Annotated in this window: 51 protein-coding genes and 1 riboswitch (2 of these 52 only partly in view); of the genes, 28 read left to right on the top strand and 23 right to left on the bottom strand. The window is 71.7% G+C overall.

Features of this window, described 5'->3' with window-relative positions; translation table 11 throughout:
- Together ASG96_RS11700 and ASG96_RS11695 are read left to right on the top strand one after the other, a co-directional pair.
- Window positions 1-6: the final stretch of a protein-L-isoaspartate O-methyltransferase gene (locus ASG96_RS11700; protein WP_056758149.1), read on the top strand. 576 nt of this gene lie to the left of the window's left edge; 6 of the gene's 582 nt are visible here — the last part of the coding sequence; its start codon lies beyond the left edge, outside the window; the stop codon is at window positions 4-6.
- Between the two features lie 109 nt (window positions 7-115).
- Window positions 116-697, top strand: coding sequence for a DUF3043 domain-containing protein (locus tag ASG96_RS11695; protein WP_057588014.1), 582 nt, complete (start codon window positions 116-118; stop codon window positions 695-697).
- 56 nt (window positions 698-753) lie between these two features.
- Here ASG96_RS11695 and ASG96_RS11690 read toward each other — a convergent pair whose 3' ends face one another.
- Window positions 754-2,127, bottom strand: coding sequence for a serine hydrolase (locus ASG96_RS11690; protein WP_057588013.1), 1,374 nt, complete (start codon window positions 2,125-2,127; stop codon window positions 754-756).
- Window positions 2,124-2,339, bottom strand: coding sequence for a hypothetical protein (locus ASG96_RS11685; RefSeq protein WP_056758918.1), 216 nt, complete (start codon window positions 2,337-2,339; stop codon window positions 2,124-2,126). The genes ASG96_RS11690 and ASG96_RS11685 overlap by 4 nt, the downstream gene beginning before the upstream one ends.
- A 54-nt stretch (window positions 2,340-2,393) precedes the next feature.
- A riboswitch (cobalamin riboswitch) is annotated at window positions 2,394-2,507 on the top strand.
- 110 nt (window positions 2,508-2,617) lie between these two features.
- On the opposite strand from ASG96_RS11685, the gene ASG96_RS11680 reads away from it, so the two are divergent.
- From ASG96_RS11680 to ASG96_RS11655, 6 genes are read left to right on the top strand one after another with little or no spacing between them, the layout of a single operon-like run.
- The gene (locus tag ASG96_RS11680) at window positions 2,618-3,358 is read left to right on the top strand and encodes an SCO2322 family protein (RefSeq protein WP_235506683.1); all 741 of its coding nucleotides are present in this window, start codon (window positions 2,618-2,620) and stop codon (window positions 3,356-3,358) included.
- A 15-nt stretch (window positions 3,359-3,373) separates the two neighbouring features.
- The gene (locus ASG96_RS11675; protein WP_057588012.1) at window positions 3,374-4,459 is read left to right on the top strand and encodes an energy-coupling factor transporter transmembrane component T; all 1,086 of its coding nucleotides are present in this window, start codon (window positions 3,374-3,376) and stop codon (window positions 4,457-4,459) included.
- A complete protein-coding gene (locus ASG96_RS11670; RefSeq protein WP_057588011.1) occupies window positions 4,456-6,078 on the top strand; it encodes an ABC transporter ATP-binding protein in 1,623 nt (540 codons plus the stop codon). Before ASG96_RS11675 ends, ASG96_RS11670 begins: the two co-directional genes overlap by 4 nt.
- On the top strand, window positions 6,075-6,932 hold the full coding sequence (locus ASG96_RS11665; protein ID WP_057588010.1) for an ECF transporter S component: 858 nt from the start codon (window positions 6,075-6,077) through the stop codon (window positions 6,930-6,932). The genes ASG96_RS11670 and ASG96_RS11665 overlap by 4 nt, the downstream gene beginning before the upstream one ends.
- Window positions 6,929-7,525 carry a bifunctional adenosylcobinamide kinase/adenosylcobinamide-phosphate guanylyltransferase gene (locus ASG96_RS11660; RefSeq protein WP_057588009.1) on the top strand — a complete coding sequence of 199 codons (597 nt, stop codon included), beginning with the start codon at window positions 6,929-6,931 and terminating at the stop codon, window positions 7,523-7,525. Before ASG96_RS11665 ends, ASG96_RS11660 begins: the two co-directional genes overlap by 4 nt.
- Entirely contained in the window at window positions 7,518-8,327 is an 810-nt protein-coding gene (locus ASG96_RS11655) for an adenosylcobinamide-GDP ribazoletransferase (RefSeq protein WP_057588008.1), read from the top strand. The genes ASG96_RS11660 and ASG96_RS11655 overlap by 8 nt, the downstream gene beginning before the upstream one ends.
- A 317-nt stretch (window positions 8,328-8,644) precedes the next feature.
- On the opposite strand, the gene ASG96_RS11650 is transcribed toward ASG96_RS11655, so the two are convergent.
- Together ASG96_RS11650 and ASG96_RS11645 are read right to left on the bottom strand one after the other, a co-directional pair.
- On the bottom strand, window positions 8,645-9,430 hold the full coding sequence (locus ASG96_RS11650) for a hypothetical protein (RefSeq protein ID WP_057588007.1): 786 nt from the start codon (window positions 9,428-9,430) through the stop codon (window positions 8,645-8,647).
- Entirely contained in the window at window positions 9,427-10,674 is a 1,248-nt protein-coding gene (locus ASG96_RS11645) for a Mur ligase family protein (protein WP_056758179.1), read from the bottom strand. Before ASG96_RS11645 ends, ASG96_RS11650 begins: the two co-directional genes overlap by 4 nt.
- Window positions 10,675-10,815: 141 nt before the next feature.
- Between ASG96_RS11645 and ASG96_RS11640 the strand changes: the two genes are divergently transcribed.
- From ASG96_RS11640 to ASG96_RS11630, 3 genes are all read left to right on the top strand, one after another.
- Window positions 10,816-11,952 (top strand): P1 family peptidase, encoded by a 1,137-nt coding sequence (locus ASG96_RS11640; protein WP_057588006.1) that lies wholly within the window; start codon window positions 10,816-10,818, stop codon window positions 11,950-11,952.
- A gap of 100 nt (window positions 11,953-12,052) precedes the next feature.
- Window positions 12,053-12,382 carry a helix-turn-helix transcriptional regulator gene (locus ASG96_RS11635; RefSeq protein ID WP_056758185.1) on the top strand — a complete coding sequence of 110 codons (330 nt, stop codon included), beginning with the start codon at window positions 12,053-12,055 and terminating at the stop codon, window positions 12,380-12,382.
- Window positions 12,379-13,332, top strand: coding sequence for a hypothetical protein (locus ASG96_RS11630; protein WP_056758188.1), 954 nt, complete (start codon window positions 12,379-12,381; stop codon window positions 13,330-13,332). Before ASG96_RS11635 ends, ASG96_RS11630 begins: the two co-directional genes overlap by 4 nt.
- A gap of 70 nt (window positions 13,333-13,402) precedes the next feature.
- Here ASG96_RS11630 and gcvT read toward each other — a convergent pair whose 3' ends face one another.
- Window positions 13,403-14,521: a glycine cleavage system aminomethyltransferase GcvT gene (gcvT, locus tag ASG96_RS11625; protein WP_057588005.1), complete on the bottom strand. Its 1,119-nt coding sequence runs from the start codon at window positions 14,519-14,521 to the stop codon at window positions 13,403-13,405.
- A gap of 185 nt (window positions 14,522-14,706) precedes the next feature.
- On the opposite strand from gcvT, the gene ASG96_RS11620 reads away from it, so the two are divergent.
- The gene (locus ASG96_RS11620) at window positions 14,707-16,176 is read left to right on the top strand and encodes a leucyl aminopeptidase (RefSeq protein WP_057588004.1); all 1,470 of its coding nucleotides are present in this window, start codon (window positions 14,707-14,709) and stop codon (window positions 16,174-16,176) included.
- Between the two features lie 60 nt (window positions 16,177-16,236).
- On the opposite strand, the gene ASG96_RS11615 is transcribed toward ASG96_RS11620, so the two are convergent.
- Window positions 16,237-16,425, bottom strand: coding sequence for a DUF5302 domain-containing protein (locus tag ASG96_RS11615; RefSeq protein ID WP_020145427.1), 189 nt, complete (start codon window positions 16,423-16,425; stop codon window positions 16,237-16,239).
- A 133-nt stretch (window positions 16,426-16,558) separates the two neighbouring features.
- Entirely contained in the window at window positions 16,559-16,906 is a 348-nt protein-coding gene (locus ASG96_RS11610) for a hypothetical protein (protein ID WP_057588003.1), read from the bottom strand.
- A 201-nt stretch (window positions 16,907-17,107) separates the two neighbouring features.
- Here ASG96_RS11610 and lpdA point away from each other — a divergent pair, with 201 nt between their 5' ends.
- From lpdA to ASG96_RS11595, 3 genes are read left to right on the top strand one after another with little or no spacing between them, the layout of a single operon-like run.
- Window positions 17,108-18,487 carry a dihydrolipoyl dehydrogenase gene (gene lpdA, locus ASG96_RS11605; protein ID WP_057588413.1) on the top strand — a complete coding sequence of 460 codons (1,380 nt, stop codon included), beginning with the start codon at window positions 17,108-17,110 and terminating at the stop codon, window positions 18,485-18,487.
- Window positions 18,488-18,518: 31 nt separating this feature from the next.
- The gene (gene sucB, locus ASG96_RS11600) at window positions 18,519-20,369 is read left to right on the top strand and encodes a 2-oxoglutarate dehydrogenase, E2 component, dihydrolipoamide succinyltransferase (RefSeq protein WP_057588002.1); all 1,851 of its coding nucleotides are present in this window, start codon (window positions 18,519-18,521) and stop codon (window positions 20,367-20,369) included.
- Window positions 20,370-20,394: 25 nt separating this feature from the next.
- Window positions 20,395-21,303: a TIGR01777 family oxidoreductase gene (locus ASG96_RS11595; protein WP_057588001.1), complete on the top strand. Its 909-nt coding sequence runs from the start codon at window positions 20,395-20,397 to the stop codon at window positions 21,301-21,303.
- Here ASG96_RS11595 and ASG96_RS11590 read toward each other — a convergent pair.
- Window positions 21,281-22,903: a serine/threonine-protein kinase gene (locus ASG96_RS11590; protein ID WP_057588000.1), complete on the bottom strand. Its 1,623-nt coding sequence runs from the start codon at window positions 22,901-22,903 to the stop codon at window positions 21,281-21,283. The genes ASG96_RS11595 and ASG96_RS11590 overlap by 23 nt on opposite strands.
- Before the next feature lie 126 nt (window positions 22,904-23,029).
- Window positions 23,030-24,097, bottom strand: coding sequence for a Gfo/Idh/MocA family oxidoreductase (locus ASG96_RS11585; protein WP_056758208.1), 1,068 nt, complete (start codon window positions 24,095-24,097; stop codon window positions 23,030-23,032).
- Window positions 24,098-24,133: 36 nt separating this feature from the next.
- Here ASG96_RS11585 and lipB point away from each other — a divergent pair, with 36 nt between their 5' ends.
- From lipB to ASG96_RS11560, 5 genes are all read left to right on the top strand, one after another.
- The gene (gene lipB, locus ASG96_RS11580) at window positions 24,134-24,793 is read left to right on the top strand and encodes a lipoyl(octanoyl) transferase LipB (RefSeq protein ID WP_056758210.1); all 660 of its coding nucleotides are present in this window, start codon (window positions 24,134-24,136) and stop codon (window positions 24,791-24,793) included.
- Between the two features lie 111 nt (window positions 24,794-24,904).
- Window positions 24,905-25,876: an ABC transporter ATP-binding protein gene (locus ASG96_RS11575; RefSeq protein ID WP_057587999.1), complete on the top strand. Its 972-nt coding sequence runs from the start codon at window positions 24,905-24,907 to the stop codon at window positions 25,874-25,876.
- Window positions 25,873-26,922 carry an ABC transporter permease subunit gene (locus tag ASG96_RS11570; protein WP_057587998.1) on the top strand — a complete coding sequence of 350 codons (1,050 nt, stop codon included), beginning with the start codon at window positions 25,873-25,875 and terminating at the stop codon, window positions 26,920-26,922. Before ASG96_RS11575 ends, ASG96_RS11570 begins: the two co-directional genes overlap by 4 nt.
- A 124-nt stretch (window positions 26,923-27,046) precedes the next feature.
- Window positions 27,047-28,072 (top strand): lipoyl synthase, encoded by a 1,026-nt coding sequence (lipA, locus tag ASG96_RS11565; protein WP_057587997.1) that lies wholly within the window; start codon window positions 27,047-27,049, stop codon window positions 28,070-28,072.
- Between the two features lie 5 nt (window positions 28,073-28,077).
- Window positions 28,078-28,812 carry a DUF4191 domain-containing protein gene (locus ASG96_RS11560; RefSeq protein WP_057587996.1) on the top strand — a complete coding sequence of 245 codons (735 nt, stop codon included), beginning with the start codon at window positions 28,078-28,080 and terminating at the stop codon, window positions 28,810-28,812.
- Window positions 28,813-28,954: 142 nt separating this feature from the next.
- On the opposite strand, the gene ASG96_RS11555 is transcribed toward ASG96_RS11560, so the two are convergent.
- Window positions 28,955-29,293: an RDD family protein gene (locus tag ASG96_RS11555; protein ID WP_369813597.1), complete on the bottom strand. Its 339-nt coding sequence runs from the start codon at window positions 29,291-29,293 to the stop codon at window positions 28,955-28,957.
- A 341-nt stretch (window positions 29,294-29,634) separates the two neighbouring features.
- Here ASG96_RS11555 and glnA (ASG96_RS11550) point away from each other — a divergent pair, with 341 nt between their 5' ends.
- Entirely contained in the window at window positions 29,635-31,059 is a 1,425-nt protein-coding gene (glnA, locus tag ASG96_RS11550) for a type I glutamate--ammonia ligase (RefSeq protein WP_057587995.1), read from the top strand.
- A 642-nt stretch (window positions 31,060-31,701) separates the two neighbouring features.
- Here glnA (ASG96_RS11550) and ASG96_RS11545 read toward each other — a convergent pair.
- Window positions 31,702-34,815, bottom strand: coding sequence for a hypothetical protein (locus ASG96_RS11545; RefSeq protein ID WP_057587994.1), 3,114 nt, complete (start codon window positions 34,813-34,815; stop codon window positions 31,702-31,704).
- Window positions 34,816-35,720: 905 nt separating this feature from the next.
- Between ASG96_RS11545 and ASG96_RS11540 the strand changes: the two genes are divergently transcribed.
- The 3 genes from ASG96_RS11540 (at window position 35,721) to ASG96_RS11535 (ending at window position 37,602) form a co-directional block, all read left to right on the top strand.
- Window positions 35,721-36,164, top strand: coding sequence for a DUF1810 domain-containing protein (locus ASG96_RS11540; protein ID WP_057587993.1), 444 nt, complete (start codon window positions 35,721-35,723; stop codon window positions 36,162-36,164).
- Window positions 36,161-36,328: a hypothetical protein gene (locus tag ASG96_RS23250; protein ID WP_157610809.1), complete on the top strand. Its 168-nt coding sequence runs from the start codon at window positions 36,161-36,163 to the stop codon at window positions 36,326-36,328. The genes ASG96_RS11540 and ASG96_RS23250 overlap by 4 nt, the downstream gene beginning before the upstream one ends.
- 287 nt (window positions 36,329-36,615) lie before the next feature.
- Window positions 36,616-37,602 carry a peptidoglycan-binding protein gene (locus ASG96_RS11535; RefSeq protein ID WP_057587992.1) on the top strand — a complete coding sequence of 329 codons (987 nt, stop codon included), beginning with the start codon at window positions 36,616-36,618 and terminating at the stop codon, window positions 37,600-37,602.
- A 58-nt stretch (window positions 37,603-37,660) separates the two neighbouring features.
- On the opposite strand, the gene ASG96_RS11530 is transcribed toward ASG96_RS11535, so the two are convergent.
- The 4 genes from ASG96_RS11530 to ASG96_RS11515 form a co-directional block, all read right to left on the bottom strand.
- Window positions 37,661-38,929 carry an MFS transporter gene (locus ASG96_RS11530; protein ID WP_056758282.1) on the bottom strand — a complete coding sequence of 423 codons (1,269 nt, stop codon included), beginning with the start codon at window positions 38,927-38,929 and terminating at the stop codon, window positions 37,661-37,663.
- The gene (locus ASG96_RS11525) at window positions 38,926-41,958 is read right to left on the bottom strand and encodes a bifunctional [glutamine synthetase] adenylyltransferase/[glutamine synthetase]-adenylyl-L-tyrosine phosphorylase (RefSeq protein WP_057587991.1); all 3,033 of its coding nucleotides are present in this window, start codon (window positions 41,956-41,958) and stop codon (window positions 38,926-38,928) included. The genes ASG96_RS11530 and ASG96_RS11525 overlap by 4 nt, the downstream gene beginning before the upstream one ends.
- 50 nt (window positions 41,959-42,008) lie before the next feature.
- A complete protein-coding gene (gene glnA, locus ASG96_RS11520; protein WP_056758289.1) occupies window positions 42,009-43,346 on the bottom strand; it encodes a type I glutamate--ammonia ligase in 1,338 nt (445 codons plus the stop codon).
- A 155-nt stretch (window positions 43,347-43,501) separates the two neighbouring features.
- Window positions 43,502-45,826, bottom strand: a complete 2,325-nt coding sequence (locus tag ASG96_RS11515) for an immune inhibitor A domain-containing protein (RefSeq protein ID WP_235509145.1) — start codon at window positions 45,824-45,826, stop codon at window positions 43,502-43,504.
- A gap of 277 nt (window positions 45,827-46,103) precedes the next feature.
- On the opposite strand from ASG96_RS11515, the gene panB reads away from it, so the two are divergent.
- Complete coding sequence (panB, locus tag ASG96_RS11510; RefSeq protein WP_057587989.1) at window positions 46,104-46,994, top strand: 3-methyl-2-oxobutanoate hydroxymethyltransferase; 891 nt, start codon at window positions 46,104-46,106, stop codon at window positions 46,992-46,994.
- Window positions 46,995-47,059: 65 nt separating this feature from the next.
- On the opposite strand, the gene ASG96_RS11505 is transcribed toward panB, so the two are convergent.
- Window positions 47,060-47,269: a hypothetical protein gene (locus ASG96_RS11505; protein ID WP_056758297.1), complete on the bottom strand. Its 210-nt coding sequence runs from the start codon at window positions 47,267-47,269 to the stop codon at window positions 47,060-47,062.
- 111 nt (window positions 47,270-47,380) lie between these two features.
- On the opposite strand from ASG96_RS11505, the gene map reads away from it, so the two are divergent.
- Together map and ppgK are read left to right on the top strand one after the other, a co-directional pair.
- Window positions 47,381-48,259 carry a type I methionyl aminopeptidase gene (gene map, locus ASG96_RS11500; RefSeq protein ID WP_082588762.1) on the top strand — a complete coding sequence of 293 codons (879 nt, stop codon included), beginning with the start codon at window positions 47,381-47,383 and terminating at the stop codon, window positions 48,257-48,259.
- Window positions 48,260-48,378: 119 nt separating this feature from the next.
- Window positions 48,379-49,149, top strand: coding sequence for a polyphosphate--glucose phosphotransferase (gene ppgK / locus ASG96_RS11495; RefSeq protein WP_056758302.1), 771 nt, complete (start codon window positions 48,379-48,381; stop codon window positions 49,147-49,149).
- A 58-nt stretch (window positions 49,150-49,207) separates the two neighbouring features.
- Here ppgK and ASG96_RS11490 read toward each other — a convergent pair whose 3' ends face one another.
- The 6 genes from ASG96_RS11490 to ASG96_RS11470 form a co-directional block, all read right to left on the bottom strand.
- Window positions 49,208-50,140, bottom strand: coding sequence for a hypothetical protein (locus ASG96_RS11490; RefSeq protein ID WP_056758304.1), 933 nt, complete (start codon window positions 50,138-50,140; stop codon window positions 49,208-49,210).
- Window positions 50,137-50,853, bottom strand: coding sequence for a cytochrome b N-terminal domain-containing protein (locus ASG96_RS11485; RefSeq protein ID WP_082588763.1), 717 nt, complete (start codon window positions 50,851-50,853; stop codon window positions 50,137-50,139). Before ASG96_RS11485 ends, ASG96_RS11490 begins: the two co-directional genes overlap by 4 nt.
- Window positions 50,850-51,023: a hypothetical protein gene (locus tag ASG96_RS23245; protein WP_157610807.1), complete on the bottom strand. Its 174-nt coding sequence runs from the start codon at window positions 51,021-51,023 to the stop codon at window positions 50,850-50,852. The genes ASG96_RS11485 and ASG96_RS23245 overlap by 4 nt, the downstream gene beginning before the upstream one ends.
- A gap of 120 nt (window positions 51,024-51,143) precedes the next feature.
- Window positions 51,144-52,715: a hypothetical protein gene (locus ASG96_RS11480; RefSeq protein WP_057587988.1), complete on the bottom strand. Its 1,572-nt coding sequence runs from the start codon at window positions 52,713-52,715 to the stop codon at window positions 51,144-51,146.
- Complete coding sequence (locus tag ASG96_RS11475; protein ID WP_056758310.1) at window positions 52,691-53,497, bottom strand: ABC transporter ATP-binding protein; 807 nt, start codon at window positions 53,495-53,497, stop codon at window positions 52,691-52,693. The genes ASG96_RS11480 and ASG96_RS11475 overlap by 25 nt, the downstream gene beginning before the upstream one ends.
- A gap of 21 nt (window positions 53,498-53,518) precedes the next feature.
- The gene (locus ASG96_RS11470) at window positions 53,519-54,172 is read right to left on the bottom strand and encodes an MBL fold metallo-hydrolase (protein WP_057587987.1); all 654 of its coding nucleotides are present in this window, start codon (window positions 54,170-54,172) and stop codon (window positions 53,519-53,521) included.
- Between the two features lie 168 nt (window positions 54,173-54,340).
- Here ASG96_RS11470 and ASG96_RS11465 point away from each other — a divergent pair, with 168 nt between their 5' ends.
- Window positions 54,341-56,110, top strand: a complete 1,770-nt coding sequence (locus tag ASG96_RS11465) for a hypothetical protein (RefSeq protein WP_057587986.1) — start codon at window positions 54,341-54,343, stop codon at window positions 56,108-56,110.
- Window positions 56,111-56,159: 49 nt separating this feature from the next.
- On the opposite strand, the gene ASG96_RS11460 is transcribed toward ASG96_RS11465, so the two are convergent.
- Window positions 56,160-56,899 carry the 3' portion of an aldo/keto reductase gene (locus ASG96_RS11460; protein ID WP_057587985.1) on the bottom strand. Its footprint extends 298 nt past the window's final position, so only the last 740 of its 1,038 coding nucleotides appear in the window; the start codon falls outside the window, past its right edge; its stop codon occupies window positions 56,160-56,162.

Below are 56,899 nucleotides of genomic sequence, written 5' to 3'. Positions count from 1 at the left end.
CGCTGACCTCCGGGAGGGTCGTATGCCGTGGGGCTGCGGGCGCGATGCGGGCGCGATGCGGGCGCGATGCGGGCGCGATGCGGGCCGGGAGCCAGCTTCGGCTTAGAGTGTCCCCGTGTTCGGACGCAAGAAGACCCTCAACGACGAGCTCGCACCCACGGCCTCGACCGACCAGTCGGCCCGCCCCGATGCGAAGAACCGGCCCACGCCGAAGCGGCGCGAGCAGGAGGCCCTCAACAAGCGTCCCCTCATCGTCACCGACCGCAAGGCCGCCACGAAGCAGGACAAGACGGTCCGCCGGGAGGCCATGGCCAAGCAGCGCGCCGGCATGATGACCGGCGACGAGAAGTACCTCCCCGCCCGGGACAAGGGCCCGCGTCGCCGCTTCATCCGCGACACGGTCGACGCGCGGTGGAACATCGGCGAGTTCATGCTCCCGATCATGCTCATCGTGCTGCTGCTCAGCTTCGTCCGCACGAACTGGGCCCTGCTGCTCGTCTTCGTGCTCGTCTACGGCCTCATCCTCGTGGCCATCGGTGACGCCCTGCTCATGTGGCGCCGGACGCGCCGCAAGATGGACGACAAGTTCGGCGGCGCCGAGAAGGGCGACGCGTGGTACGCCATCATGCGCGCCTTCCAGATGCGTCGCACGCGCATGCCGAAGCCCCAGGTCGCCCGCGGCGAGCACCCCGCCTGACCGGTCGAGCCGGCCCGGGCCCGGTTCCCTGACCCGCTCTGCCTGACCGCCCGAAGTCAGCCCTGCAGGTCGGCGAACGCGAGCGGTGCCCGTGTCACGGCATACGTCGCGAAGTAGAGCTTGTCGACCGAGCCGTCACCGGCGCGCACGACCTCGAGCACCTCGCCCCGCTCCCGACCCGCCACGGCACGGAAGCGGTCGCTGCCCTCGGCGGCATACCGCGTCTCGGACAGCGGTTCGTCGTCGACGAGCCGCGACCACAGCTCGCCGTCGCGGACGAAGTACGTGATCGGCGACCCCTCCGACCACCACAGGCCGAGGAGCTCGGCCAGGGCCGGCTGCTCCGTCTCGGGCACCCACGCCGCGGCGAGCGACGGCTCGGCATCCACGACGGCCTCGACGAGGTCGGTCGCGAGCCCGAGCGTCAGGGCGCCGGACGTGGCGTTGGCGAGGACGATCGCCCCGACGCCCTCCTTGCGCCGGACTCGCAGGCCGGTGAGGAAGCCGGGCATGGCGCCACCGTGTCCGACGTAGACGCGGTCGCCGCGGCGGCCCATCCCGAAGCCGAGGCCGTAGGCACCGCTCCAGCCGTCGACGTCGGTCATGATGATCGGCCGGCACATCTCCTCGACGGTCTCGGGCCGCACGACCCGGTCGTCGGGGCTCGCGACGTAGGCGGCATAGCGCGACATGTCGGCGACGGTCGACCAGAGGCCGCCGAGGGGCGCCGTGGCGTTGAGCGTGAAGAGCGGCTCCTCGCTCGCGGTGCCGGCGTACGGGTCGACCTGGTAGCCGAGCGCGCGGTCGCCCGCGGGCGTCAGGCCCGTGCGGCTCATCCCGAGCGGCTCGAGCACCCGCTCGCGGACCACGTGCTCCCAGTCGCGGCCGGTCACGCGCTCGACGACCTGCCCGAGCAGGCCGTAGGCGAGGTTGGAGTAGTGGAAGGCGTGGTGGGCGGGCAGCACCTGCTCGGCCTGCTCGACGCCGGCGAGGAACTCCTCGCGCTCGGGCGCCACGAGGCTCTCCCAGATGTTGCCGACGGGCTCGCGCTGCAGCCCGGAGGCGTGGGCGAGCATCTGCCGCAACGGGACCCGCGCGTGCCTCGTGCCGGGGACGTACGTCTCGAGCGTGTCGTCGAGCGACAGCAGACCCTCGTCGCGCAGCGACATGACGGCCAGGGCCGTGAACGTCTTCGTCACCGAGCCGATCATGAACTGCGTGTCGTCGGTGGCCGCGACCGGCTGGGACCCGAGACGCGCCGACCCCACGTGCGCCGACCAGACGAGGCGGCCGTCGCGCACGACACCCACGCTGACCCCCGGCGAGCGCCAGGCCCGCTGGGCCGTGACGACCCGGGCGAGCAGGTCGCGCTCGAGCCCCGCCGACAGTGCCGCGTCCGGAGAGCCGTCTGAGCCCAGCGGCGCGCTCACTCCGCGGCCCGCAGGCTCATCGGGCCGTAGACGACGGTGTCGTTCTCCCGCAGGGTGACCGCCTCGACGCCGGCGTCGAGCAGCTCGCGCCACGACTCCCCCAGGTAGCTCTCGGCGTCACTCTGGGTCGGGAACCCGGTCGTGGTCACTCCCTCCCCCTCCATCGGGTTGCCGTGGGCGTCGAGGAACAGCCAGGACCAGTCAGCGCTCATGCGGGCCACCCTAGTTGCCGCGCCGTTTGACGTGCGGACGCCCCGCGTGCGACGGTTCGCCTAACCGAAGGATGATGGGGCAAGCCGGTGTGACTCCGGCGCTGACCCGCAACCGTGAAGCCACCTCCCGCCGCTGCGCGGCCCGGGGTGACCAGCCGGAAAACCCGCGTCCCACCGGCTCCTTTGTCAGTCTGTCGTGGAATGCGGACCGGAGTCACCCCGCCGGGCCGGCCTCAGCCAGCAGACCCGACATGGTGTCCGACCGCGAGGAGGAAACCGTGTCCCCTGCCCGTCGTGCCCCGCTCCGGGTCGTCCTCGCCGCGCTCGTCGCGGCCTGCCTGTCCGCCCTCACCATCGCGCCGGCGCACGCAGCCGCCTATCGCTACTGGGGCTTCTACCAGCTCTCCGACGGCGCCTGGACCTTCGCGCAGAAGGGCCCGGACCAGACGGTCCCGAAGGACGGCAGCGTCGACGGCTGGCGCTTCGCCGTCGCCGACGAGGCCTCCACCCGCTACCCGCGCGCCGTCCTCACCTTCGACGAGCTCTGCGGCACGACCCCCGCCCAGACGGGCAAGAAGCGCGTCGGCCTCGTCGTCGACTTCGGCCGCCCGGCGGACGCCGCCGACGGCGCCACGCCGCCCGAGCCCAAGGCCCTGTGTGCCGTCGTCGCCGCCGACGCCACGAGCGCCGTCGTGCTCGCCGCCGCCGGCGACGTGCGCACCGAGAAGGGCCTCGTCTGCGGTGTGGACGGCTACCCGACGACCGACTGCGGCGGTGCCGTCAAGGAGGTCAGCCCCGAGGCGAAGGCCGCCGACGAGCCGGTGACCATCGCGGCCCCGGCCGCGACACCGTCGGCCTCCGCGTCGGCGCCTGCCGCCTCGAGCACCGACGTCGCCGTGGCGACCACCGCGTCCTCGGGCGCGAACGTGACGGCATACGTCATCGCGGGCCTCGTCCTGCTCGCCCTCGTCGGCTACCTGCTCGTGCGCTCGCGTTCCCGCGCCCGCCAGGACGCCTGAGGAGCCACGACGAGCGTGACGCGGCTCCGGCTCAAGGCCCGGCTCCAGCACCCCGCAGCCTGGTGGCTCTGGGGGCTGGGCCTGGCCACGGCTGCGTCACGCACGACCAACCCGGTGCTGCTGCTGCTCGTCATCGGGGTCTGCGTCCTCGTCGTCGCTGAGCGCCACGACCCCGCGACGGTCAACCCGCTGCCGGCCTTCCTCGTCATCGGCGCCGTCGTCGTCGCGTTCCGCATCGTCATGACGGCTCTGCTCGGAAACGGCATCGTCGGCGAGACCGTCGTCATGACCCTTCCGAGCGTGCCGCTGCCGGACTGGGCCGCCGGCGTGCGCATCGGCGGCACGGTCACGCTCGAGTCGCTGTTGTATGCCGCCTACGACGCCCTGCGCCTCGCCGCGGTCCTCGCGTGCCTCGGTGCCGCGAACGCGCTCGCGAGCCCGCGCCGACTGCTCCGCTACCTGCCCGCCACGCTCTACGACGTCGGCACCGCGGTCGTCGTGGGGCTGACGTTCGCGCCGCAGCTGCTCACCGATGCGCGCGAGGTGCGAGCCGCGCGCACGCTGCGCGGTCGCGACGGTCGAGGGCTACGGGAGATCGCCCGGCTCACGGTGCCCGTCCTCGAGACCGCGTTCGAGCGGTCGCTCGGACTCGCGGCGTCGATGGAGTCGCGCGGCTACGGCCGCGCGGTCCGCTCCACGACGACGAGCCGCAGGGCGGCCACGGGGCTCGCGCTCGCCGGCCTCGTCGGTGTCCTCGCCGGGCTCTACGGCCTGCTCGACGCCTCCGCCGGGGGCGTGCTCGGGCTACCGGTCCTCGTGCTCGGCGCACTCCTGGCCGGCTCGAGCCTCCTCGTCGGCGCGTCCCGCGACCCCCGGTCCGGTCACCGCCGCGACCGGTGGACGTGGACCGAGACCGTCACGGTCGTCGCGGGCGCCGTCCCGGCCGCCGTCCTCGTCATCGCCTCCGTGCAGGGCTGGGACGGCGTCGTGCCGAGCCAGCAGGCCGAGCTGCCCGCCGTGCCGCTCCTCGCCGTGCTCGCCGTGCTCGTGGCCGCCGTGCCGGCCTGGCTCACGCCCCGTCCCCGGGAGGTCGCACCGTGATCACCTTCGAGCACGTGTCGGTGCAGTACGCCGACGCCCCGGCTCACAGCCTCCACGACGTCACGCTCGAGATCCCAGAAGGTGAGCTCGTCCTCGTCGTCGGCCCCACGGGGAGCGGCAAGTCCACGTTGCTGCGCACCATCAACGGGCTCGTGCCGCACTTCAGCGGAGGCACCCTGACGGGTCGCGTCGCCGTCGACGGCCTCGACACCGCCGAGCACCGGCCGCGCGACCTCGCGACGGTCGTCGGCCTCGTCGAGCAGAACCCGTCGTCGACGTTCGTCACCGACGTCGTCGAGGACGAGGTCGCCTACGGCATGGAGACGATGGGACTGGACTCGACGACGATCCGCCGCCGCGTCGAGGAGACCCTCGACCTCTTCGGGCTCACGCCGCTGCGCGCCCGGGCGCTGCGCACCCTCTCCGGCGGTCAGCAGCAGCGCGTCGCGATCGCCGCGCTCTTCGCCGCCGGCCCCAGGGTCCTCGTGCTCGACGAGCCGACGTCGGCCCTGGATCCCGTTGCGGCAGAAGAGGTTCTGGCGTCGCTCCATCGCATCGTGCACGACCTCGGCGTCACGGTCGTGCTCGCCGAGCACCGGCTCGAGCGCGTCGTGCACCACGCCGACCGCGTCGTCCTCGTCGACGAGGGCCGCGTGTCCGAGCTGCTCGACCCTGCCGAGGCGATGCTCCGCTCCCAGATCTATCCGCCCGTCGTCGGTCTCTCCCGCCTCGTCGGGTGGTCGCCCACGCCGCTGTCGATCCGCGACGCCCGCCGCAAGGCCGCCGCCCTGCGCGAGGCCCTCGGCACCAGCGCGCCGCGACCGGTCACCGACCTCAGGGTGATCGGGCCCGCCGACGCCGTCGTCGCCACCGGTGTCCGCGTCGTGCGCGGTGGCCGGGTCGTCCTCGACGGCGTCGACCTCGCCGTGGCCCGGGGCTCCGTGACGACGCTCATGGGACGCAACGGGGCCGGCAAGTCCACGCTCCTCGGCGCCATCGCGGCCCAGCACCGGCTGGCCGGGGGACGGGTGCGCGTCGGGGCCGAGGGCATCGACCCGCACACCCGGTCCGCGCGGGAGCGAGTGCGCACCGTCGGGCTGGTGCCCCAGCAGCCCGAGCTGCTCCTCTACGCCGACTCCGTCGCCGCCGAGTGCGCGGCGGCCGACCACGACTTCGGGGCTGCACCCGGCACGGCCCGTGGCCTGCTCGACCGCATCTCCGGCGGCATCGAGCCCGCCGTGCACCCGCGCGACCTGTCCGAGGGCCAGCGCCTCGAGCTCGCCCTGGCCGTCATCCTCTCCGGGTCACCCGAGGTGCTCCTGCTCGACGAGCCCACGCGCGGTCTCGACTACGGCGCCAAGAAGCGGCTCGGCGAGATGCTGACGAGCCTCGCCGCCCAGGGCACGACGGTCCTGCTCGCCACCCACGACGTCGAGCTCGCGGCCGAGGTCGCCGACCGCGTCGTCATCCTCGCCGACGGTGAGGTCGTCACGGACGGCGCGGCCCGTGAGGTCCTCGCCTCGTCGCCGGCGTTCGCCCCGCAGGTGACGAAGGTGCTCCTCCCCCAGACCTGGCTCACGGTCGCCGAGGTCGCGGGCGCCCTCGCGAGGATCGCATGACCGGCCGCCGCGTCATCCCCCTGCGCTGGCCGGCGGTCGTGGCCGTCGCGGTGGTGGGTGTCGTCGGCCTGGTCGCCTTCACCTGGCCCTTCTTCGTCAGCGGGGACTTCGCGCGCGACCACGGCAACGACGCGCCCTGGCTCTTCGCGGTCCTCCTCGGGCTGCTCGCGGTCGTGTGCCTCGCCGAGGTGACGGCCGGGCGCCTCGACGCCAAGACGATCGCAGTCCTGGGTGTCGCCGCCGCGGCCGGCGGTGGTCTGCGGCTGCTCAGCGCCGGCACCGCCGGGCTCGAGCCGATGTTCTTCGTCGTCATCGTCGCCGGTCGCGTGCTCGGCCCCGGCGTCGGCTTCGTGTCCGGCTCCCTCGCCGTCACGACCGGCGCCCTGCTGACCGGCGGGGTCGGCCCGTGGCTGCCCTTCCAGATGATCTGCGCCGGAGGCATCGGCCTCGGGGCCGGTCTGCTGCCCGCACGTGCGGGAGGGCGCGCCGAGCGGTGGGTGCTCGCGGCATACGGCCTCGTGACGGGGCTCGCCTTCGGCCTCTTCATGAACCTCTGGTTCTGGCCCTTCCTCGGGACCACCGCGCCCGGTGGGATGGGCTTCGTCCCCGGCGCACCCCTCTCGGAGAACCTCGCCCACTACGCCCTCTTCTACCTCGCGACGTCCCTCGCCTGGGACCTGCCGCGCGGGGTGCTCAACGCACTCCTCGTCGTGCTGGCCGGTCCGGCGCTGCTGCGGGTCTTCCGGCGCGGCGCGCGGCGGGCCGCCTTCGGGGTGCCGGTCGTCTTCGAGCCGACGGCCGCGACCGGCTCGGACCACGGGGCGCCGCTCCAGGACGCCGGGGGTGCCCGGTGAGCCGCCCGGGCGCGGCCTCGACCACCACCCTCGTCACCGGTCCGGTGCGCAGCGGCAAGAGCCGCCACGCCGAGGACCTGCTGGAGGGGCACGAGGACGTCACCTACGTCGCGACCGGGCGACCGGCCGACCTCTCCGACCCCGAGTGGAGCCGACGCGTCGCGCACCACCGAGCCCGCCGACCCGGGACGTGGCGGACCCTCGAGACGACGGACGTGGCCGGTGCCATCCGCGCCGCCACGGGCCCGGTGCTCGTCGACTGCCTCGGCACGTGGCTCACGGCGCTCGTCGACGACGCCGGGTGGGACGACCTCGTCGCAGCGGCCGACGCGGTGCGCCGTGAGGCTGATCGCCTGGTGGAGTCGCTTTGCGCCGCAAGGGTGCCCGTCGTCGTCGTCACCAACGAGGTCGGCTGGTCCCTGGTGGCGACGACGGCTTCCGGACGCCTGTTCCAGGACGAGCTGGGTCGGCTCAACGCGCTCGTCGCCGGGGTGGCGGCCCAGGTGCACCTCGTCGTCGCGGGACGCGTCGTCGACCTCAGCGGGGCGCCCGTCGTGCCCCGCGAGCCGAGGCCGAGGACGCTCGATGCGTGACGCCTGGCGGCTCACGTTCGGCACCTTCACCGCGATCCCCGTCGGGCCACCGGCTCACGTCGACCGCACCGTCCTCGGCCAGGCCATGCTCCTCGCGCCGGTGACGACGGCACCTGCCCTCGTCGGGTGGGTCGCCCTCGGCACCGCGTCGACCATGGGTTGGGCACCTGCGGCCGTGGTGGCCGTGCTCGGGCTCATCGTCACGGCGCTGCTCTCGCGGGCCCTCCACCTCGACGGGCTCGCCGACCTCGCCGACGGGCTCACCTCCGGCCACGACCCGGCGCGGTCGCTGGAGGTCATGCGACGGGGCGACACCGGTCCAGCGGGAGCGGCGGCGGTCGTCCTCGTGCTCCTGCTCGACGCCGCCTGCCTCTCGGTCCTCCTCCACGGTGAATGGGGCACGGCCCTGGCCGTCGTGGCCCTCGTGGCCAGCCGGCTCGCGTGCGCGGTGTGCGCGCGGGACGGCATACCTCCCGCGCGTTCCGAGGGACTCGGTCAGGGAGTCGCCGGCATCGTCCGCCGGGGGCGCCTGGTCGGCCTCGTCGCCGTGGTCAGCGTGATCGCCGCGATCGGGGTCGCCGGCCTCGCGGCTGCCGTGGCCGGGGTCTCGTGGTGGGCTGCCGGGTTCGGAGCCGTTGCGGTCGTCCTGGTCAGCGTGGTCACAGCCGTCGTGACGCGACGCCACGCGGTGCGTCGTCTGGGCGGCGTCACCGGCGACGTCATCGGTGCCGCGATCGAGATCTCCCTCGCCGCCGGACTCGTCACCGCCTCGCTCGTCGTCACCGCCTTCCCCCACCCCTGACCGTCGAGAGGCCACCTCTGGCCCCCTCATAACGTCGAATGGCCCCGTCGGGCCCCCCTCGACACGTCGAAAGGCCACGTCTGGCCGCATCCGACACGTCGAAAGGCCACGTCTGGCCGCATCCTCACGTCGAAAGGCCACTACTGGCCGCATCCCTCACGTCGAAAGGCCACTACTGGCCGCATCCCTCACGTCGAAAGGCCACTACTGACCGAGCGAGAGCTGGCCTCTCGACGACGACAGGGCGGCCCCTCGCGGCCTCTCGACGGTTGCCGGGCGGCCACTTGTGGCCTCTCGACGGTTGGGGTCGGGGTGGGTCAGCGGCGGAGGCGGGCTGCGACGGGACCCGGCAGGCGGCTGCGCCACTCGGCCTTCGGCGCGGTGCGCCGGGCCTCGGCGATGCGCTCGCGCCGGGCGCGGTCGACGGCGGGCGACTCGAGGGCGGGCCACTGCTCCGACCGCTGCGTGGCGCGTGCCAGCACGAGGTCGGCCAGCTCGGGGTTGAGGGCGAGCAGCGGGCCGTGCAGCCGCGTGCCGATGACCGAGCCGGCGAGCACGCCCTCCGACGTCTCGCCGACGGCCTCGTCGGTGCGGTTGCCCGCGCCGACCTCGAGGGTGAAGAGCGCGCGGGCGTCGTCCTCGCGGACCGTCCGCAGGTCGTTGGCCTCCCACCCGATGAGGGCGGGCAGGTCGAGGGAGGCGTCCGGCCGGGTGACGACCGTGCCGGTGACCTCGGGGGCCGAGTGGACGGTCAGGGGTGCGAGACCGAGTCCCTGGTGACGGGCACCGGACGGGTCGACCCACGATCGCGCGATCGCGTCGAGACCGGCGTCGACCGCGAGGACCACGGCGCCGTCTGCGACCCGCGCCGCGAGGTCCGTGGAGGTCAGCGCCTCGACGAGTGCGGCCACGCCGCCGCGTCCCGTGCCGCCGACGAGGTAGACGTCGGCGCCGACGAAGGAGTCGGCCCGGTCGACGGTGACGGTCTCGACGGTGAGGTCACGCGCGGCGCCACGACGCACGAGAGCACTCGCGTTGGCCTCGTCGGCCGCGGCGACGGTGGCGAGCGGGAAGAGCGTGGCGACGGTGAGTGTCCGGCTCAATGGGTGCCTCCTCGGAACTGCTTCGAGATGCGTCGGAAGGCCGGGTAGTTGCAGGCCACGATCACCTCACCCGGAGCGTGGGCCCGGACGGCGGACTCGATGTCGGGTGCCTCGACGACGTCGACGCCTGCCGCGTCGAGGATCGCCACGGCGTCCGCCGTGCGTCCGCCGGTGACGGCCACCCGCTGACCGGCGAGACGCTGGAACGGCGCCTCCCACATCGTGGCGGTGTCCTTGGGCCCGAACGGGTCGACGGCCACGACGAGCGGACGCTCGGTGGAGACGGCGACGTCGATGGCCTCGGCCCAGCCGGCCGGGTTCTTGAGCATGAGCAGGCGAGCGGCGTGGTCGCCCAACCGGTAGGGCGCATAGCGGCCGTCGACGTCGGCGACGGCGCTCACCCGCTCGGCGGCCTCGGCGACGTCGACACCGAGGGCGTCCGCGGCGGCGAGCGCGAAGGCACCCCCCACGGGCCCCGTGCGTCCCGGAACGGTCACCTCGATGCGGGTGCGCCGACCGTCGTGCTCGACGGCCCAGCCGTCCCCGTCCGGCACGACCTTCCAGTCGGGCGCGGGACGCGACCGCCCGCAGCCGGGGCAGCTCCACGAGTCGTCGGTGAAGTCCTGGACCGAACCGCACGCCGGGCAGATGAGGGCATCGCCGCGCCAGTAGAGGCCACCGCTGACGCCGACGCGACGCGGAGCGGTCTCGAAGGCCCAGCTGACGAGCGGGTCGTCGACGTTGACGATGGCCACGCAGTCGTCCGGGAGCGCGGCGGCCGTGCGGCGCCAGTGCTCGAGCGTGCTCTTGAGGGACACGCCGCGGGTGTACTCGCGCGAGCTGTTGAGCACGACGACCGCCTGGGGCCGGGTGCCTCGCGCGACCTGCTCGAGGTAGACCTCGTCGACCTCGAGGGCCGCGAGCTCGGAGGTGCGGTCGGCCGACAGGGCGGTGACGATGCCGTCGGTCATGTTGGCGCCGGTCGTGTTGCTCACGACCGTGCCGCCGGGCGTGATGGCGGCCGCCACGAGCGCCGTCACCGTGCTCTTGCCGTTGGTCCCGGTGACGAGGACGCTGCGCCGGTCGCCGGCCACGGCGCGGAGCACCTGGGGGTCGACGCGGAGGGCGAGGCGGCCTCCGATCATGGAGCCCGAGCCCTTGCCGAGGGCCTGCGAGAGCCGTCCGGCCGACCGTCCCGTGGCGAGCGCCAGGCGGGCGCGGAGCGGATCGCGTGCGTCAGACAAAAGCGGTTACCCTTCTCGACATCGTGGGTCGCGCCGCTCGGCAGCGAGGGGCGACCGCTCGGTGACATGCCAGATCGACAAGCCAGATCGTAGCCGCAGCACCGGTCCTCCCGGTCCGCGGGTGGACGAGGAGGAGACCGCGTGCGAGCCACCGATGTCGGGATCGAGATCGGGACGGGCCGCTCGGGTCCACTGAACGCCATCACCGACGTTGGGGGCGTCCGCGTCGGCTACAGCACGATCGTGCACGGCGAGGGCGAGATGACCGTCGGGCAGGGCCCGGTGCGCACCGGTGTCACGGTCGTGCTCCCCCACGGCGGCCGCGCCTCCACCGAGCCCGTCTTCGCGGGCTACCACCGCCTCAACGGTTTCGGTGAGCTGACCGGTCTCGAGTGGCTGCACGAGTCGGGCATGCTCTCGAGCCCGATCGCCCTGACGAACACCGACAGCGTCGGCGTCGTGCGCGACTCGCTCATCGCACGCGAGACGCGCCTGCCGGGGCGGATGCCGATCATGCTGCCCGTCGTCGGCGAGACGTGGGACGGCATCCTCAACGACATCAGCGGGCAGCACGTGACCCGCGAGCACGTACACGCCGCCTTCGACGACGCCCGCAGCGGCGTCATCGCCGAGGGCAACGTCGGCGGCGGCACCGGCACCCAGTGCTACGGCTTCAAGGGCGGCACCGGCACCGCCTCCCGGGTCGTCGACCTCGGCGACCGGCACTTCACCGTGGGCGTCCTCGTGCAGGCCAACCACGGCGACCGCAAGCACTTCGAGGTCAACGGCGTGCCGGTCGGCCACGTGCTGACCAAGAAGGTCGTGCCCTTCCCCCGCATGTCGGAGATCACCCGGGTCCCGCCGCCAGGCACGGGCTCGGTGCTGGCCGTCGTCGCGACCGACGCGCCCCTGCTGCCCCACCAGCTCAACCGTCTCGCCCAGCGCGCCGGACTCGGCATCGCCAAGTTCGGCGCCCGTGGCGACAACTACTCCGGCGACCTCATGATCGCCTTCTCGACGGCTGCTCACGGGATGCCCGACCAGGGCCCCGGAGCGCGCACCGAGATCGGGATGCAGGTCGAGATGCTCGCGCTCGAGTACTTCGACGCGATGTTCGGTGCCGTCATCGAGGCCACGGCGGAGGCGATCCTCAACGCGATGCTCCAGGCCGACACGATGGAGGGGCGCGACGGACTGACGATCCATGCGCTCGACGGTGAGCGTCTCGCCGGCATCCTCGACCGCCACGGCCGGCGCCACTTCTCCCTGCGCGACTAGCGGATCCGGACGCCCCGCGCTCGGAACGCGGATCCGGCACGACGCGGCAGCGGGTGTCGACACCCTTGATTACTTGTCAATATCGTGAAATATTGCGGCCATGCACGATGGTCTTGAGGCTGAGCGATTCGCGGCCCTCGGCGACCCCGTACGGCTCGCGACGGTCAAGGCTCTGGCCGGGGGCCCGCTGAGCGCCGGAGAGCTCGCCCGGCTCGCCTCGGTCTCGCCGTCGGTCATGAGCAGACACCTGCGCACCCTCCACGAGGTCGGCCTCGTCACCGACACCCGCGACCCGCGAGATGCCCGCCGTCGTGTCTTCGCGCTCGACCACGTCGGCCTCGTGGCGGCCCGCGCCTGGATGGACCAGGTTCAGGCCCAGTGGGACGAGCAGCTCGCTGCCTTCCGCGCGCACGTCGAGGCGGGTTCATGATCTCGCATGGCGGCGCCGGGACACCGCCCGGCCGCCCCGAGGCCCGCGCCGAGGTCGAGGTGGCGGTGTCGCCCGACCGCGCCTTCGAGGCGTTCACGGCCGAGATCAGCGAGTGGTGGGTGCCCGGACCGATCAACTTCTTCGACGCCCGCCGCTCTCCCACGATGCGTGTCGAGTGCCGACCCGGTGGTCGCGTGCTCGAGGTCTATCCCGACGGAGAGCTCGTCATCGCCGAGATCACCGTGTGGGAGCCGGGGGTCCGGCTCTCCTACCGCGGCATCGTCGACGACAGCCAGACAGACGTGAGCTTCGACCGGTCCCCCGCAGGCACCACCGTGCGGCTGCACCAGTACCTGCGCGATGACGGCGATCGAGCCTTCCTCTTCTGGCCCAACGTCATCGGCTGGCTCGTTTCCTGGTGCGACGACGACCGACAACCCGACGCAGCACCACCATCGCACCCGACCGCACAGCTGGACCGAAACCACGGAGGTAGCGCCATGACCGACCCTGTCGAGATCCTGCGAACCGCCCGGACCGTCGTGCTCCACGACTGGCCGTCCGAGGACGTCCCGAACGCCCTCGTCGGCGCCGGGCTCGACATCACCTTCCAGGGTGGGCCGCAGCCGGACGACCTCTATGTCACCCGACTCGTCGACGGTCGTCAGGAGACCGAGCGCGTGTCCGGCCTACCCGACCACGCGGACATCGTCTACAGCCACCGCCCCATCGACGACATGCCGCGCCTGCTCGAGGAGGCCCGGCGTCTCGGGGCGTCCACGCTCTGGCACCAGTCCGGCCTCGACGAACGGGGTGAGAAGGACCCTGCCGGCGTCCACCTGACCGAGGCCGAGGCCGACCAGAGGGCAGCGCTCGCCCATGAGGTCGGGGTCGACTTCGTCAGCGCCCCGTACATCGTCGAGGCCGCCGCGGCCGTCCGCGGCCGCTGAGCCCGTCCGAGACGTATGCCGGGTGGCCGCTTGAGTGCGCCACACGGCATACGTCAGCGCAGAAGGAGGCTCAGGCCTCGCGCACCTGGACCTGGACGAACGGCGGCTTGACGACGGTCGCCTCGAGCGCGCGGCCACGCACGTCGATCGACACCGTCTCGCCGTCGGCGATCTCGGGGTTGAGGAGGGCGAGGGCGATGCCCTGCTTGAGGGTGGGCGAGAAGGTGCCCGAGGTGACCTCGCCGGCGGCCGCGCCGTTCCACGACACGGTGCAGTGGGCCCGGGGGATACCGCGGCCGGTGACGAGGAGGCCCCGCATGAGGCGCGTCGGGTGGGCGCGCTCGGCCTCGAGGGCCTGCTTGCCCCAGAAGGCGTCCTTCTTCCAGCCGACGGCCCAGCCGGCGCGGGCCTGGACGGGTGAGATCTGCAGCGACAGGTCCTGTCCGTGCAGCGGGTAGCCCATCTCCGTGCGGAGGGTGTCGCGCGCACCGAGGCCGCACGGCTTGCCCTCGAACGGCGCGACCGCCTCGACGAGCGCGTCCCACAGGGCGGGCGCGTCGTCCCACTGCGGCACGAGCTCGTAGCCGCGCTCGCCGGTGTAGCCGGTGCGACACACGATGACGGGGTGGTCCTGCCAGTCCGCCTCGACGAAGGACATGTAGTCGTGGCCGGTCGGCAGCCCGAGTGACTCGAGCACCTCGTCGCTCTTCGTGCCCTGGACGGCGATGACGCCGTAGTCCCGGTGCAGGTTGGTCACCGTGATGCCCTCGGGCGCAGCGGCCTGGAGGCGACGGACGACCTCGGCGGTGTTGGCCGCGTTGGGGATGAGGAAGACGTCGTCGTCGGCCTTGAGGTAGACGATGAGGTCGTCGACGACGCCGCCGGCGTCGTCGCAGCAGAGGGTGTACTGCGCCGACCCGGGCTGGATGCGGCGCACGTCGTTGGTCAGGCACGTGTTGACGAAGTCGGCCGCCCCGGGACCGGTCACCGAGGCCTTCCCGAGGTGGCTCACGTCGAAGACGCCGACGCGCTCGCGCACGGCGGTGTGCTCGGCGACGACGCCGCCGCCGGGGTACTCGATCGGCATGTCCCAGCCACCGAAGTCGGCCATCTTGGCGCCGAGGGCGACGTGGCGGTCGTGGAGGGGTGAGGTCAGCGGGGAGGTCGTCCCCGACGTCGCTGTCGTCATGGGCGCCAACCTACCGCTCACCGGGTCCGCCCCCCGCGCTCGTTATCATCGAACGCCGCCACCAGCGGCGGTGTCGTGAGGCCGACCGGCGCACGAACCCGTGCCCGGCCGGCGCACCATCGACACACCCCTCAGGACGTGCTGTCACCCGTGCGCCCGACAGCACCTCGACAAAGGAGTCCTTCGTGGCCAACCTGACCATCTCGAACCGCTCGGCCGCCGACACGGCCGGCGACGCGCTCGTCGTCGCGCTCGTCCCCGGCGACGGCGGTGCCACCCTGGCCCCCGGCCACGGCCTCCCCCGCAAGACCGTCGCGCACCTCAAGTCCGTCGTCACCGACCTCGAGCTCGCCGGCAAGGTCGATGAGGTCACCACCCTCACGGCCGTGCCCGAGGTCGCCGCGAAGCTCGTCGTCCTCGCCGGTGTCGGCCCGCTGTCCTCCGACCCCTCGGCCCTCGAGGACGTCCGCAAGGGCGTCGGCGGCGCGATCCGCTCGCTGAGCCGGAAGAAGAAGGTCGCGGTCGTCGTGCCCGGCACGTCGGTCGAGCTCGTCTCCGCCGTCGCCGAGGGCGTGGCGCTCGGGGCGTACGCCGTGTCCAAGGCGGGCACGAGGAGCACCGACGCCGTCGCGGCCGTGGCGCTCGTCGGCCCGGCCGACGCCGCGTCCCGCCGGGCCGTCAAGCGGGCCGCCGCTCTCGGCGAGGCCGTCGCGTACACCCGCGACCTCGTCAACCTCCCCCCGAACCTGCTCTACCCGGAGACGTTCGTCGACTCCCTCACCGACCGCATCAAGGGCACGAAGGTCAAGCTCAAGTCCTACGACATGAAGGCGCTGCGCGCCGGCGGCTTCGGTGGCACGGTCGGCGTCGGCCAGGGCTCGGCCAACGAGCCGCGGATCGCCGTCCTCAGCTACACGCCGTCGCGGCCCAAGGCGTCCATCGCCTTCGTCGGCAAGGGCATCACCTTCGACTCCGGCGGCCTGTGCATCAAGCCGGCCAACGGGATGCTGACGATGAAGTGCGACATGGCCGGCGCTGCTGCGGTCGCGGGCGCCGTCCTCGCGATCGCCGAGCTCGGTCTGCCCATCGCCGTCACCGGCTACCTCGGTCTCGCCGAGAACATGCCGAGCTCCACGGCGCAGCGTCCGAGCGACGTCGTGACGATGCGTGGCGGGACGACCGTCGAGGTGCTCAACACCGACGCCGAGGGTCGCATGGTCCTCGGTGACTGCATCGCCCTCGCCTCGGAGAGCAAGCCCGACGCCATCGTCGACATCGCCACCCTCACCGGCGCGCAGGTCGTCGCGCTCGCCAACACGGCGGCCGTCATGGGCAACGACGACGACTTCCGCACGCGCGTCCTCGAGGCGGCCTCCGCGGTGGGCGAGGCCATGTGGCCGATGCCCCTGCCGACGGAGCTGCGTCCGGGCCTCGACTCGATCAACGCCGACCTCGCGCACAAGGGCGGCGCCGAGGGCGGCATGCTGACGGCCGGCATCTTCCTCGGCGAGTTCGTCGGCGAGGGCATCCCGTGGAGCCACCTCGACATCGCGGGACCGGCCTACAACGACAAGGCCCCGACGGGCTACTGGCCCAAGGGCGGCACCGGCTTCGGCGTGCGCACCCTCGTCGGCCTCGCCGAGTCGTACGTCTGACCCGAACGCACGAGAGGCCACGTCCTGGGGGACGTGGCCTCTCGGCGTGTGCGGCTGTGGTCAGCCGCCGGACTTGCGACGGAACATCTGCTGGGCCTTGGCGGGGCCGTGTGCGCCGTGCACCTTGGTGCGGTCGTGGTCGTCGGAGACGTCCTTGCCACCGTGGGCGTGCTTCTTGTCGAGCGCGGCCCGGAACTTGGCCTTCATCTCCTCGCTCGGACCGCTGGATTCGCCATCCTGCTTCGACATTCGAGAACCTCCTGTGTGCTGTGGCGCCGAATCCGGCACGGACTGAACACTTTTCACCCTGTCAGCGAACCGGGACCCGGTCCACCCCTTTTGCCCGGCAACCGACCACGAGGTCGTATGCCGTGTGGCCGGGTCAGGCGTCTCCCTGACGTCGGCGCTTGCTCCACTCGCGCATCCGGTTGGGATAGCCCGTCTTGTTGACGTCGTAGACCGGCACGCCGAGCTTCTGGCTGATCTCGAGACCCTCCTTCGGCGAGCCCACGGCGCGTCGCGTCCACTCGCCGTCCCAGGCGATGAGCACGATCGTCGTGGGGCTGACGCTCGTGGCGGGCTCGACGTACGCCTCGACGCCGAGCCGCGAGTCGACGAACGAGCGGAGGTGCTGCTCGACCGCCTTGCGGTCGATCTCCATCTGCGGCCCGTCGGAGCGGGTGGGACGCTCGTCACCCTTGCGGCTGCCGCGTCGTGAGAACCAGCCCATGGCGGCACTGTACGTGGTCCGGCCGTGCCCGCCGCCACAGCGCGCCGGGCGGCGTGACCTGCCTGTGACGTCTCATCCGATCAATGACAAGATGCTGTTGCACGCCCACCCGTACGCTCACCCATGCGTACGCCCGAACCTCCGCGGACTCCTGCTGCACGACGGCGGGAGCAGGCGATTCACCCGAAGGAGCACATGCGCATGCCGGCTGGTGCCGCAGGCGACTACGACGTCGTCATTCTCGGTGGAGGGTCCGGCGGCTACGCCTGCGCCCTGCGGTCGGCAGAGCTGGGGCTCTCCGTGGCGCTCGTGGAGAAGGGGCGTCTGGGGGGCACCTGCCTGCACCAGGGCTGCATCCCGACCAAGGCGCTGCTCCACGCCGCCGAGGTCGCCGACGTCGCCCGCGAGGGCGCGTCGTTCGGCGTCAAGACCACCTTCGAGTCGGTCGACATGTCGGGCGTCAACGCGTACAAGGACGGCGTCATCAGCCGTCTCTACAAGGGCCTGCAGGGCCTGGTGAAGGCAGCGAAGATCGACTACGTCGAGGGCGCGGGTGTCCTCGACGGCCCGCACACCGTCGTCGTCGGCGACCGACGCGTCACGGGCCGCAACGTCGTGCTCGCGACCGGCAGCTACGCGAAGTCGCTCCCCGGTCTCGAGATCGGGGGCCGCATCATGACGAGCGAGCAGGCGCTCTCCATCGACGACGTGCCCGCCCGGGTCGTCGTCCTCGGTGGCGGCGTCATCGGCGTCGAGTTCGCCTCGGTCTTCAGGAGCTTCGGCTCCGAGGTGACGATCGTCGAGGCCCTGCCCCGGCTCGTCGCCGCCGAGGACGAGGCCATCAGCAAGCAGCTCGAGCGCTCCTTCCGCAAGCGCAAGATCGCCTTCAAGACCGGAGTCGCCTTCGCCGGCGCGACCCAGAAGGGCGACGTCGTCACCGTCTCGCTCGAGTCGGGCGAGACCATCGAGGCCGACCTCCTGCTCGTCGCCGTCGGGCGGGGCCCGGTCACCGACGGGCTCGGCTACGAAGCCGCAGGCGTCACGGTCGACCGCGGCTTCGTGCCCACCGACGAGCGCCTGCGCACCAGCGCCCCCGGCGTCTACGCCGTCGGCGACATCGTGCCGGGCCTGCAGCTGGCGCACCGCGGCTTCGCCCAGGGGATCTTCGTCGCCGAGGAGATCGCGGGTCTCGCTCCGGCCGTCATCGACGAGACGGGCATCCCCCGGGTGACCTACTGCGACCCCGAGATCGCGAGCGTCGGGCTCACCGAGACCCAGGCGCGTGAGAAGCACGGCGAGGTCGCGACGTACGAGTACAACCTCGGCGGCAACGGCAAGTCCCAGATCCTCGGCACCCAGGGCTTCGTCAAGCTCGTGCGTCAGGTCGACGGACCCGTCGTCGGCGTCCACATGATCGGGGCCCGGATGGGCGAGCAGATCGGCGAGGCACAGCTCATCGTCAACTGGGAGGCGCACCCGGAGGACGTCGCCGGTCTCATCCACGCGCACCCCACACAGAACGAGGCACTCGGCGAGGCACACTTGGCCTTGGCGGGTAAGCCCCTGCACGCACACGCTTGAGCCAGAAACTGGGAAGAGGAGAAAACACGTCATGTCAGAACGCGTGACCATGCCGGCCCTGGGTGAGTCCGTCACCGAGGGGACCGTCACCCGCTGGCTGAAGAACGTCGGTGACCGCATCGAGGTTGACGAGCCACTGCTCGAGGTCTCGACGGACAAGGTCGACACCGAGATCCCCTCCCCCGTGGCGGGCACCCTCCAGGAGATCCTCGCCCAGGAGGACGACACCGTCCCCGTCGGCGCCGACCTCGCCGTCATCGGTGACGGCGACGCCCCTGCGTCGGGTGGCGACGCCCCGGCCGCCGAGCCGGAGGCCGCGCCCGAGGAGGCACCCGAGCCCGAGGCCGCCCCTGCACCGGAGGCGCCCAGCACTGAGCAGGAGCCGCAGGCCGCCACGAGCGAGCCGGAGGCCGCGCAGGCGGAGCAGCCGCAGGCCGCCGCCTCGGCGTCGGGTGGCGGCGAGGGCCAGACGGTGACGATGCCTGCTCTCGGCGAGTCCGTCACCGAGGGCACCGTCACCCGCTGGCTGAAGTCCGAGGGCGACGAGGTCGCCGTCGACGAGCCCCTCCTCGAGGTCTCGACCGACAAGGTCGACACCGAGATCCCGTCGCCCGTCGCCGGCACGCTGACCAAGATCCTCGTCCAGGAGGACGACACCGTCCCCGTGGGTGCCGACCTCGCCGTCATCGGCGGCGGTGCACCCGCGGCCGCCGCAGCACCGGAGCCCGAGAAGGCCCCGGAGCCGGCCCCGGCGCCTGAGCCCGAGCCCGAGAAGGCACCCGAGCCCGCTGCCGAGGCACCCAAGGCTCCCGCTCAGGAGCAGCAGGAGGAGGCGGCCCCTGCGGCCGCCGGCACGCCGGCCGACGCCGAGCGTCCCCCGGCCCAGCAGTCGCCCGAGGCCGCCGCCCCGGCCCCGACGCCGTCGCGCGACGACGCCGCCGCCTACGTGACGCCGCTCGTGCGCAAGCTCGCGAACCAGCACGGTGTCGACCTCGGCTCGATCACCGGCACCGGCGTCGGCGGTCGCATCCGCAAGCAGGACGTGCTCGACGCCGCCGAGGCCGCCAAGGCACCGGCCGAGCCCGCACCGGCCGCCCAGCCGGCCGCTCCGGCGGCCCCGCCCGCCGCTTCCGCCGCTCCGGCCGCCACATCCACGGCCCCGGCAACGGTCTCGCCCAAGCGCGGCACCCGCGAGAAGATGACCCGCCTGCGCAAGGTCATCGCCACCCGCATGGTCGAGTCGCTGCAGGTGTCGGCACAGCTGACCACCGTCGTCGAGGTCGACCTGACGAAGGTGGCTCGCCTGCGGGCCCGGGTCAAGAGCGACTTCGAGGCCCGCGAGGGCACGAAGCTGAGCTTCCTGCCGTTCCTCGCTCTCGCCGCGACGGAGGCGCTCAAGGCGCACCCGATGGTCAACGCGAGCATCGAGGGCGACGAGGTCGTCTACCACGGCAGCGAGAACCTCTCGATCGCCGTCGACACCGAGAAGGGGCTCATCGTCCCGGTCGTCAAGAACGCCGGTGACCTCAACATCGCCGGCCTCGCCCGCGCGATCGCCGACGTCGCCGCACGCACGCGCAACAACAAGATCACGCCCGACGACCTCGCCGGTGGCACCTTCACCATCACCAACACCGGCAGCCGTGGTGCGCTCTTCGACACGCCGATCATCAACCAGCCGCAGGTGGCCATCCTCGGCACCGGCGCGATCGTCAAGCGCCCCGTGGTCGTCACCGACGTCGACGGCGGCGAGACCATCGCGATCCGGTCGATGATGTACCTCGCGCTGTCCTACGACCACCGCATCGTCGACGGTGCCGACGCCGCGCGGTTCCTCGGCACGATGAAGGCCAGGCTCGAAGAGGGCCAGTTCGAGGCCTGAGGTTCCCCTGCATGAGGAGCACCCCATGACGAAGCGCGTCGCCGTCACCGGCTCGTCCGGTCTGATCGGCGGCGCGCTTCGTCGTGCCCTCGCCGAACGCGGTGACGAGGTCATCCGTCTCGTGCGCCACTCCCCCGCTGCCCCGGACGAGGTCCAGTGGGACCCCGCCCGCGGACGGCTCGACCAGGGCACGCTCGACGGGGTCGACGCCGTCGTCAACCTGGCGGGCGTCGGCATCGGTGACCGCCGGTGGAACGCCGAGCACAAGCGGGAGGTCGAGCGGTCTCGCACCGACGCCACCGGGACGGTCGCCCAGGCCCTGGTCGCCCACCGCGACCGCACCGGCGAGGCCATCCGGCTCGTCAACGCGTCGGCCGTCGGCTACTACGGCGACCGGGGCGAGGAGCACCTCCCCGAGACGAGCGACCCGGGGCAGGACTTCCTCTCCGGTGTCGTCGTCCGCTGGGAGGGCGCGGCCCGGCCCGCCGTCGACGCGGGCCTCCCTGTCGCGTTCGTCCGGACGGGACTCGTCATGGCGCACGAGGGCGGCGCCTTCGAGCAAGTCGTGCTGCTCGGCCGTCTCGGCCTCGGCGGTCCGATGGCCTCGGGCCGCGAGTGGTGGCCGTGGATCACGCTCGTCGACGAGGTGCGTGCGATCCTGCACCTCCTCGACCACCCGGAACTCGTGGGGCCCTTCAACCTGGCAGCCCCGGGGGCCGCGCGGCAGCGCGAGATCGCGTCGGCCATCGGGTCGGCGCTCTCGCGGCCGGCGTTCGTCCCCGCCCCCCACTTCGCCATCCGTGCCGTCATCGGCGAGTTCGCCGACTACGTCGTCGCGAGCCAGCGCGTCGAGCCTGCGGCCCTGCTCGCCTCCGGGTTCACCTTCGAGCACCCCGACCTCGACGGCGCCGTCAGGTGGCTGGTGAGGCGCTGAGCGCGCTGATGCGCCAGCCCTGCGGCCCGCGCACGAGCCGGAAGTCGAGCTGACGGCCGACGTCAGCGAGGCGCCCCTGCCTCGCGCCGTCCGCCGTGACGACGGTGTATGCCGTCCAGTCGACCCGGGCGCGCACCACCGCCTCCGTCGGTGACCCCGACACGAAGAGCGCCTCGGCCACCTGGAGCCGCAGCCCCTCCCAGCGCGTGCGGGCGCCGGCGAGCCCGGCGAGCAGCTCCCGGTCGCCGGCGAGGCTCGGCGAACCGGGTGCGTGGACTCCCGCCAGGGCTGTGACGTCGCCGTCGACGAGCGCGACGGAGCGCCGGTCGCTGAGGACCTGCAGCACGTCCTCGGGTCGTAGCGAGGGGCTCGTGGCCTCGCGCAGGACCGAGTCGGACGTGGTCGCGCCCGATGCGGGACGTGCCGGCGAGAGGGGCGGCGTCGAGGCCGTCACCACCGTGGACGCGCTCGGCCCGGGGACCGTGCGCGGCGGTGTCCCGTGCGGCGCCGGCACTGCCGTGGCACCGGGCGCCCCGGGTGTGGTGGACGCGGGCCGTGCCCGCGTCGTCGCGGCGTGTGCCGAGGGCGCCGACGGGTCCGGTGCCCGCGCAGCCCACGCCCACCCCGCTGCCACGAGCAGCGGCACGGCGACGAGCGCCGACACGACGAGCGCCGACACGACGACGCGACGTGACGACGGTCGCGGGCGGGGCGCCGCGGGAGGGGGCTCGCGACCGGCCTCGGCCCGGAGGCGGTGGGTCAGTGCCGACGCCTGGTCCGGACTGACGACCACCTCGACGGCCTCCGGCGGGGCCGCGTCGTAGAAGAGGCCGGCGAGATCGGCGGCGCTCGGCCGACGGTCCGGCTCGGGGTCGATCGCCGCTGCCACGACCGAGGCGAGCTCGGGGCCGACGTGGCTCACGACGGTCGCCTCGTCGAGACGCAGCATCGTGTCGGGAGCACCGTTGCCGGTGAGGCAGAACCACGCCACGGCCCCGAGCGCGTAGACGTCGGAGGCCTCGTCGGGCCGCGCCCCGAGGAGCACCTCGGGAGCGACGAAGCCAGCGGTGCCGTGCACGACCCCGGGCTCACCTCCGGCCACGCGCACCGCACCGAGGTCGAGCAGGACCGGTCGCCCGTCGGAGGTCACCGTGACGTTGGACGGCGAGATGTCGGCGTGGAGGCCTCCGGCCGCGTGCAGGTGCGCCACGGCCTCGCAGACGGGCGTGAGGACCGTGACGACCTCGCCCGGCCGCAGGTGACCGCGGGAGCGCACCATCCCGGCCAGCTGGGCCCCGGTGACGAGGTCGAACACGAGGGCCTCGCGGCCGTCGGCGAGGGGCACGACCGACCGGAGCGGCACCAGGTGGTCGTGCTGCACGGCCAGCAGGACCTGCTGCTCGGCGAGGGACTGCTGGCGGTCGAGCTCGTCACGGACGAGGTGCGGCACCTTGATCGCCACCCGTCGCCCCGTCGCGTCGACCCCCGACCACACGACCGCTGACCCTCCGGTGCCGATGACGGCGTCGACGCGGTGTCCCGGGACGTCGGGACGCTCCGGTGGCGCCTGCCCCGGCTGCTCTCGCTCCTGGTCGTCCATCCGCTCATGCAAGCACCGCCCCGACGGTGCGCGGGCGCGTCATCCACAGGGCCCGGACGACGACGGGACCAGACGACGGGCCGCGCCACACGGCATACGCGACGTCGACGGTGCCGACGGTTCCGGTCAGGGGGTCTGGCCGGGAGTCACGACGTCGACGACCCGACGGTCACGGGCGCTGATGCGCGCGGCGTCGACGACGGCGAGCACGTGGACGGCGTCGCGCGGGTCGACCGGCATCGTCGCCTGCGGGTCGGACGACACCAGCGCGACCGCGACCGCGCGGTAGAAGTCCGCCTGGTCGGCGTCCGTCACGACGGGCCCCGGCTCGCGCTCGTCGCCGCGCACGACCCAGCCGACGGCGTCGCCCTGGTTCTCGAACTCGGTGAACGAGCTGACGTCGTCGAACTGTCTTCCGATGACGAAGGATCCGGCCGAGCCGTTGACGCGGGCGCGCGGCCCGGGGGCGCCGTTGACCGAGCTGGACATGACGTGGCTGACGACGCCGGAGGTGTGCCGGCAGGCGAGGAAGGTGTCGTCCTCGGCGACCGTCGTGCGGGAGTCGACCTCGGCGTAGACCGACTCGACCTCCCCGTGCAGCAGCACGGCCTGGTCGACGAGGTGTGTCTGCAGGTCGAGCAGCAGGCCGCCACCCTCCTCGGCGGTGACCTGCTCGCGCCAGCGCTGCTTGGGCACCGGGCGCCAACGGTCCCAACGGTATTCGGCTCGCCAGATCTCACCGACGAGCTCGTCGTCGCGCACGATCCGCAGAGCCGCCAGCTCGGGGTCGAAGCGGCGGTTGTTGAAGACCGTGAGGGGCACTCCGTGGTGGGCGGCCAGGTCGACGACGTCGAGCGCGCGGCTCGCGTCGACGGCGAGCGGCTTGTCGACGACGAGCGGGATGCCCGCCTCGACGACCCGCTCGGCCTGCTCCGCGTGCACCCCGCTCGGCGAGGCGAGGACGACGAGGTCGAGGCCGTCGACGCCGAGGAGGGTCTCGAGGTCGGGGACGACCTCGGTGCCCGGCAGGTCGGCACGCACCTCGTCGGCGCGTGTCGCGTTCGACGTCGAGACGGCCGCCACCGAGAGGCCGGCCCGGACGATGAGCGGGGCGTGGATGCCTCGCCCCGCGGAGCCGTAGCCGACGAGTCCGACGCGCAGCGGGGTGGACGGGGACGGGTCGGTGCCAGGCATTCCGGCATCGTATGCCGCCCGGCGTAGGGTGACCGCATGCGCTTCGTCCACCTCGGCCTCGACCCCGACTTCGTCGACTACGAGCAGGCCTGGCAGGTCCAGCGCGACATGCACGCGAAGGTCGTGGCGGGCGAGGAGCCCGACACCGTCTACCTCCTCGAGCACCGCGCGGTGTACACGGCCGGCAAGCGCACCGAGCCGCAGGAGCGACCCAGCGACGGCACACCCGTCATCGACGTCGACCGCGGCGGCAAGATCACCTGGCACGGCCCGGGACAGATCACCGGCTACCCCATCGTGCGGCTGCCGGCGCCCATCGACGTCGTCGGCTACGTCCGGCACATCGAGGAGATGATGATCCGGGTCTGCGCCGACTTCGGCGTCGAGGCCGGGCGCGTCGAGGGCGAGAGCGGCACGTGGATCGCCGCCGACGACCGCGGGCCGCGTCGCAAGATCGGTGCCATCGGCATCCGCGTCAGCCGGCAGGTCGCGATGCACGGCTTCGCGCTCAACTGCAACCCCGACCTGTCGTGGGGCGAGGTCATCATCCCGTGCGGCATCGTCGGTGCCGGTGTGACGTCCCTGTCGTTCGAGCTCGGGCGCGACGTGCCCGTCACCGAGGTCCTCCCGCACGTCGAGAAGCACCTGGCCGACATCCTCCCGACGCTCCAGCCCAACCGCCGCGCCCTCGCCTGAACGACGCCGCCCCGAGGCCGTATGCCGTGTCGTGACCGGAGGGTTCACGCCCGGTCGGGTGGTGGCACCCCCTAGGGTGTCGACCACCAACCGGTCGAACCAGGGGGATCGATGGACGTCGCCGTCCGCACCGTCAACCTACGCAAGACGTACCTGAGCCGCGGGTCACGACGTGTGGCCGTCACCGGCCTGTCCATGTCCGTGCCCCTCGGTGGCGTCCACGGCTTCCTCGGCCCCAACGGCTCGGGCAAGACGACGACGATCCGGATGCTGCTCGGCCTCGTGCGTGCCGACTCGGGCACCGCCGAGGTCTTCGGCGAGGCGGTTCCCAAGCGGCTGCCCCACGTCATCGACCGGGTGGGTGCCATCGTCGAGTCGCCGAAGTTCTTCCCCGCCTTCACCGCGCGCCAGAACCTCGTGCTCCTCGCCGGCGCGATCGGCAGCCCGCGACACCGCGTCGACGAGGTCCTCGAGGCGACGCACCTCGGCGATCGCGGTCGCGACCGGTATGCCGGGTTCTCCCTCGGGATGAAGCAGCGCCTCGCCATCGCGGCGACGTTGCTCAAGGACCCTGACCTGCTCATCTTCGACGAGCCCACCAACGGGCTCGACCCGGCGGGGATCCGCGAGGTGCGCGACACCATGTCGTCACTCGGCGCCCAGGGCAAGACGGTGCTCGTCAGCTCACACATCCTTGCCGAGGTCGAGCAGGTCGCCGACACGGTGTCGATCATCGGGCACGGGTCGCTGCTCGCCGAGGGGCGCGTCAGCGACATCCTCGGAGGCGCCGGTGTCGCCGGCACCGCCCAGGTACGCGTCGCCGTCGCCTCCCCCGACCGGGCCGCCGAGGTGCTGGCTGCCGACGGCTTCACGCTGACCCGTGACGACGCGTACCTCGTCGTCGGCACCGACGACCCCTCGGCCGTCACCCGGTCCCTCGCCGGGCACGGTCTCTACGTCTCCGAGCTCGTGCCGGTTCGGCCGGACCTCGAGTCGGCCTTCCTCGCACTCACCGCCGACGAGGGGCTCGGGAGCGATGCCGACCGGGCCGCCGGTGGACGCCGGAGCGGTGGTGTGGCATGAGCGAGACGCTCGTCTCCCCCGACTCCCGCCCCCGCACCGAGCGGCAGCCCAAGGGCACCTCGTTCGCCGGCCTCGTCGGCGTCGAGCTGCGCCGGCTCTGGTGGCGCCGGCTGACGAAGGTGGTCGTCGCCGCCGTCGTCGTCTTCATTGGCGCGACCGTCTACAACGCCTACAACGAGACCTCGCCCGAGCGCCTCGCCCAGCAGCTCGACAGCTACCGGATCATGCAGCAGGAAGCACCCCGCATCGTCGAGGACTGTCGCAGGCAGCAGGCCATCGAGCGTGACCGCAGCGGCGACCAGACGCTCGACCTCGGCTGCGACCAGCAGGCCCAGACCCCGACGCTCGAGGAGATGGGGATCGGCCTGCCCGTCGCGGACATCGTCACCGAGGGCATCGCCCGGACCATCGCCCTGCTGCTCGCGTTCGTCGCCCTGCTGCTCGGTGCGAGCTTCGTCGGGGCCGAGTTCTCCACCGGCTCGATGGGCCTCTGGCTGACCTTCCAGCCACGACGGCTGCGCGTCGCCGCCAGCAAGCTCATAGCGGCCGCCGTGGGTGGCGCCGTCGTCGCGGTGCTCGGGCTCGTCCTGACCAACCTCGGCGCCCGCATGGTCGCCGTCGTCAACCGCCCCGGCTCCGACCTCCAGCTGCCGCAGGCGCCGCCGCTCGAGGAGCCGTTGGCCCTGCTCGGGCTGCGCATCGTCGCGCTGGCCCTGGGCGCCGGAGTCGTCGGGGCAGCGCTCGGCCTGCTCCTGCGCCACACGGCGGCGATCATCGGGACCGTGCTCGGCTTCGCCGTGGTGGTCGAGGGCATCGTCATCCAGGCGTTCCTCCAGGGCCGGCTCCAGCAGTGGTCGGTCCTCAAGAACATCGAGGCGTTCGTCGACCGGGGCACCACGTACGCCGCCGAGTCCTGCGGCCCCTCGTCGTGCGAGTACGCCGAGCGGACCCTCAGCTACACGCACGGCTGGGTCTTCCTGCTGTGCATGGCTCTCGCGGTCGTGCTGGCGGGCCTCGTGTCGTTCCGGCGGCGCGACGTCACCTGACGCCCGAGGTCAGACCCCCGCCCGACTCGACCACCCGGCATACGCCCACGTCGAGGGTGGTCCGGGACGGTCCGCGGGGAGGCGTAACCTGTGCGGAGCAGCAAATCCCGACCAAGGAGCCCGTGTGTCTGTCGTTCCCGACGGCCGTCGTCTGCTGCGCGTCGAGGCGCGCAACGCCGAGACCCCCATCGAGCGCAAGCCGTCCTGGATCAGGACCACCGCCAAGATGGGGCCCGAGTACACCGCCCTGCACTCAATGGTGAAGTCCGAGGGACTCCACACGGTGTGCCAGGAAGCCGCCTGCCCCAACATCTTCGAGTGCTGGGAGGACAAGGAGGCCACCTTCCTCATCGGGGGTGACGTGTGCACCCGGCGCTGCGACTTCTGCGACATCGCGACCGGCCGCCCGACCACCCTCGACCTCGACGAGCCGCGACGCGTGGCCGAGTCGGTCGCCCGGATGGGACTGCGCTACTCCACCGTGACCGGCGTCGCCCGCGACGACCAGCCCGACGGCGCCGCCGGTCTCTACGCCGAGACGATCCGCCAGATCCACCTGCTCAACCCCAACACCGGCGTCGAGATCCTCCCGCCCGACTTCGGCGCCAAGCCCGAGCTCGTCGGCCAGGTCTTCGACGCCCGCCCCGAGGTGTTCGCCCACAACCTCGAGACGGTGCCGCGCATCTTCAGGCGCATCCGTCCCGCCTTCACCTACGAGAAGTCGCTGGCCGTGCTGAGCATGGCGCGCGAGGCGGAGCTCGTCACGAAGTCCAACCTCATCCTCGGCATGGGCGAGACCGACACCGAGATCGAGGAGGCCATCCGCGACCTCCACGACGCCGGCTGCGACATCCTGACCATCACGCAGTACCTCCGGCCCTCCAAGCTGCACCACCCGATCGACCGGTGGGTCAAGCCCGAGGAGTTCGTCCACTGGTCCGAGGTGGCCGAGGAGATGGGTTTCAAGGGCGTCATGGCCGGTCCGCTCGTGCGTTCGTCGTACCGCGCCGGTCGTCTCTGGGCCACCGCGATGCGCAAGTGGGGCCGCGAGATCCCCGCGCACCTCTCCCACCTGGCCGAGGCCGCAGGGTCCCCCGCGCGCCAGGAGGCGGCGTCGTTGGTGGCCCGCGCCAAGAGCGCCGTATCCTGAGCACCATGGCACGCAACAAGGACGGCGACGCGACGAGCGCGCTCCAGGAGAAGAAGCAGGGACGGCTGTCCCAGATCCGTGACGTCTACCGGGTCTCCAAGCAGGCTGACCCCCTCATCGGCTGGTTCATGCTGCTGTCGTTCCTCGTCGTCTTCGGGGTGCTGCTCGTCATCGGCTTCCTCGTCAAGCTGCCGTGGATCTTCGGCATCTTCGGGGTGCTCTTCGGCGTCCTCGCCGCGACGATCGTCATGAGCCGCCGCGCCGAGCGGGCGGCCTACAGCCAGATCGAGGGCCAGGCCGGCGCCGCCGGTGCCGCCCTCACCTCGATCCGTCGTGGCTGGTACACCGACCGCGAGCCCGTCGCCGCCGACGTCGCCCGCCCGGGTGACATCAACTCGGCCGCCATGGTCTACCGCGCCCTCGGACGGCCCGGCGTCGTCCTCGTCGGCGAGGGCCCGACGGCACGCGTCCAGAAGCTGCTCGCCACCGAGAAGAAGCGCGTCGAGCGCGTCGCCCCCGGCGTCCCGGTCACCACGATGCGCGTCGGATCCGGCGACAACGAGGTCCCGCTGCCCAAGCTCGCGAGCAAGGTCCAGCGCCTCAAGCCACAGATCACCAAGGACGAGATGGCCCTCGTCAACAAGCGGCTCAAGGCGCTCGGAGGTCTCCGTGCTCCGCTTCCTCCCGGCGTCGACCCGATGCGCGCCCGCATGGACCGGAAGGCCTTGCGCGGCAAGTGATCCCGACCGCCACGGCGGTGCGACCAAGAAGGTATGCGGAAGGGCCGGTTCCCGTGGGAACCGGCCCTTCCGCGTACCCGTCCCGGGCAGCGCCCGCGTCGTGCCTGCGTCGTGCCTGCGTCAGGCCTGCGTCAGGCCTGCGTCAGCGGGTGCGGACGATGACAGTGTTGGGCACCTTGTCGTGCAGGCCCCGGCCGTCACGGTCCCAGACCACGGCGGGCAGGAAGAGGCAGAGCAGGAGGGTGCGCGCGATCGCCTGGAGCGGCAGGACACGCTCACCCACGAGCGAGCGCACCTGCAGGCCCATGATCCGATGGCCGATCGTGAAGCCGACCGTGCCGACGAGCACGAGGTGCATGACGCCGAACACGGCGAGCACCACGAAGCCCTGCCCTCCCGACGCCGGCGGCTGCGAGAACGGGAGCGGCACCCCGAAGAGACCCCGCGCGATGAGCGAGGCGATGGTCCAGTCGATGAGCACGCCCGCGAAGCGGATGCCGAAGCCGGCCACGGAGCCCGGTCCGTGCGGTGGCAGGCCGAGGTCGCGGCCTCGGTACTGCCCGTCGGCGCTCGTGCGCGCTCGCGGGCCCNGAGCCACGAGCCGAAATCCTTGCGGTCCACCACGGGTCCAGCGTAACGAGACACGGCTCGCGGGCTTTGCCCGGGCCTGTCCATCCGTAACACCCGTGAAACATGAGGGTCATTGCAGAGAAATCGGCAGTCGATAGTGTCGACACCGACAGCACGAGGCCGTCGCTCGATCTCTGCCGCTCCTCGGAGCCCAGGACCGGGAGACGACCTCGCCCCACATCAGGAGGTTGGATGTTCAGCTCAGCTGACGAGGTCCTCACGTTCATCAAGGACGAGGACGTCAAGTTCGTCGACATTCGGTTCTGCGATCTGCCCGGTGTCATGCAGCACTTCAACGTGCCGGCTGAGTCGGTCGACGAGGACTTCTTCACCGTTGGTCAGATGTTCGACGGGTCCTCTATCCGTGGCTTCCAGGCGATCCACGAGTCCGATATGAAGCTCGTGCCCGACCCCGCCACCGCCTTCGTCGACCCCTACCGCGTCGAGAAGACGCTGGTCATGAACTTCTCGATCCTCGACCCCTTCACGGACGAGCGCTACAGCCGCGACCCGCGCAACATCGCGAGCAAGGCCGAGGAGTACCTCAAGTCCACGGGTATCGCCGACACCGCCTACTTCGGCGCCGAGGCCGAGTTCTACGTCTTCGACGACGTGCGCTTCGAGACGAAGCAGAACGCCGGCTACTACTTCATCGACTCCGTCGAGGCCGCGTGGAACACCGGCCGGGAGGAGGAGGGCGGCAACAAGGGCTACAAGACCCGCTACAAGGGCGGCTACTTCCCCGTCTCCCCCGTCGACCACTTCGCCGACTTCCGCGACAAGATCTGCCTCGAGCTCAAGGAGGTCGGTCTCAACGTCGAGCGCAGCCACCACGAGGTCGGCACCGCGGGTCAGATGGAGATCAACTACCGCTTCAACACGCTGCTGCACTCCGGCGACGACCTGATGAAGTTCAAGTACGTCGTCAAGAACTCGGCGTGGAAGCAGGGCCACACCGCGACGTTCATGCCGAAGCCGCTCTTCGGTGACAACGGCTCGGGCATGCACACGCACCAGTCGCTCTGGAAGGACGGCGAGCCCCTCTTCTACGACGAGCGCGGCTACGGCGGTCTGTCCGACCTCGCGCGCTGGTATATCGGCGGCCTGCTCAAGCACGCCCCGTCGCTGCTCGCCTTCACGAACCCGACGGTGAACTCCTACCACCGCCTGGTCCCCGGCTACGAGGCGCCGGTCAACCTGGTCTACTCGGCCCGCAACCGCTCGGCGTGCGTCCGCATCCCGATCACCGGCACGTCGCCGAAGGCCAAGCGCATCGAGTTCCGCGTTCCCGACCCGTCGGCGAACCCGTACCTCTGCTTCGCCGCCCAGCTCATGGCCGGTCTCGATGGCATCAAGAACCGCATCGAGCCGCCGGAGCCGGTCGACAAGGACCTCTACGAGCTGCCGCCCGAGGAGCACGCCGCGATCCAGCAGGTGCCCGGCTCGCTGCCCGAGGTGCTCGACGCCCTCGAGGCCGACCACGACTACCTCCTCGAGGGCGACGTGTTCACGCAGGACCTCATCGAGGCCTGGGTCGAGTACAAGCGCAAGAACGAGGTGGACCCGATCCGCTTCCGTCCGCACCCGCACGAGTTCGAGATGTACTTCGACATCTGAGTCCTGCTGGAACGCATCAACGAATACGTCAGTGTCACAAGGCTTTACCAAGCGCGGGCCCCTGTCTGGGGCCCGCGTTTGGCACATCTTTGGCACGGCTCACTGCCTCGATGAGATCCGCTGCGCCCCACTACGGGCTGACGACGACAGCGTCGAACCATGCCTGCCGCGCGACTCGACGCGGCTGCAGGGCGTAACGCAACGGCACGGCGTGGTTTCGCAACCTTCGCGGTGCCGACATCGCCCCTAGGGCCCGTCCACTGACCGGTCTCACTTGGTGACGAACTATCGACGCCATGCGAGGTAGACGCGATGACGTGGACCTCCCACCGACGCACACAGAGACGTTCTTGGAACGCTGGGCACGCCAGCACGACGAGCTACCGAACACGTGGGCTGCCACCGTCGCCCCGACCTCGCGCGAAGTCGCAAGACGTGGCCTCACTCCCGACAAGCCGCCACGTCATGCCACAACAGAACTGAGTCACCTGTTGTCGCACACGACTCCGGCGCACGCTCCGAACGTGTGACTCACGGAAGGGATCGAATACCCGGGGTGGTCTTTCGGGACCCGCACGGCGCCGAATCCCGAATTCCGTCGGGGGGCGCGGGCCGAACTTCAGCGCGCAGGTGCCGCGATCATCACATGGCCGGATCTACCAGGGCGATGGCGTCGCCCAACCGCCCGCGTCCCGAAACGACCGGTGCCTGGTTCAAGGACTCCCCGTTCGGGACCTGAGCCGCCTGTTGCGCCAGGGCGCGGTCCATCGTCTCGATGCTCTGCTGCGACAGGACCCAGCCGAGCGGGGCCGTGACTGCGGGAAAGGTCGACTCGTGGACAAGGACCACCGAGTGCGGCCGCCACCCCTCGACCGCGGTGCGTACCGCGGTCACGTCCTGCCCTCCAGGCAGGATGGACTCGGCCGAGACGAGCCGTTCGGCTTCGCGCAGCAGCGCCGGGGTGTCGACGAGCGATGACTTCGCGCGCCCTGTCGTGCGCTGGGGCACGAGCAGCTCCGGTGTCTTCTGCGGGGGCTCGGCCCGCAGGTCGGTACCGGTGCCGTTGTCGAGGTAGATGACCACCGGCACGATGAGGTCGGGCTGAGCACTCTGGAGCGCGGTCGCGTTGTGAGCCTGGACGAGCGCGAGCCATTCTGGGGCGAGGTCGACGATCGTCTTGATGCCGGAGTTCTCGACGTACCCGCCATCGACGAACTGCTGGGCCGGCTGGTCGCCGCACGGGCCAGCGACCCCGCTCGGGGTCACGAACGGGAAGCGGGACGCGAGCAGCGCCGCGGTCGCAGCCGTCAGCGGTCCCAGACACAGGTCATCGGCGCGTGTCTGCGCGCCGGTCGCGGCGTTGGACCGGTCCATACGGAGTGTCTCGAACAGGTCGAGGGTGTGCCCGGCCGGGGCGGAGACGGCATCGCACTCGGCGTCCGGGTTGGTGCTCAACGCGATCTGGCTGATCCACATGCGGCACCCGTCCGAGACCCGGGTGGAGTTCAGCACGAGGGCGCCGCTCCGGCTGGAGGTCGCGGCGTCCTGGCCCTGCTGCGTGGTCGGCAGGAAGGGCACGTCCAGCCCGGACGAGGCCGCCCAGACCTGTTCCATCAGGGCGCCGCGGTCTCTCCAGACCGGGCCGGAGCTCGCTGGTTCCTGCTCGTGGCCGGGGGTCCCGAAGATGGGTAGCCCGGTCGCGGCGTAGAGCAGGTCCCGGACGAAGAGGCCGACGCTCGCCTGGCCCAGCGCGTCCGGTCCGGCCATCTTCACCACGCGGGTGCGGGCCGAGTCCTGACCGGCGAACCGCGCAACGGTCACCCCGACAGCGCCGCCGCTGGCGCCACCGGCGAGCAGCGGGCTGGCGCACGGCGACGGTGGTGCCGCCGCCCAGTTGATGCCGTCTGGCGACGCGGACGCGGAGGTGCTCAGCAGGTCCAGGGCAGCTGCCGACCAGTAGGCGGCCCGGATGCCGCCACCCTCGGCTGCCACGAGGAACATCGGGCGCACCGTGATCGTCCGTGACCCGCTGGACACCTCGTGCCCGCAGTCGGCTGTCGCGGTCACCCAGTGGTCGAACACGGTCGTGAAGTCCCGCCGCTCCGTCAGGGCCGCTGCGGTCTTCGCTGAATCGGAGGCCTTGCCCGAGGCCGTACCCGAGGCCGCAGCCGGGGCCGGTGTCCGGACGAGGCCGTCCACGCCGTGCAGGTTCGCGTCGTCGCCCAGCGTCGACGTGAAGAACAGCGCCGCAAGGATGATCGTCGTGACGGGGACGGCTGGGGTGTTGATCGGCTTGAACCAGAACACCTCGGGGCTCAGCTTCAGCTCGAGCATGACGACCGCTCCACCGAGGACAAGGCACGCGGCCAGCAGAGCGAGCGCCGACGTGCCGATCACACCGACATGCGCGGCGAACCACTCGGGCGCCAGGCCGATCGCCAGCAGGAGCGCGACACCGGCCCCAAGGACACCCATGCGGGCCGGCAGGCTGGGTGGCGTGAGCAGCGCCGGCGACATGATCCGGCGGAGCGTCGCCGCGAAACCGGTCGCTGATGCCGGCAGGTCGGTGACGGTCACCAGGTCGGTAGCCCATCGCATCACGGGCCACACGGCCACGGCTCCGACGGCGCCGACGACAAGGCCCACCACCGCCCAGCCCGCCGTGATGGGCGCCCCCGCCAGGTAGAGAGCCACCACGGAGGTGTAGGACCGCACCAGCCCGAGGGCGGCGATGACGATGGCCGCCGTGGCGATGATGTCGCCCGAGCGGGCCACGACCGCCTTGGTCGCCGCTGACGGCGAGCCGAAGCTCGGCCTCGGGAACCAGGGCGACCCAGAGACCTGACCGGCCGTCGTGTGACGCCACCGGATCCAGCGGGACACCGACGCAATGAGTACCGGGATACCGACGAACAGGCTCAGCGGCCACCACAGCAGCCCCGGCACCTCCGTCAGGGTCGCCGACCCCCGCACCAGCATCACGACCCAGCAGATGAGCACGAGGGCGGGCACGATGACGACGAGCCCCAACGATGCCCGCATCGGGTCGGTCGGGGTGGGCGTCGGCGGGTGCCACACCGTGGCGGACCGGAGCCGTCCCAGGGCCAGGAGGCTGACCGCGACGAGGAACACGACGATCGTGGCGGCCACAGCGTGCCCGAAGCCGTCGAGCAGCCATCGACGCTGCACGTCGGGTAGCTGATCGAGCAGGTCGTTTCCGGGCATCACGCCGATGACGGCGAGCGGCACCACGGCCAGCACGGAGAACCGCTGACGGTACGCGCCGACCACCCAGCGGCCGAGCCGTCCGCGGTAGGCGGTGTCCTCCCGCGCCCGGTAGAACACCGTGACGAGCGCTGCCGCCAGCGAGAGCGTCTTCAGCAGCGTCGCCCCGTACAGCACCCATGACAGGGCGCTCGCGACTCCCGAGGGCGGCTTGACCCAGTGGGTCGCGATGAGGGCGAGCACGTCCTCGACGAGGTCGAACCCGGCCATGAAGGAGACGGCGACCGCGAGCGCTTTCCACGAGGTACGTTTCGCTGTCCACGCGGCCCACAGGTAGAGGAGCACGAAGGCGAGGTCGAGGACCAGATAGATCGTCATCCACGTGGTCCGCGCATCGGCGAAGGGGCCCGTGTAGCGCGCGCCCCACCCTTCCCGTGCCGGCAGGCCCAGCCCCATCAACGTGTTGGCCGGCCATGACCGGCCTTCGGTGTCGAGCACCTCTCCGGTCAGCCGGCTGAGCTCGGACATCATGAGGAACAGGACTGCTATGGCCGATGCCACCATCCCGACAGGGATCCGCATCCGGATGGGCGAGGGCGGTGCGGCGACCTGGACCATCGTGACCCCCTGATGGTGGAGCGAGCAGTCACCCCAGCATCGCCGAACGAACCTCCACTGGACACGGGTTTGCGCCCAAAGCCCGCTCGTCTAGGCAAAGTGACTCGTCCTCGGTCTCCTCGGTGACGGCATCCATGAGATCTACTGCCTTGCCTGTTCTGTCAGGCTGAGCGACTCGGGTTGGGCGCGGAGAAAGCATGCCCGGGGTGAGAACGCTGTCGGTGACCTTTGGCTGCCCGCGCGGAGACGCTGATTCCGACCGCGACTTGCTGCTCGGCGGGATGACGCCGACACCGGCCGACCGGAAATGCCATGTCAGCACCCTGTAGGGCGCGGGTTTGAGGCACCGCAGAGGGCCGGGCCGCCGAGGTCGACGGTGGCCGGTCGGGCGTGCAGCGTCGCCTCGACGACGCGCTGGCCCGTCGTCGGGGTCATGGGCGACGGAGTCGTGAAGGGTCGTCGTGCCGACGTCGCGGCTCCGCTCGTGCACGCCGCCAGCACGACGCCCCCAGCAAGACCGAGTCCCCGACGATGACACTGCGCCGGTCCACGGCCCTTGCGTCCACTGCACGTCCTTGCTGACGGCCACAGCGCCCACGTGGGTGGCCGACGGAACCCTCACTCCAACTGTGCGCCGGACGGGCCCGGCGCGGAACACTCCCGAGCCCGATGTGACGAACGAGTCGGTGGGGCGGACGGACCTGCCGTCGCCGAGCAGGAGAAGGTGATCATGACGATGCGGGCCGTCCCGTGACCACCGCGGCCCCACCCCGCACCGCGGTGTGCGGTCATGCGGGTCTCTCGGGTACGACTCCTCCATGACCGACGACTCCTTCGACCTCGAGCGGTTCGTGCGGGCCCAGGACGCCGGCGGCACCTACGAGACCGCCCTCGCCGAGCTGCGGGCCGGTGCGAAACGGGGCCACTGGATGTGGTTCGTCCTCCCCCAGGTCGCCGGGCTGGGCCGGAGCGAGACAGCCCGGGCGTATGCCGTGTCGGGCCTCCCCGAGGCACGCGCCTACCTGCGCCACCCGGTCCTCGGACCCCGGCTGCGCGAGTGCGCGAGGGCGCTGGACGCGCTCGGCACCGACAATGCCGTCCGGGTCCTCGGACCGGTGGACGCGGTCAAGCTGAGGTCGTCGATGACCCTCTTCGAGCGCGCCGCGCCTGACGCTGCGGGGGCCGAGCCCTTCGCCCGCGTGCTCGAGCACTTCTTCGAGGGCCGCCGCGACGACGCGACGACGGGGATCCTCGGCCGGTGAGCGGCGAACCCGTCGAGACCCACGCAGCCCCCGACGGAGGCACGCCCGCGGCAGTGGCCCCCGAGCCCGATCCGCGGCGCTGGAAGGCGCTGTGGGTGTGCCTCGTCGGCGCCCTCGACCTCCGCGGTCGCCGGCGCCGCGGACGGGCGACGTCGACCACCTGACGCCGAGCCGGACGTCCGGCCTGGTCCCGATGCCTCGACCCCCGGCGGTGGGGCTGCCCTACCGCGACCGAAGCGCTCGGCGCGGGATATCCGTGGCGTGTCGGCGGTGGAATTCTGTCGATGACTGGCAGTAAACGAACAAATGGGTTAAATTGCCTCACCCGCGTTCGCAGGCTCCCTGACGGCCTCTCTCCACGCGCCCGGGATGACAACACTCCACCCCTCGCGCCCTTGCCACCCTGCCTCGCGCTCGGGTGGATCCCGCCCATCCCCGTCTGGGAGATCCCATGAAGCACCCCATCCTGCCTCGACGCCTGCGCGCGCTCGGCCTGCTGATGTCGGCCGTCGCGGCCGCCACCATCGTCGCGTCCGCAGCACCGGACGCCACGGCCGGCGGCGGCGTCGCCGTGCCCGCGACGCCGACCGGTCTGCCGTCCGCGATCGAGGGCCTCTCGCCCTACGTCCCGCCGACCGGCTGCGACCTCCGCACCCGCACCGGCTCGGCGAAGCTCGCCACGCTGATCCAGGCCACCTACGGCAACACGTACGGCCTCTCGCGCACCTGCACGTCGGCCACGACGCCGTCCTCGGAGCACTTCGACGGTCGCGCCATCGACACGTTCTTCAACGTCCGCAACGCCACCGAGCGCGCGGAGGCGGGCGCGGTCCTGACCTGGCTCCTCGCGTACGACAAGGCCGGCAACCGCTACGCCAACGCCCGGCGGCTCGGCGTCATGTACATCATCTGGAACAACAAGATGTGGAGCTCCTACCGCTCGTCGGAGGGCTGGCGCCCGTACAGCAGCTGCGCCGACACCCCGTCGTCCGCCTACGACACGGCCTGCCACCGCAACCACATCCACCTCAGCCTCTCCTGGGAGGGCGCCAACGGGCGCACCTCCTTCTGGACCAAGGCGGTCGCCCCGGTCGACTGGGGCCCGTGCCGTCCCGCCGACCTCAACTGGTCCGCGGGGCAGGCGACCCCGAACGCGACGCGGTGCCCGAGCTACCCCGTGGTCAAGGCCCCGTCCGGGGCGAGCACCCTGCTCAAGCAGCTGGTGCCCCGCTCGGGCATGGTGCTGCGTCCGGGCATGTCAGGACCCGCGGTCACGACGCTGCAGCAGGCCATCGGCGTGTCCCCGGCGACCGGCACCTTCGCCTCGGTCACCACGAGTCGGCTCAAGACCTGGCAGAGCAAGCACGGCCTCGGGGCGACCGGCATCGCCTACCCGTCCACGTGGCGGGCCCTGCTCGCCGTCAACGGGATGCGCTGACGGCTGCGCGGCCCACGCGTACTTGTCGGACCCTCGGACGGACGTCCTCTCGCTCCGCTCAGGCGGCGCGGGAGGACGTCGTCGCGTAGGCGTGGTCGACGGCCGAACGCACTCGGCTGTGCGGCCAGGTCGCCGCGATGAGCGCGATGAGGCCCAGGCACACGGCCGCGCAGATGGTGACGGCGAGGTAGGCGCTCGAGTGCTGCCCGACCCAGCCGGCGGCGAGGTAGGACAGGCCGGCGGCGGCGATCGAGACCGACCCGGCGAGGCTGAAGATGCGGCCCCGCAGGGCCGGCTCGGTCACCAGGGCGAAGGTCGCCTGGAGCGGCACCATGAACGCCTGCATCATCCCGGACACGAAGAACAGGACGGCCACGAGCCAGATCGGCGGCTCGATGACCGTCAGCAGCAGGGGTATCGGCATCGCCAGGGCGAGCGGGACGATCGAGCGGTTCTGCTGGTGCACGTCGCGGCGCCCGATGAGGATGATGCCGACGACCGCACCGACGATCGGCGAGGCCATGAGGACACCGCCCCACCCGTTCTGGCCGGCGATCGGCAGGGCCAGCGCCTCGGGCGCGACGATGCCGAGACAGGCGACGGCGCTCAGCGTCACGAGTCGTGCGAGCACCGGGTGACGGGCGAGGTCGCCCGCGGCCGTCGTCAGGTCGCGCGCGAAACCGCGCAGGCCACGACCCCGCTCGCCCGAGACCGGCCTCAGCTCGACGACGAAGAGCGTGACGAGAGCCGCGACGACGAACGTCAGCAGGTCGAAGAGGAGTCCGGTCTCCGGACCGACGAGCACGATGAGGCCGCCGCCGACGGCGAGGCCGATCGCCTGGTTGAACTGCTCGGACATCGCCCCGAGACCGACGGCGCGGGCGTAGAGGTGGCGGTCGTCGAAGAGGTCGGTGACGAGCACCATGTAGGACGCCGTCGAGGCGCCTCCGATGAGCTCGAGCCCGAAGAGGACGAGGAACATCACCCACAGGCTCGACCCCTGAAGGACGAGCCACATGAGCCCCAGCACGCAGGCTGCCCTCAACAGGTGCGACCAGATGAGGACCCACTTGTAGGGGAAGCGGTCGACGACGGGACCGATGAGGCTGCGGCCGAAGAAGGTCGGCACGAGGCTGACCGCGAGCGTCGTGGCGGTGGCGAGCGGGGACCGGGTGCGCTCGTAGACGACCGCGGCGATGGTGACGCGCGCGATGTAGTCGCCCCACATGGACAGGGCGTTGGCCAGGAACACCGGCAGGTACCGCGGAACGCGGAGGACGGCGGCGTACGTCGGCGCGCTGTCGCCCTGCCCCTGGCTCGGATTCACGGGACGACGCTACCCCGAGGCGGGGAGTCGTAAAAGTTGAAATCCGTGGCGTGGCGGGAGCGTCGGGCGACCCGGCGCCACATCTCCGCGAGCGCTGCTCCCTCACCTGCCGACCGCCCCATGATCCGGCCGATCCCGTCGAGGTCGCGCAGGTCGGATGGGACGCTGTCGATCGGCCTGCCCCGCCACAGCACGCCGGCGTTGCGCATGAGGGCACCGAGGCGCCAGGCCTCCCGCAGCGCCCTGACGTCCTCGGTCGAGACCAGACCGTCGGACTCGAGCGCCGCGAGGCCGGCCATCGTGCCGGTGACCCGGAGGGCGGGGTGCGCGTGGGCGTGCTCGAGCTGGTGGAGCTGGACGACCCACTCCACGTCGGTCAGGCCACCGCGCCCCAGCTTGATGTGGGTGCGCGGGTCGGCACCGCGGGGCAGGCGTTCGCTCTCGACCCTTGCCTTGAGGGTGCGGATGTCACGCACCTGGCTCTCGGTGATGCCGCCCTCGGGCCACCGCAGCGGGTCCACGAGCCCGAGGAAGGCGTCGGCCAGCGACGCCGGGCCCGCGATCGGGGTGGCGCGCAGCAGGGCCTGGAACTCCCAGGTCAGGGCCCAGCGCTCGTAGTAGGTGCGGAACGAGTCGACGCTGCGCACGAGTGGCCCGCCCTTGCCCTCGGGTCGCAGGTCGGCGTCGAGCCCGAGGGCCGGGTCGGGGCCCGAGCCGGAGAGGAGCTTGCGCAGCTCCTGCACGACCAGCGTCGCCCGGGCCTGGACGTCCTTCTCCGACGACCCCGGGTGTGGCTGGTGGACGAACATGACATCGGCGTCCGACGCGTAGCCGAGCTCACGGCCGCCGAGGCTCCCCATGGCGACGACGAGGATGTCACCGCCGACGGGCTCGCCCTCGCGCCGCTCCACCTCGCGGGTCGCGGCCTCGAGGGCGACCTGGATCGTCGACCCCGTGAGGTCGGTCAGGGCCGCGCCCACCCCGGGCAGGTCGACGGCCCCGACGAGGTCGCCCATGACGATGCGGAGCAGCTCGTGGCGCCGGATCGCGCGGACCGCGGCGACAGCGTCCACGGCCGAGTCGCGCCGTCCGGCCGCGGACTGCATCGTCGCCGTGATCGCCTCCCGCGTCCGCGGCGTCAGGCCGTTGTCGTCGCCGAGGATCGAGACGCTCTCCGGGGAGCGGACCAGCAGGTCGGCGGCATACCGGCTGCGGGCCAGGCAGTGCGCGAGACGGTCGGCGGCCCGTCCCTCGTCGCGGAGCATCTTGAGGTACCAGTGCGTCGAGCCGAGCTCGTCGGAAACGCGACGGAACGACAGGAGCCCGGCGTCGGGGTCGGCCTCGTCGGCGAACCAGCCGAGCATGACGGGCAGCAGCGTGCGCTGGATGGCGGCGCGACGGCTGACCCCGGTGGTCAGTGCCTCGATGTGGCGCAGCGCGCCGGCCGGGTCACGGAAGCCGAGGGCGAGCAGGCGCTGGCGAGCGGCCTCGGGACTGAGGCGTGCCTCGGTCGGGCTCAGCTTCGCGGCGGCCGCGAGCAGCGGCCGGTAGAAGAGCCGCTCGTGGAGCCGACGCACCTCACGGGCGGAGGCCTGGCGGTCGGCCACGACGGCCCGCTCCGGGTGGGTCCGGTGCCCCATGGCCCGGCCGAGCCGCCGCAGATCCGGATCCGTGACCGGCATCAGGTGCGTGCGGCGGAGCCGGTGCAGCTGGATGCGGTGCTCGAGGCAGCGCAGGTGCCGGTAGGCGCGGTCGAGGACGGCGGCGTCGTCGCGTCCGACGTAGCCGCCGCGGGCCAGCGCCGACAGCGCCTCGAGAGTCGTCGCGGAGCGCAGGCTCGGGTCGGTGCGGCCGTGCACGAGCTGGAGCAGCTGGACGCTGAACTCGACGTCGCGCAGGCCGCCTGGGCCGAGCTTGAGCTGGCGGGCGGCCTCGTTGGCCGGGACGTGCTGCTCGACGCGGCGCCGCATCGCCTGGACGTCCTCGACGAAGTTGTCGCGCCCGGCCGCCTCCCAGACCATCGGCGAGATCTCTGCCTTGTAGCGCAGCCCGATCTCCTTGTCACCGGCGGAGACCCACGCCTTGAGCAGGGCCTGGAACTCCCACGTCTTGGCCCACCGCTCGTAGTAGGCCTTGTGGCTGCTGATGGTGCGCACGAGTGGGCCCTGCTTGCCCTCCGGACGCAGCGCGGCGTCGACGGGCCACAGGCTGCCCTCGGGTGTCGGGGTCGAGCAGGCGCGCATGACCCCCGTCGCAAGGGCCGTTCCCACCTTGAGCGCGAGGTCCTCGTCCGCACCGTCGGCCGGCTCGGCGACGAAGATGACGTCGACGTCGCTGACGTAGTTGAGCTCCCCACCGCCCGTCTTGCCCATCCCGATGACGGCGAGACGGCACACCTCGTGCCCGTCGCCGAACTCCTCGCGCGCGATGACGAGGGCGGCCTCGAGGGCGGCCTCGGCGAGCTCGGCCAGGGCCTCACCGACGGCAGGCATCTCGGAGAGCGGGTCGGCGGCCGTGACGTCGAGCGCGGCGATGCGCAGCAGCCCTCGGCGGTACGCGATGCGCAGGGCGTCGAGCGGCGTGTGCTCCCCACGCTCGTCGGTCACGGCATGGACGAGGTCGCTGCGCACCTGCTCGCCCGTGCGGCGCTCGGCGCGAGCGGCGTCGACCCAGTGCTCCGGGTGCCGGACGAGCTCGTCGACGAGCGCCGTCGAGGCCCCGAGCACGCCGAGGACGCGGTCTCGGCCGACGCCAGGGGTCGCGAGCTCGGCCGCGAGGGCTGAGATCCCCCAACCGGGCGGGTCGCCGAGACGGGCGAGCGACTCCGCGACCCGCACCAGCCCGAGCAGGCACTGGTCGGGGTCGGCGGTGTCACCCATGACGGCGGCGAGGGGGTCGAGCTGTCCGTCGGGGACGGCCGAACGGATCGGCAGCAGCGCGCGGTCGTCGATGAGCCCGACGGCCCGGTCGGGGTCGGCGAAACCGAGCCGGGCCAGGGCTCCCTCGGTCGTGCTGGTGCGTGATGACATCGGTGTCGAATCGCTCGGTGGTCGTCGGCCCGTGGAGACGGTCCGGTGCGTCAGAGCCGCGGCAGGTAGCGGTCGAGCTCGAAGCGGCTGACCTCGTGACGGTAGTCGAGCCACTCCTGCCGCTTGTTGCGCAGGAAGAAGTCGAAGACGTGCTCGCCGAGGACGTCGGCGACGAGCTCGCTCTCCTCCATGACCTCCAGCGCCCGCCCGAGCGACGACGGGAGCGGCTTGATGCCCATGGCGCGACGCTCGGAGTCGGTGAGGCTCCAGACGTCGTCCTCGGTCTCGGGCGGCAGCTCGTAGCCCTCCTCGATGCCCTTGAGGCCGGCACCGAGCAGGACCGCGAAGGCGAGGTAGGGGTTGCAGGCGGCGTCGAGCGACCGCACCTCGACACGCGTGGACTGGCCCTTGTTGGGCTTGTGCATCGGCACGCGGACGAGGGCGGAGCGGTTGTTGTGCCCCCACGTCAGGTGGGCCGGCGCCTCTCCCCCGCCCCACAGGCGCTTGTAGGAGTTGACCCACTGGTTCGTCACGGCGGCGATCTCGGCCCCGTGGCGCAGCAGACCGGCGATGAACTGTCGGCCCACCTTGCTCAGCTGGTAGGGCGCGCCGGCCTCGAAGAACGCGTTGGAGTCGCCCTCGAAGAGCGAGAGGTGCGTGTGCATCCCCGACCCGGGGTGCTCGGAGAACGGCTTGGGCATGAAGGTCGCGTAGATCCCCTGCGTCAGGGCGACCTCCTTGACGACCGTGCGGAACGTCTGGATGTTGTCGGCCGTGCTCAGCGCATCGGCGTATCGCAGGTCGATCTCGTTCTGCCCGGGCGCGCCCTCGTGGTGGCTGAACTCGACGGAGATGCCCATGTTCTCGAGCATCGTGATCGCCGCGCGACGGAAGTCGTGGCCGGTGCCGTGCGGCACGTGGTCGAAGTAGCCGGCGTCGTCGACCGGGACCGGGCGACCGTCGGGTCCCCGCCCCTGCTCGAGGAGGAAGAACTCGATCTCGGGGTGGGTGTAGAAGGTGAAGCCGAGGTCGGCGGCCTTGCCGAGGGCCCGCTGCAGCACGTGCCGCGGGTCGGCGAAGCTCGGCGTGCCGTCGGGCAGCTGCAGGTCGCAGAACATCCGCGCCGTGCCGGGCGGGTCACCGCGCCACGGCAGGATCTGGAAGGTCGACGGGTCGGGCTTGGCCAGCATGTCGGCCTCGTAGACGCGCGCGAACCCCTCGATGGCCGAACCGTCGAAGCCGATGCCCTCCGCGAAGGCGCCCTCGAGCTCGGCCGGCGCGACCGCCACCGACTTGAGGGTGCCCAGGACGTCCGTGAACCACAGACGGACGAACCGGATGTCTCGCTCTTCGATCGTGCGCAGCACGAACTCTTCCTGACGGTTCATGTGTCGATCCTGCCGCATGGCTGTTTCACGGATGTTGCGACACACGATCTTTCGGACGAGAGCCCCGTCGTGTGCCGCCGGGCGGGCACGCGAAGGGCCCCCGGGACGTGTCCCGGGGGCCCGACGCGCTCATGACCTCGCGGTCACGGGGTGTGTCACTTGAACGCGACCTTGACCTGCAGCTCGTTGCCGCCGTCACGCGTCTTCACGACGGTCATCGTCGTGCCCGAGCCGGCCACCTTGGTGGAGCCGAGCGGGTTCGCCGCGGACCAGTAGCGGTCGACGACCGAGTCGTCGAACGTCGGGATCGCCGGCGAGGACGGGACGACCGTCTCGACACCGTTGCGGTGGAAGCTCATCGCGTCGGTGGCCTCCTGGCCGAAGGTGGCGTCGAACGGCTGGCGACGGTTGCCCATCATCGTCTTCGTGCCGTTGGCGTTGTTGAGCATGACCGGCGCCGGGCGGGCGTCGACCGGCAGCACCTGACCGCCACCGGGGTGGTCGATCGTGTTGTTGTCGCCGTACTCACCGTTGGCGAACCAGACGAGCATGCCGTTCTGGTAGGGGAAGCGCTCCACCCAGTCGGGCTTGGTGGTGCCCCAGCCGAAGTTGTACGGGCCGGTCTTCAGGGTCGAGTCGTAACCGCTGTAGACGCGGTTCTCGGCGAGGTAGAAGTCCTGCACCTGCTTGGAGGTGGTGCCGTCGATGACGGAGAAGCCACCCTTGGCGGTCCAGGCACCAGCGCCCGACTCGACGTCGTCGACCGTGCCGGCGACGCCGTCGGTCGTGACGGCGACGTCGTCGATGAAGGCCTCGCTCGAGACGCCACCGTCGGTGGCGACGCGGAAGCGGAACTGAACGGTCTGGCCCTTGTAGGCCGAGAGGTCCCACGACTTCTGCGCCCAGGCGAACACATCGTTGACCGGCGTGCCGACCTGCGCCCACGTGGCGCCGTTGTCGGTCGACACCTCGCCGTAGAGGTAGTCGTAGTCCTTCTCGAGGTTGCCCTGGACCCAGGCGCTGATCGAGGCCGAGGTCTTGGCACCGGTCAGGTCGACCGTGCGCGTGAGCGTCGAGTTGAGGTTGTCGCCGAAGCCGCTCCACCACTCCGCCTTGCCGGAGTGCGGCGTGTTGCGGTCGGACGTGACGGTGCGCTCGGGCAGCGGGACGACGAGCGCCTGCGCGGAGCCGCTCTGCGTGGCGAGGTCGGCCTGGCTCAGCTTGACCGTGGTGTCCTCACCGAAGGGGACCGTCTTGTAGTCGAGCCAGCCGAGCTGGAGCTTCTCCCACGGGCCCATGTAGCCGGGCGTCGTGCCGATCGAGTCCTTGCCGCGGTTGAGCCACGAGCCACCGCTCATGAGCGTCCAGAAGGCGGTGCTGTTGTCGCCACCGTTGGTGTCGTAGAGATCGGGCAGACCGAGGTCGTGACCGAACTCGTGCGAGAAGACGCCGAGGCCGCCGTTCTCGGGCTCGGTCGTGTAGTCGCCGATCCACATGCCGGAGGTGCCGAGCGGCACGCCACCGAGCTTGTTGAAGTCGGGACCCGTGACGCCGGCCTGGTTGGAGAACGCGTACCAGCGGTGCGACCAGATGGCGTTGACGCCCTGCGCGCCGCCACCGGCCTCCTCGCCCTCACCGGCGTGGATCGCCTGGAAGTGGTCGATGTAGCCGTCGGGCTCGTTGAAGTTGCCGTCGCCGTCGTAGTCGTAGCGGTCGACCTTGTCGAACTGGGCGAGGTACGTCTTGATGTCGGCGTCGCTCTTGCCGGCCGCCTGCTGCGCGTTGTACCAGGCCGTCGCGGTGTCCTTGACGTAGTTCCAGTAACCGTCGGCGTTGTTCTTGGCGCCGTAGCGGGCCTCGTTGTAGGGGACGGTCACCCAGTCGGAGACGTCACCCTTGGCGAGGAAGCGGCCGTTGGACTGCTTGAGGTAGAAGTCCTTGAACGACTCACCGGTGCCGAACATCATCTCGAGGTAGTGGTCGCGGTTGAAGTCCTTGACCCAGTACGTCGAGTTGTCGTCGGTCGCGCTGCCGTCCCAGGTGCGGTCGGGCGCTGCGATCTGGTTGTGCACCGGGCCGGGCGTCGTGTCGAACGGCGACTTCGTCAGCGTGCCGAAGTCCGTGAGGATCGTGAAGATGTCCTCCTCACGGTTCACCGGGTAGTTGACGTACCGGGACGTGCCGGCCTTGCCGTCCTTGCCCTTGGTCTTGACCTCGATCACGCGGTTGCCGTTGATGGTCTTCGTCGAGGCCTCGCCCTTGAGCAGCTTGGCAACTGCGTCCTTGCGCTCGGCCGCCTGGGCGTCGGCAAGGGGGTTGGGCAGGTTGTCGGGCTGCGAGGCCTGGGCGGCTGCGGGGTCTCCGCTCACCGGGGCCTTGGCAACGGGGGTTGCCTGAGCCTGCATCGGCGAGCTCAGCCCGGTGACGACGAGCGCCCCCACGGCCAACCCCGACACAGCACTCCAATGGCGCTTGTTCACGATCTGTCCTCCTGGTCACAAGGCGCCGCAAATCCGGCACCTCGCGTATAAGAACACAGAACACAGACAATGTGGCGTCTGGTGCCAGGCAATTCGAAAAAACATGTGCTGCAAGGCAGTTCATCGCAAAGAACGTAAAATCTTCGTAAAGAGAGACCCCTCCACCCTTCCCAGACCACCCTCGAGTGGGATAGAGAAGCCCATCTGTCACAGAGGCATCCCTGAAGCCGGCCGGCGACCGTCAGGGCCTCCCCGGAGGCCCCGATATGCTCCCGGAATGAGCACAGACGCCCCCGAGGAACAGAGTCCCTACGGTTCCGGGAGCCGGGCCCAGGACTCCCCCGCGGCCGCTAGCGCCGCTCCGTCCCCACGGAAGGTGCGCATCCCGCACCTGCACGCGATGAAGGTCGAGGGGCGGCGCTGGGCGATGCTCACGGCCTACGACATGTATGCCGCCCAGATCTTCGACGAAGCGGGCATCCCCGTGCTGCTCGTCGGCGACTCGGCGGGCAACAACGTCTACGGCTACGAGACGACCGTCCCCGTCACGCTCGACGAGATGATCCCGCTCGTCCGGGCGGTGTCGTCGGCCGCGCGCCGCGCCCTGGTCGTCGCGGACCTGCCCTTCGGCTCCTACGGCGGGTCCGTCGAGCAGGGCTTCGCGAGCGCCGTGCGCCTCATGAAGGAGGGGCTGGCCCACGCCGTCAAGCTCGAGGGCGGCACGGCGATGGTCCCGCTCGTCAAGACCCTCACCGACGCCGGCATCCCGGTCATGGCGCACGTCGGCTTCACCCCGCAGAGCGAGCACCAGCTCGGCGGCTACCGCGTGCAGGGCCGCGGCGATGCCGCAGACGCGCTCGTCGACGAGGCCCGCGCCCTCCAGGACGCCGGCGCCTTCGCCGTCGTCCTCGAGATGGTCCCGGCGCCGGTCGCCGAGCGCGTCACCGAGGTGCTGAGCATCCCGACCATCGGCATCGGCGCCGGCAACGGCACCGACGCGCAGGTGCTCGTGTGGAGCGACTTCGCGGGGCTGCGCAGCGGCAAGGCGCCGCGCTTCGTCAAGAAGTACGCCGACCTGCGCGGCACGCTGCTCGGTGCCGCCCGGGCGTATGCCGCCGACGTCGAGTCGGGCGCCTTCCCCGACGCAGAGCACTCGTTCGAGTCCTGAGACGCCGCCGCCCGACCGGTCGTGACCGGTCGGGCGGGGCATTGCGTGCAGATCTGCGCCAGTGGTCAGGCGTCGGTGTCGCCGCCCGGCGCCGAGCCACCGCGCTCGTTCCAGTCGCGGTCCTCGGAGTCCCACTGCTCGGTCTTCTTGTGGGCGGTGGCGAGCGCTGCCTGCGCCTCCGCCTCGGTGGCGTACGGGCCGAGCACCTGCTCGCCGCGGCTGCGGTTCTCATCGGTCTCGACCTGACCCGTGTCGACGTTGTACCAGAAGCTCACGTGCGCACTCCTTCTCTCTTCGGACTCTTCCGACTTGCCACCCGGCCGAGCGGGTCCGCGTCGTGAACGCCCCTCGTGGACGGCACCCGCTGACGACCTAGACTCCACCGTATGCCGTTGCTCCAGCCGCGGGTGTCACCACACCCCCTCAGTCCGCGACGACCGGTGCCTGCCTCGATCGAGCGACCGCACTACGTCGACGTGCCCAACCCGCGCGAGGACGGCGACGTGCGCATCAAGGACACCGAGACCGTCGAGAAGATGCGCGTCGCGTCGCGGATCGCCGCCACGGCCATGGTCGAGGCCTCGAAGGTCATCGCCCCCGGCGTGACCACCGACGAGCTCGACGCCGTCGCCCACGAGTACATGCTCGACCACGGCGCCTACCCCTCACCCCTCGGCTACAAGGGCTTCCCGAAGTCGGTGTGCACGAGCGTCAACGAGGTCATCTGTCACGGCATCCCCGATGCCCGGCCCCTCGAGGACGGTGACATCGTCAACATCGACGTCACCGCCTTCATCCACGGCGTCCACGGCGACACCGACGCGACCTATCTCGTGGGCGACGTCGACGAGGAGTCGCGCCTGCTCGTCGAGCGCACCCACGAGGCGATGATGCGCGGCATCCGCGCCGCCCGTCCCGGTCGCGAGATCAACGTCATCGGCCGGGTCATCGAGAGCTATGCGAAGCGCTTCGGCTACGGCGTCGTGCGCGACTTCACCGGGCACGGCATCGGCCTGGAGTTCCACTCGGGGCTCATCGTCCCGCACTACGACGCGGCCCCCCACTACGAGACCGTCATCGAGCCCGGCATGACGTTCACCATCGAGCCCATGCTCAACCTCGGCACCCACGAGTGGGACATGTGGGACGACCGGTGGACCGTCGTCACCCGCGACCGCAGACGCTCGGCCCAGTTCGAGCACACCATCCTCATCACCGACGGCGGCTTCGAGATCCTCACCCTCCCCGAGGGCGTCGCCGCCTGAGCCGAGGTCGACCGGGCACGTCGGCCCGGCACCACCTCGGCACCACCTCTGCACGACCGCCTCACCCAGCACCACGAGCTGACCCCCACGACCACGTCCTCGACAAGGAAGTACGGACCATGGCCAAGCACGGCAAGCCTCTCGGCATCGACATCGGCGGCAGCGGCATCAAGGGCGCCCCCGTCGACCTGGTGGACGGTGACCTCGCCGGCAAGCGGCTGAAGATCCTGACACCCAAGCCGGCCACGCCCGACGCCGTGGCCGAGGTCGTCGACCAGATCGTCGACCACTTCGCCGACGTGACGGGTGACTCCCCCATCGGCGTCACCGTGCCCGCGGTCGTCATACGCGGCACCGTGCTGTCGGCGGCCAACATCGACCCGTCGTGGATCAACACCGACGCCGAGGCCCTCATCCAGGAGCACACGGGCCGCGCGGTGACCGTGCTCAACGACGCCGACGCCGCCGGTCTCGCGGAGATGTACTACGGCGCGGCCAAGGGCGTGCAGGGTCTCGTCATCCTCACCACCCTGGGCACCGGCATCGGCACCGCCCTGATCCACGACGGCCGCCTCGTGCCGAACTCCGAGCTGGGGCACCTCGAGATCGACGGCTACGACGCCGAGGACCGCGCGGCCTCGTCGGCCAAGGACGCCGAGGGACTGTCATGGGACGAGTACGTCGAGCGCCTCCAGACCTACTACGACACCATCGAGAAGCTCTTCTCCCCCGACCTCATCATCGTCGGCGGAGGCATCTCCAAGGACAGCGACGACTTCCTGCCGAAGCTCACGCTGCGCTGCCCGATCGTCCCGGCCCAGCTGCGCAACCAGGCCGGCATCATCGGCGCCGCCCACCTCGCCGCCGACATCGCTGCCGACCGGTCCTGAGCCGCCGGGGAGGAGCGCCCGGCACGGGCCCGGCGCTCCACCCCCCGCTCGTCGCACGTCAGGGTCGGCTCCGCCAGACGAGCCGGTGGACCCCCAGATGGCGTGGCAGCGTGCGCAGACCCGGGATCCAGGGGATGCAGATGAAGCCGATGCTCAGCAGGACCATCAGGGCCCAGACGGCGATGTCCGCGTTCTCGGACGTCGAGAACGGCGGCACCTGGTACCACAGCGAGTAGAGCCAGAGCCACGGCTGGCCGGGGTAGTTGCCGGTCTCGTTCATGATCCCCCACTGGTCCCCACCGAGGTTCTGGGCCCGGGCCGCGTCCTCCAGGTGGGTCCCGTCGGCGAGCAGCAGCAGTGCCTTGGTGCTGTCGGCACCGAAGAAGGATGTGCGGGAGGTGAGCAGGCCCTCGAGCGCCCCGCTGTCGGCGAGCCGCAGCTCGGCCGCCGCAAGGGCCGGGACCGGTCCGTAGTCGCCGGCGGCGACCTTGGCCGGGTCACCGTCCGGCGCGCTCGCCAGCGCGTCCGCGTACGCGGTGGCCCACGCCTGCTGCCGGTCCGCCGGCGCCGCGTCCCAGACGCGTATCGCAGCGGTCGCAGCCGGGTCCGAGGTGAGGCTCCGGACCGGGTCGAGGACGAGATCCTTGGCGGAGTCGACCGGGATGGTGACCCCGGGCATCGTCTGGAGGTTCACCGGACCGAGGCTCTGGCCCTCCCCCGCCGTGTTGTAGGGCGGACCGTAACCAGCGCTCGTCGTGGTCCCCGCCAGCTCGCCTGCGGCGGTGGCGACGACGTCTGCGGGCGCCTGACGCGCCCACTGCTGCAAGGAGATCGCCGGTTCGTCGGGAGACGAGAAGACGAGTGCGGCGCCGACGGAGAGCACCGAGACCGCGGCGAGTGCGATGACGAACTCCTTGACGAGGTCATAGCGACGCGTCGGGAAGGCGTGCGAGTCCGGCGTGGGTCCCCACCCACCGGTCCGGCGAGTCATGGCTGCACCCCAGGGGGCATGCTCTGCGTCGGGGACCGGTCGCCCGGGGCGACGGACGGCTCGGTCGCGCCGATCGGTGGGACGACGCCGTGTCGGCGCACCAGGACGATGTGCACGACGACGATCGCTCCCACGACGAGCGGGAGCAGCGAGACGTGCCACAGCATCATCTGGCCGAGGTCCATGACGTTGAACCACGCGCCGATGCCCGCGGCGTTGAGCCCGTCCTTGGCCTGCGTCGAGATCCACTGGGCGTCGAAGTTGGTCTGGACGAGGTAGCCCGTGAACGCTGTCCCCAACGAACCGAAGAAGGCGAGCGCCCCTGTCGCCCAGGTGAGTCCACGGTCGCCGCGCCACGCGGCCATGAAGAACTTGCCCCACAGGTGGATCACCATGGTGGCGAAGAAGAGCTCGACGCTCCACAGGTGGACGGAGTTGACGAAGTGCCCGAGGGCGCTCGTGTGCCACCACGCGACTCCGCCGATCGCCAGGACCAGTCCGGAGACGATGATGACGACGAGGCTGGCGAGGCAGGCGACCCCGAAGACGTAGATCCACGAGGCGACGTAGGCCGGCTGGCGATCGGGAAGCCACTGGCCCTGGGGGACGAGGCCCTCGACCCAACGGGTGACGGCAGCCGTCCACGTGTTGCTCCGGGACCGCGCCTGCGGCTCGGGAGATCCCGGGCGCAGGGGCGTCGCCGCCCGGCTCACCGGTCCTCCTCCTCAGGGGGCGCCGGGAACGGCAGCAGGAGTGCGAGCACGAAGACGGCGATCATGAGCAGGATGACGAGGAGGTTGGCGACCGTGATCGTGAGCCACCCCCACTGGACGACGGGGCCGGCGGGAACCGGCTGGGACGCGGCGAGGTACTGGGTGATCATGTCTGGCCTCCGGGAGCGCGAAGCTGTGAGTCCTCCTGCCCGGCGCAGATCTACTACACACCGTAAGAGTAGATCCAGGTGCGGCCCCCCGGCACCGGATTGGGATCTGCTGCGGTCGGCCTACGAGCGTCGCAGCGCCGACAGCAGCTCGGGCGCGCGCCGCTCGTAGAGGCGCGCACCGACGCCGACGCCGGCGACGCCGACGAGACCGCCGAGCAGGACACCGACGACGCCGGCTGCCCAGACCGCTGCCGGTGACCCCTGCCAGGCGAGCCACGCGAGCAGGATCGTGGGTGATGCGAGCGCCAGGGTGCCGATGCTCGCCATCGACTGAGCGGCGATGGTGATCCCGGCGGCCCCCGGTGGCGCGTTGAAGGGACTCTCGCCCGACTCGGGGACGGGATAGGGCATCACGACGCTCATGACGCTCGACACGGCATACCCCGCACCGAGCAGGGACACCGACAGACCGAGCGCCGCGGGCAGCAGGTCCCAGCGGTCGGCGACCGCGACCCCGACGACGACGTAGACGGGCACCAGCACGGCGGCGAGGAGGACGTCGGGCAGGAGGCGCCCACGACGGTCGTCGCGGCCGGACGTGCCCGAGACGATGTGCAGCCACAGGGCATCCGACTCGTAGGCGACGGCGTTGTGCTCGCTCCAGCCGAGGAGGAACGCGACGAGCGGACCCATGAGCAGCGGTGTCCATGGGACGTCGCCCGTGTAGAACGGGACGAGCAGCGCCAACGGGACCACGGGCGTCATGGCCATGCTGATCTGGAACCGCGGGTCGCGGCGCCAGTAGGTGAGCACCCGCGCGGCGACGGCGCCGAGCGGTGTGCCGGGCAGGCGGGCGAGGAGGCCGAGGTCGTCTCCCGCCGAGGCGCCCGAGTCGGACCGCGAGACGGCGCGCGGGTTGTCGACCTCGGCGCGCAGGACCTTGGACCACTGGAGGAAGACGAGCACGAGCAGTCCTGCGGCGAGGGCCAGCCGCACCAGTCCGGTGCCGGGGTCACCCGCCGCCACGTCACCCGGGGCGGCCCAGGCCCAGCCGAGCGGGGACCAGCTCACGACCTGCGCGGCGGTCGTCGCGAGGTCGCGCAGGCCCGCGCCGAGGTTGGCGACGACCGAGATCGCCGGACCGATGACGACGAGCAGGAGCAGACCGAGGACCGCGATGACGTCACGGCCCCGACGGCTCGAGATCGCGTGGGTCATGATCGCCGAGACCCATCGGCTCGTCGTGATCGCCGTCAGCAGCCCGACAGCGGTCGCGACGACGGCGACCGCGGTCGAGGCCACGGTGTGGGACCAGGCGACGACGACGCCGGCCGACAGCACCATGGATGCGATGGCGGGCAGGCCGACGAGCGCGGCGGCCACGAGCCCGATCGCCAGCTCGCGGTGCGGGACGGCGAACGTTGCGAACCGCCCCGGGTCGAGCGTCGGGTCGGACCCGAAGGAGAAGAGGGGCACGACCGTCCACAGCACGATCCCGGCGGCTCCGGCGAGCGGGATGACGACGCGCGCCGCGTCGAGCGACCCGCGGAGGGACGCGAGGATGACGGCGAGACCGGCCACGAGCACCGCGAAGTAGACGATCCCCACGACGGCCCCGATCGCCTGGGCCCGGCTGCGCCGGAAGATGTTGCGCAGCAGGGTGAGCTTCAGTCGGACGAGGTGCGCAACCACGAGAGCCCCACCACCTCGGTGGACCCGCCGACGAGGTCGACGAACCGCTCCTCGAGGGACCGGTCACCCCGGACGTCGTCGAGCTCGCCCGCGGCGAGGACGAGCCCGTCCGAGATGACGGCGACGTGCGTGCAGATGCGTTCGACGAGGTCCATGACGTGGCTCGAGAGCACGACCGTGCCTCCGGACTCGACGAAGCCGGAGAGGATGCGGCGGATCGTCGCCGCCGAGATCGGGTCGACCGCCTCGAACGGCTCGTCGAGCACGAGCACCCGAGGCGCGTGCACGAGCGCCGACGCGAGCGTCACCTTCTTCGTCATGCCGGCCGAGTAGTCGACCACGAGCTTGCCCTGCGCGTCGCCGAGACCGAGCGCCGCCACGAGCTCGGCAGCCCGCTCGGACGCGAGCTCGCGCGACATGCCACGGAGCAGGCCGGCATACGTGATCAGCTGGAGACCGGTGAGCCGGTCGAAGAGCTTGAGCCCGTCGGGCAGCACGCCGATCAACCGCTTGGCGGCGACGGGGTCGTCCCAGACGTCGCGGCCCAGGACGAACGCCTGCCCCGCGTCGGGGCGCAGCAGGCCCGTCACCATCGAGAGGGTCGTCGTCTTGCCGGCGCCGTTGGGACCGACGAGCCCGAAGAACGAGCCGCGCGGCACGTCGAGGTCGATCCCCTTGACGGCGATGAGGTCACCGAAGCGCTTGCCCAGCCCGCGCAGCGCGATCGCCGGCCCCTCGGTCGGGTCGCCTTGCGGTGCAGGCAGATCGGTCACGTCACTCATACCACTCCCCCGAGTCGAGCGTCAGAAGGTCGCGGACTCGGCGTCGCGCAGCGGGGTGTACGTGAGGCCCTCGACACCGGAGAACTGCTCGATGTGGCCGGAGTACATCCGGTGCCCGACGTCGCTGAGCAGCGCGTCGTGGATGGGGATGAAGACCTTCGGGGCGATGCGTGCGACGAAGGCGATGGAGTCGCGGCTCGCGGCCCACGGGGCGTTGAGCGGGTGGGCGAGGACGTCGACCTGCCCGGGCTCGCCGTCGTAGGCGTCTCCCGGGTGGAAGAGGGAGGGCTCACCGGCGGCCCGCAGGACGACGCCGACGTTGGGGATGCGGGGCATCGCGGCGTGGTTGAACGCGTGCAGCTCACCGACCGGGGAGACCGTGACGTCGCCGACGGCGAAGTCCTCGCCCTGCCGTGACGGCTCCGCGGCCAGACCCTCGTCGCGCAGCTTCTCGGCCGTGAGGGGGTCGGTGTGCACCGTCGCGCCCGGGTTGGCGCGGATCAGGGCGCCGACCCGCGCCGGGTCGAAGTGGTCGGCGTGGTTGTGGGTCACGAGGACCGCGTCGAGACCGGTGAGCTCCTCGAAACCCGACGAGAAGCTGCCCGGGTCGATGAGGATGCGGCGGTCGGCGGCCTCGACGAGGAGGCAGGCATGTCCGAGGTGAGTCACGCGCATGCCACCACCTAATCACGCTCCCCGCCGACCGACCCGCGAGACACAGCACGCACCGGGGGGCAACCCACTGCGCCCGGCCGGGTCGGGTGACAGACTCGCGGCAGGACCGGTCCCGACCCAGGGCCGGCGCGTGGTCGTTCGGCGGGATCGGGGTGACAGGTGGACGCCATGACGCATGAGGAGGACCTCCGCCTGCTCCGGGCCTACGAGCCCGTCGTCCGCCTCACCCGTGGTGAGTACTTCCTCCCGGTCGCCGTCGACGCGTACGTGACCCACGCGAGCCTCATCCGCGACGAGGCAGGGGTGACGACGGTCCTCGCCGGCCCGGGCACGATCGACCTGACCGCACTGGCCGCCCACGGCGCCGACCACGACGGACCGGGCCTCTCGCTGTCGGGGATCGCTGAGCCGCGGTCGTGGACCGACCGGCTGCGCCGCATCCTTCCGGGCGCCCGACCGAGCTTCCGCGCCGGCAACCGGCTCGCCCAGGTCGGGCTCCTCGGACGCACCATCGACACCCTGAGCCGGGTCTCGCTCCTGCTCCGCGGGTCGGTGCCGGGCGGGAGCGCCGCAGCCGCGTACGCCGCCCAGGGCGAGCACCTGTCCCCCGACCGCCCCACGTACTACGGCCGCGTGGTGCGCAGCGACGGCTGGGTGGTGTGCCAGTACTGGTTCTTCTACGCGTTCAACAACTGGCGTTCGGGCTTCTCCGGGGTCAACGAGCACGAGGCCGACTGGGAGCAGGTGACGGTCTTCCTCGACGGCACGGGCACGCTCGACGACGACGGCCTGCCCCCACCGCGGTGGGTCGTCTTCAGCGCCCACGACGAGACCGGCGACGACCTCCGGCGCCGCTGGGACGACCCCGACCTCACGACCGTGGACGGGCGCCACCCCGTGGTCTTCGCAGGGGCCGGATCCCATTCGGGCGCCTACCTGCCCGGCGACTACCTCATCACGGTCGCACCCCCGTCGTGGGGCGGCGTCATCCCCGCCGTGCGCCGCCTCGCCAAGCTCTTCGCCCCGTGGGCGCGAGCGGCCCAGGGCGCCGGACTGGGCATCCCCTACATCGACTACGCGCGCGGCGACGGCCCGTCGATCGGCCCGTCGGCGGAGCTGGCCTGGGACCCCGTCGTCATCGACGAGCAGACGCCCTGGGTCCGGGACTACCGGGGGCTCTGGGGTCATGACACGAAGGACCGTCTCGGCGGCGAACGGGGGCCCGCCGGCCCTCGCTACGAGCGCAACGCCACGGTCCGGCTGTCCTGGGGCGACCCCGTCGGCTGGGCGGCGCTCGCCAAGGTCGCGCCCAGCCCGGAGGCCGAGGCGGCCCTCGTCGCCGACCGCATCGACGAGATCGACCAGCAGCTCGCCGACCTGACCGAGGAGTCCGACGCTCGGGTCCACGCCCTGACGACGCGCGCGGCCGGGCTCGGGCCGGACAGCCCCGACGTGCGCGCCCTGGCTCCCGACGAGCACGCGGTCACCGCGCTGCGCATGGACGCCGTGAGACTGCGCGACGAACGGACCCGGATGGAACGCGCCCTGCGCGACGGCCTTCCCACTCCCTCGCCGCACGCCCACCTGTCCCACCGCCGGACCCCGATCGCGGCGGGCGAGCGCTCGCGGGACCGGCTGCTGGCGGTCTGGGCCGTCGTCAGCACGCCGATCGTCCTCTACCTGATCGCCGGCTTCTTCAAGCCGGAGATCACCGACCGTCCGCTCGGTGCCGCCGTGCTGCTCGTGCTCGTCCTCGGCATCGAGGCCTTCACCCGCGGCTACTTCCTGGCGTATGCCGTCCGCGTCGTCGCGGTGATCGGCCTCGTGGCGCTCGTCGGCGAGTTCGCGGGCAACTGGCAGCCCTTGACGTACTGGGTGCTGGTGTCCGTGGCCGTCGTCGTCCTCGTCGTCAACCTGCGCGACGTCGTCCGCCGGTAGGCCCGGGACGACCACGTCGTCGCCGGACCCCCCGTCGCCGCAAGGGCGCTCAGGCGTCGATGCTGGACATGTCGCCGTATCGCGCGCCCTGCACGGCGTCCCGCGGCACGGCCTCGTCGATGGCGGCGAGGTCGTCGGCGGTGAGCACGAGCGACGTGGCGCCGACGTTCTCCTCGAGGTAGCGCACCCGCTTGGTCCCGGGGATCGGCGCGATGTCCTCACCCCGGGCCAGGACCCAGGCGAGCGCGAGCTGCCCGGCGGTCGCACCCTTCGACTCGGCGATGTCACGGACCCGCCCGACGAGCGCGAGGTTCGCCTCGAGAGCCTCGCCCTGGAAGCGCGGGAAGTACGCCGTGCGACGGGAGTCCCCGGCCTCGAGGTCGTCCGCCGAGGCGATGGCACCGGTGAGGATGCCCCGGCCGAGCGGCGAGTACGGCACGAGTCCGATGCCGAGCTCGCGGAGCGTCGGGAGGATCTCGTCCTCGATGTCACGGGTGAACAGGGAGTACTCGGTCTGCAGTGCCGTGATGGGGTGGACAGCGTGGGCGCGCCGGATCGTCCGCGGGGAGGCCTCCGACAGCCCGAGGTGCCGGACCTTGCCCGCCTCGACGAGCTCGGCCATCGCGCCGACGGTCTCCTCGATCGGGACGGTCGGGTCGACGCGGTGCTGGTAGTAGAGGTCGATGTGGTCGACCCCCAGTCGCCGGAGCGAGGCATCGGCGGCCCGCCGGACGTAGTCGGGACGGCCGTTGATGCCGAGCCGTGTGCCGTCCTCGGCCCGCTCGTTGC

Origin of the sequence: Terrabacter sp. Soil810 (genome assembly GCF_001429645.1) — a bacterium.
In the GTDB taxonomy this organism is placed as follows: Bacteria; Actinomycetota; Actinomycetes; order Actinomycetales; family Dermatophilaceae; genus Terrabacter.
Note: the sequence above shows the minus strand (reverse complement) of the source record. Positions and strands in the feature narration are given on the sequence as shown.

Bases quoted from the DNA above. Each gene is read 5' to 3' on its own strand.
- ASG96_RS11470 (WP_057587987.1), bottom strand. From the start codon at position 54,172: ATGCGCGTGACTCACCTCGGACATGCCTGCCTCCTCGTCGAGGCCGCC.
- ASG96_RS11635 (WP_056758185.1), top strand. From the start codon at position 12,053: ATGCACGATGGTCTTGAGGCTGAGCGATTCGCGGCCCTCGGCGACCCC.
- ASG96_RS11665 (WP_057588010.1), top strand. From the start codon at position 6,075: ATGACCGGCCGCCGCGTCATCCCCCTGCGCTGGCCGGCGGTCGTGGCC.
- ASG96_RS11575 (WP_057587999.1), top strand. From the start codon at position 24,905: ATGGACGTCGCCGTCCGCACCGTCAACCTACGCAAGACGTACCTGAGC.
- sucB (WP_057588002.1), top strand. From the start codon at position 18,519: ATGTCAGAACGCGTGACCATGCCGGCCCTGGGTGAGTCCGTCACCGAG.
- ASG96_RS11595 (WP_057588001.1), top strand. From the start codon at position 20,395: ATGACGAAGCGCGTCGCCGTCACCGGCTCGTCCGGTCTGATCGGCGGC.
- ASG96_RS11685 (WP_056758918.1), bottom strand. From the start codon at position 2,339: ATGAGCGCTGACTGGTCCTGGCTGTTCCTCGACGCCCACGGCAACCCG.
- ppgK (WP_056758302.1), top strand. From the start codon at position 48,379: ATGGCCAAGCACGGCAAGCCTCTCGGCATCGACATCGGCGGCAGCGGC.
- glnA (WP_057587995.1), top strand. From the start codon at position 29,635: ATGTTCAGCTCAGCTGACGAGGTCCTCACGTTCATCAAGGACGAGGAC.
- ASG96_RS11585 (WP_056758208.1), bottom strand. From the start codon at position 24,097: ATGCCTGGCACCGACCCGTCCCCGTCCACCCCGCTGCGCGTCGGACTC.
- ASG96_RS11590 (WP_057588000.1), bottom strand. From the start codon at position 22,903: ATGGACGACCAGGAGCGAGAGCAGCCGGGGCAGGCGCCACCGGAGCGT.
- ASG96_RS11630 (WP_056758188.1), top strand. From the start codon at position 12,379: ATGATCTCGCATGGCGGCGCCGGGACACCGCCCGGCCGCCCCGAGGCC.
- ASG96_RS11465 (WP_057587986.1), top strand. From the start codon at position 54,341: ATGACGCATGAGGAGGACCTCCGCCTGCTCCGGGCCTACGAGCCCGTC.
- ASG96_RS11490 (WP_056758304.1), bottom strand. From the start codon at position 50,140: ATGACTCGCCGGACCGGTGGGTGGGGACCCACGCCGGACTCGCACGCC.
- ASG96_RS11610 (WP_057588003.1), bottom strand. From the start codon at position 16,906: ATGGGCTGGTTCTCACGACGCGGCAGCCGCAAGGGTGACGAGCGTCCC.
- panB (WP_057587989.1), top strand. From the start codon at position 46,104: ATGAGCACAGACGCCCCCGAGGAACAGAGTCCCTACGGTTCCGGGAGC.
- ASG96_RS23245 (WP_157610807.1), bottom strand. From the start codon at position 51,023: ATGATCACCCAGTACCTCGCCGCGTCCCAGCCGGTTCCCGCCGGCCCC.
- ASG96_RS11540 (WP_057587993.1), top strand. From the start codon at position 35,721: ATGACCGACGACTCCTTCGACCTCGAGCGGTTCGTGCGGGCCCAGGAC.
- lpdA (WP_057588413.1), top strand. From the start codon at position 17,108: ATGCCGGCTGGTGCCGCAGGCGACTACGACGTCGTCATTCTCGGTGGA.
- ASG96_RS11545 (WP_057587994.1), bottom strand. From the start codon at position 34,815: ATGATGTCCGAGCTCAGCCGGCTGACCGGAGAGGTGCTCGACACCGAA.
- ASG96_RS11525 (WP_057587991.1), bottom strand. From the start codon at position 41,958: ATGTCATCACGCACCAGCACGACCGAGGGAGCCCTGGCCCGGCTCGGT.
- ASG96_RS11560 (WP_057587996.1), top strand. From the start codon at position 28,078: ATGGCACGCAACAAGGACGGCGACGCGACGAGCGCGCTCCAGGAGAAG.
- ASG96_RS11535 (WP_057587992.1), top strand. From the start codon at position 36,616: ATGAAGCACCCCATCCTGCCTCGACGCCTGCGCGCGCTCGGCCTGCTG.
- glnA (WP_056758289.1), bottom strand. From the start codon at position 43,346: ATGAACCGTCAGGAAGAGTTCGTGCTGCGCACGATCGAAGAGCGAGAC.
- gcvT (WP_057588005.1), bottom strand. From the start codon at position 14,521: ATGACGACAGCGACGTCGGGGACGACCTCCCCGCTGACCTCACCCCTC.
- ASG96_RS11475 (WP_056758310.1), bottom strand. From the start codon at position 53,497: ATGAGTGACGTGACCGATCTGCCTGCACCGCAAGGCGACCCGACCGAG.
- map (WP_082588762.1), top strand. From the start codon at position 47,381: ATGCCGTTGCTCCAGCCGCGGGTGTCACCACACCCCCTCAGTCCGCGA.
- lipB (WP_056758210.1), top strand. From the start codon at position 24,134: ATGCGCTTCGTCCACCTCGGCCTCGACCCCGACTTCGTCGACTACGAG.
- ASG96_RS11655 (WP_057588008.1), top strand. From the start codon at position 7,518: ATGCGTGACGCCTGGCGGCTCACGTTCGGCACCTTCACCGCGATCCCC.
- ASG96_RS11570 (WP_057587998.1), top strand. From the start codon at position 25,873: ATGAGCGAGACGCTCGTCTCCCCCGACTCCCGCCCCCGCACCGAGCGG.
- ASG96_RS11615 (WP_020145427.1), bottom strand. From the start codon at position 16,425: ATGTCGAAGCAGGATGGCGAATCCAGCGGTCCGAGCGAGGAGATGAAG.